Origin of the sequence: Paraburkholderia rhynchosiae, assembly GCF_002879865.1 — a bacterium.
GTDB lineage: Bacteria > Pseudomonadota > Gammaproteobacteria > Burkholderiales > Burkholderiaceae > Paraburkholderia > Paraburkholderia rhynchosiae.
Genome location: NZ_PNXY01000023.1, coordinates 56,916 through 114,586 on the forward strand (window position 1 = coordinate 56,916; position 57,671 = coordinate 114,586).

Below are 57,671 nucleotides of genomic sequence, written 5' to 3' on the forward strand. Positions count from 1 at the left end.
CTCGCTCCAGATTGCACGTGACCGGATGACTATGGATAAAAAGCCCGCCGACGTGAAGTAACCAACGTTGCCCCTCAGACCGACAGCTCGCGCTGGCTCATACAAAACGGCCGTCTAGCGACGGCCGTTCGACATACCGCACACGACGCTTAGCCGATGTTGAAATCGATGCCCTGAGCCAACGGCAACGCCGACGAATAGTTGACCGTATTCGTGGCGCGGCGCATATAGGCCTTCCAGGAATCCGAGCCCGATTCGCGACCGCCGCCCGTTTCCTTTTCGCCGCCGAACGCGCCGCCGATTTCCGCGCCGCTCGGTCCGATGTTCACGTTCGCAATGCCGCAGTCGCTGCCCGACGCCGACAGGAATCGCTCGGCTTCACGCAGATCGGTTGTGAAGACGCACGACGAGAGCCCGTGAACGGCTGCGTTGTTTGCGTCGATCGCATCGTTGAAGTCGCTGTACTTCAGCACGTAAAGAATCGGCGCGAAGGTTTCCTTCAGCACAACGGGAGTCTGCGACGGCATTTCGACAATGGCCGGACGGACATAGAATGCTTTCTCGTGGCCCGCGACCGTATGACGTTCCCCGCCGGACACCTTGCCGCCTTCGCTCTTCGCCTGCTCGAGCGCCGCCTGCATGCGGTTAAACGAGGGCTCGTCGATGAGCGGTCCCATCAGCACGCCCTGCTCCAGCGGATTGCCGATCACCACTTTGCTGTACAGCGTCTTCAATCGTTCGACGGTCTTTTCGTACACGCTTTCATGGACGAACAGGCGGCGCAGTGACGTGCAGCGTTGGCCCGCGGTACCGACTGCCGAAAACACGATGCCGCGCAGCGCCAGTTCCATGTCGGCGGTGCCGGACACGATGCCGGCGTTATTGCCGCCGAGTTCGAGAATCGAGCGGCCGAAGCGGCGTGCCACCTCGACGCCGACAGCGCGGCCCATCTCGGTGCTGCCCGTCGCACTCACGATATTCGAGCGCGGATCGGCAACCAGCTTCGCGCCCACATCGCGGCCACCGTTGACGAGGCTCGTGAGGCCAGCGGGCGCATCGCCGAATTCCTTCAGCGCGTCTTGCAGGATCTTGTCCACTGCGAGCGCGGTCAGCGGCGTTTTTTCCGACGGTTTCCAGATCACCGCATTGCCGCAGACGAGTGCGAGCGCGGCATTCCACGACCACACGGCCGCGGGAAAGTTGAATGCGGAGATCACAGTGCACACGCCCATCGGGTGCCACGTTTCAGCCATGCGATGGCCCGGACGCTCAGAAGCGATGGTCAGGCCGTAAAGCTGCCGCGACAGGCCCACCGCGAAGTCGCAGATGTCGATCATTTCCTGCACTTCGCCGAGACCTTCCTGAAGAATCTTGCCGGTCTCCAGCGTGATGATGCTGCCGAGCGCGTGCTTCTGCTCACGAAGCTTGTTGCCCAGCAAGCGCACCAGTTCTCCGCGGCGCGGCGCAGGCACATTGCGCCAGCTTGCGTAAGCCGCCTGCGCGTTGGCCAGTGCGGCGTCGACGTCGGCAACCGTCTTGCTCGCGACGCGGCCAATGAGTTCGCCATTGATCGGCGAATGAACAGCGATGTCGCCCGCTTCCGCGAGGTGGGAAATGCCGAGTTCCGAGAGAATGGTTGATGCTTTCACGATAGAGACCTCTTTATATTTCCAATACGAAATTTTGGTACGTTCGGAAACTATACACGCCCGGGTTTTCGACGGCAACACGAACCGTGCAGCCTGCGTCCGCATTGACTTGCAAGCCGCTATTTCTGATCGGAAAACGCGGCTCGCAGCTTCGTCGGCCGGCTCGAGCGGGTTCGGGGCAATCAGTCGGACGTTTTCGTGGTTACGGGCGTCCACGCGACGTTCTTCACCTGATACATAGTAGAACTCGGGTTCTTCAAGTCGCCAGTCTGGGTAAACGCGATCGTGCCGGTAATGCCGTCATAGTTCGTCGACTTCAGTGCGCTGTTGAAGTCCGCCGGCTTGACCGAGTTGGCTTTCTGCATCGCCTTGATGGCCACCCATGCCGCGTCGTACGCGAACGGCGCGTAGGCCAGCATGTCGACGCCGAACTTCTGCCTGAATCGGGTTTCGAACGTCTTGCCTTTCGGCAGCGTGCTGAGAGGTTGACCGTATTCCCAAACAGACGAGCCGTCCGCCGCGTCGCCCGCGAGCTTGATGAAGTTGGCGTCCATCACGCCGCCGCCTGCCAGAAACTGCGCCTTCATTCCAAGCTGACGCATGCGCTTGACCAGCATCGCGGCCTGGCTGTCGAGACCGCCGAAGAACACCAGGTCGGCGTTTGCGCTCTTGATGTGCGTGAGCTGCGCGCTGAAGTCCACGGCCTTGTCGTTCGTGAACTCGCGCGCGACGATCGTTCCGCCGCTCGCCTTGACCGCTTTCTCGAACTCGTCCGCTTCGCCCTGACCGAATGCAGTTCGGTCGTCGATAATCGCAATGCGCTTCGCCTTGGTGACCGTGGCCGCGTAGTTGCCCGCGTTGCCGGCGTTTTGCGTGTCCGTTGCGATCACGCGGTATACGGTGCTCAGACCCGCCTGCGTGATGGCCGGGTTGGTCGCCGACGGCGTGATCATCGGCACCCCGGCCTTCGCGTAGATCTGCGACGCCGGCAGGGTCGTGCCCGAGTTGAAGTGACCGACGACTACCGCCACGTTGTCATCGACGAGTTGCTGCGCTGCCTGTACGCCGATACGCGGATCGCTTTGATCGTCCTGCGACTTCACGACGAACTTGACCGGCTTGCCGCCGATGGTCGGATGCGCTGCGTTGGCTTCATCGACGGCCATGCGCACGCCGTTCTCGATGTCCTTACCGTACGCTGCGCCGCTGCCCGTCAATGGGCCTGCCACACCGACCTTGACGACAACTTCCTGGGCGCTGACCGCGCCGGCCGCCAGCATCGACGACATAACGAACGTGGCCGCGATGGCCGCTGCAACGGCACGGCGGGAAGTGCGAAGACGGAAAACCATGGTGGAGTCCTCTGATATCTGTTGTCGGTACAAAACGCACTTCGGTAGCCAGCAACGGGTCCGGTGCGGGTTATTCATCTCCGCCTGCACGCAACGCGTAATCCATCGGCATGGAGAAGATGTGCGGCGATTGTGTGTAGCCAATACAACTGCATCAAACGATATCTATGCACGACCTGATGAGCTTTATTCATCAAGCACCGCGGCACAGGGTTCCTCGAAGTTGTTATGCCCGGTGGCTGAGCCAAGGGCTTTCATTACCAATTGCGCGATATGAACAGGCTGCCTGCCGGCTCCCTGTTGGATCTGCTCGCGGCAGCTAAAGCCGTTGGTCACGACAATCGCGTCAGAAGGAGCGCTGCGCACAAGCGGCAACAGTTTGTCTTCTGCGATTTTCATCGACAGGTCGTAGTGATCCGCATGGAAGCCGAAGGAGCCGGCCATGCCGCAACATCCTGTATCGAGCAGAGACCAGCGCACGCCGAGCTTATTGAGCAGCGCTGTCTCGCCCTGCATGCCGAAGATCGACTTCTGATGGCAGTGACCATGCACGATGACGTCAGCGTCCAGCTTCGGCCATTCAAAGTCCGCGCGAGCCACGAAGTCGGAAAATAGAAAAGTCTGGGCCGAGAGCTTTTTGGCCACGAGGTCGTCGGGTAGCTGCTTGAGCAATTCGTCCTTGAATACCGACAGGCATCCCGGTTCGAGCCCGACAACCGGCACGCCCGCGCGAATATCGTCGGCAAGCTCATCGACGGCGCTGCGAAGCAATGCGCGTGCTTCGTCGAGCAGGCCATAGTCATACAGCGGCCGGCCGCAGCAAAGACGCTTGCGCGGCAGCACGACTTCATAGCCGATGCGGGTCAGCACATCGAGTGCGGCCTTCGCAATCTCGGGCGAGAAGTGGTCGTTGAAAGTGTCGACCCAGAGAATCAATTTGCGCGAGGGCTCGCTTGCCGCAACGCTGCTCGACATTCCGCGGCGCCCCGCTATCGCTCTGAATGTGCGCGGCGCAAAGACCGGAAGATGCCGCTCAGGCGCGACACCCGCGATCCACTTGCTGATATGCGCGAGTGGGTGCGCTGACGTGATGAAATTGGTCAACCGGCGAAAGCGGCTTGCAAACGGCGCCCATTGTCCGATCCGCCCCATGAACATCGCCTGCCGTGGCCGGCGATGACTCTCGTAGTAATGCGACAGGAACTCCGCCTTGTACGAAGCCATGTCGGTATGCGTGGGACAATCCGATTTGCAGCCCTTGCAGGCGAGGCATGTGTCGAGTGCTTCCTTGACTTCGACGCTATTCCAGCCGTTCGTGATGACTTCGCCCTGGAGCATTTCCCAGAAGAGATGCGCGCGGCCGCGCGTCGAGAACTTCTCTTCACGCGTCGCGCGAAAGCTCGGGCACATCGTGCCGCCATCAAGCGAACGGCACTTGCCCATGCCGATGCAGCGTTCCACCTCGCGCTGCATGCCGTCGCCTTCGGGGCTTGCAAACGTAAGCCTCGTCGTGAGCTTTACCGGCTTGTATGCGGGACCCATGCGCAGGTTTTCATCGGCGCGATAGGCATGAACCACCTTACCGGGATTCAGGCGATTGGCCGGGTCCCAGATCGCCTTGAACTCTTCCATGGCCCGCATGATTTCAGGCCCGTACATGATGGGCAGAAATTCGGCTTTGGCCTGACCGTCGCCATGTTCGCCGGAGAGCGAACCGCCGAAATCGACAACCAGTTGCGCCGCCTCGCGCAAAAAGCCACGCCATTTGAGGACGCCTTCGGCGGTGCGGATATCGAAGGTAATGCGCGCATGCACGCAGCCGTCGCCGAAGTGACCATACAGGCAGGTCTGATAGCCGAACCGGTCGACAAGCGCCTGAAACTCGCGCAGATAGTCGCCGAGCCGCAGCGGGTCGACTGCCGCATCTTCCCAGCCGACAATCGGATCAGGCTTTGACGGGTCCACCGATAAACTCACAGCCGACGCGCCCGTTTCTCGTATCGACCAGATCTTCTGCTGCTTCTGCTTTTCTTCGACGACAAAACCCGTAACATCAGAGCCGCCCAGGCCTGCCTTGAAGTACGCGTCGGCTTCGGTCGCCTGTCTGAGAGCGTCAGCAACGGAGTCCGCGCCGAATTCCAGCACGACCCACGCGTCGCCGCGGGGCAATAGCGCGATCTCGTCGCGCTTCAGCCCACGCGCTTGCAGACCGCGGATGATCGCGCGGTCGAGCCCTTCGATTGCAATCGGCGAAAACCGGTTGAAGTGAGGGACGGCATCCGCCGCGGTATAGATGTCCCTGAAACCAAGCACGAGCAGAACGCGGCACGACGGACTGTGCACGAGACGCACCTTCGCTTGCAGCGTGACCGCACAGGTGCCCTCCGTGCCAACGAGCGCACGCGCAACGTTGAAGCCGTTTTCCGGCAGTAGCTGATCGAGATTGAATCCCGACACACGGCGCCTGATTTGCGGAAACTCGTCGCGGATTCGCTCGGCATAGCGGTCGCGCAAGTCGCGCAGCTTCGCGTAGATTTCGCCCTGACGTCCGCCTCTCGCGATGATCTGATCCAGCTCGGCCGCGGCGGTCGGGCCGACCCAGAAGCGCGCGCCGTCGTACGTCGCAATTTCAAGCGCCTCGATGTTCTCGACGGTCTTGCCGCCCATTACCGAGTGTGCGCCGCACGAGTTGTTCGCGATCATGCCGCCGAGTGTGCAACGGCTGTGCGTCGCGGGGTCCGGCGCAAACGTGAGACCGTGCGCTTCGGCCACGTCGCGCAGCGTGTCGCATACGACACCCGGCTCGACAACTGCCGTCCTGCTGTCCGGGTCCACGGAGACGACGCGATTCACATACTTGCTTGCGTCCGCCACCACCGCCACATTCACACACTGCCCGTTCTGCGATGTGCCGCCGCCTCGCGTCAGAAACGGCACGTCCTTGCGACGGCAAACGTCGAGCGCTGCAACGAGGTCGTCCACATCCGCGGGCACGACGACGCCCAACGGTATCTGCCGATAGTTCGATGCATCGGATGCATACAAGGCCTTCGATCCGGCATCGAAGCGAACTTCCCCTCGCAGCGCGCTGCGCAATTCGGCTTCGACTTCTTGCAGCAGGTCCGTGCTGGCCTGGAACGGCGTCGCTGGTTTCACTGCCGGTTTCACCGCGGTTATCACGTTATTGCGCTGCGTTAGCGGTCATTTTGAAAATCCCCTGCGCGTTGCCGGCGTCGAAGCGCAAGTCGGTAACCCAGCTACGCGATGCCTGATCGAACGTGCGCTTGCGCGTGATGAACTCATAGAAAGAACCAGGAACATTGCGCGTGACCAGCGTACCGCCGACCGACCTGAATTGACGCTCCACCGTATCGGCGCGATAAGCCGTCTGAAACACGCGGCCTGAGCGCGAACGTTCGACTTCTGGCTTCATCGGCCGGCCCTTGGTTTTTTCCTCGTCTGACAGCGTGAAGACGTCTTCGACGCGATCGGTCGCGTGATTGAACGCGTTGCCTTCCGTTGCGATCCACGCCATTTCGGGCGATTCGCGCAACAGGGCTTCATAGTCCGCTTCGCCCGGCACATCGTGCTGACGCGCGAACGCACCGACGATTACCGGCAGAAGCTTGTGGGCGGCATCGACAGAAAGCGAGCCTTCGCGCTCCAGCTCCCAAAGTTGCGAGACGGCAAGCGGCGTCAACGGATCTTTCGACGAGCTCACCACGTTGGTGACTGCCTGCTGGAATTCCGTGGAGAATCGCTCGGGATGCAACTCGCTCACGAAGAACTGTGCGATCTCATCCGGTGCATCCTTATGTGCATAAGCACGGCCGGTCATGCCCAGCTTGTCCAGGGGGTAGCGGCCGTTCAGCTTGAAACCCAGCGGACGAAGGATGCGGGTAAACGCCGCCTCGCCAGGAGGCAGTGCGCCATTGCTTTCCCAACGGACCGTGCGCAACGCACCGTGATCGAAATAGACCGAACCGCCGTTCGCGATTGCTTCGCTGGTGTAGGCCCGGCCATTTGGCGAACGTTCCAACAGGTCTTCGAACAATGCCATGTTCATCGCCTGGGCAAGTTCAGCACGCGTGACTGTGCCGTCCTCCCAGTCAAGGAGCGCGGTCGGGAATTTCAACGTCGTAAAGAGCGACTCCGTCTTAGCGGGGCCAAGCAGCTTCAATAACAGGCGTTCAACGTTCGAATTGCGCATCGCTTTTCTCTCAGGGCGCGCCGCCGCAGCGGGAATGGGTTCATCTGACGGCTCCCGCGACGGGGCAGCCAAGCTCACGTGGTAAGCATTATTCAAACTGTTGCAGATCGCGTAAAGCGAGATTAAATTGTCACTTGATGATTTTTCGGAACTAATATGCGCAAGTTCAAGATTCCCAACATGAGTGCACTACTGGCCTTCGAAGCCGCAGCGCGGCACGAGAGCTTCACTCATGCTGCAAAGGAATTGTTTCTCACAGAGAGCGCTATTTCCCGACAGATCGCGACGCTCGAATCGAATCTCGGCGTGCGCCTTTTCGTCCGCTCGAAGCAACGCGTGATGCTCACTCGCGCCGGGCGTCTCTACGGCACACAGGTTCGCCGCGCATTAGAAAATCTCGACCGCGACACGCTGTCGATCATTGCGCACGGCAGTGGAGGCGGCTACCTCGAACTCGCGGTGCTGCCCACGTTTGCGTCGCAATGGCTCATTCCGCGAATGAAGGACTTCAACGACCGCAACCCTGAGGTTCGGATCAACATGGGTATCCGCACCGACCTGTTCTCGTTCGAGGAGTCGCATTTCGAAGCCGCCATCCACTACGGGAAGCCGACATGGCCGGGAACGTCGTCCGACTATCTGTTCGGTGAAGAAGTGGTGCCCGTCTGCTCGCCGTCACTGCTGGCGAAGCCCATCCGGAAAGCACAGGAACTGCTGAACTACCCGCTTCTCCATTCGACGACGCGCCCTGACGCCTGGCCCCGCTGGTTCTCGAATCTCGGCGTCGAAGACAACGCCACGATGCAAGGCGTGCGGTACGAACTGCACTCGATGCTCATCAGCGCCGCGGCTGCGGGGCTTGGTGTTGCGCTCGTGCCCAAGTTTTTCGTCGACGAACAACTCACTCAGCTCGGCCTCGTGATTCCATTTGCGGCCACTACGGTTGAAGATTCCGCCTACTACCTGGTTTATCCCACCGAGCTGAGCCACGGCAAACCGCTTGAACTGTTCAGGACATGGCTGCTTGAAGAAGCCAGCGCGTATAACGCGCCCAGGCGCTGAAATTTGTCAGCGGCGCTCGCGCGTCGCAAGCGTCATGTCGGCGGACGGCTCTGAACTCTCTCGACCGAAGCCAGTATCGGTTCGGCCTTCGCGAGTTCGGCGCGCATTTCGTCGATCAGCCATTGCGCCACCTGCTGCGTCGATTGCGACGGTTCGCGCGTTCGGCATTCGAGCACATAGTTGCAGCCGGTCTCCACGATCCGTTGCGACGCCGGAACCACCGTGCCTGAATTGAGCGGCGCCGCGACCGCAAGCAGCCAGCCCAGCATCACACCATGCCCGAGCATGGCCGCCTGCAACGCGAGGCCCGGATCGGAATAGCTGACATGCTTCGCCGATGCGCGAGTCACGATCCCCGTAACGTCAAAATAATCGGCCCAGGCGTGCGTGGTCGGCTCCAGGTGAATCAGCGTATGACCAACCGCCTGACGCGGCGCGTCGAGCGGACCGTATTCCGCGAGATAGCCAGGGCTGCACACGGGGACGATCAGCTCCGGGCAGAAACAGAACGGGTCGTTTGCGGAACCGGCCTTATGCAGACGAATGCCGAGATCGGCGCCGTCGAGGGGACCGTACAGCCGGCTCGCCATCACCTGCAAGCGCAAGTTCACCGATGGAAAGGCAGTCTGAAAGCGCTGGTGACGCGGCAGCAGCCACTGCGACGCAAACCCGCTGGCAATGGAAAGCGTGACCGTCTCGCTTTCTTCCTGCCGGCTTCTGAGCTCGTTGATGGTGTCGCTCACGAGGCCGAAACCCGAGGCCACCGCGACCTGCAGTTTCGCGCCTTCATCGGTCAGGGCAAGCCCGGTCTTCGTGCGGGCGAAAAGCTTGAAGCCGAGCGCGTCTTCAAGGCGCGCCACCATCCGGCTCACCGCCACCGGCGTGACGTTCAGTTCGAGCGCTGCGCGCGTGAGGCTCAGGTGACGCGCGGCGGCCTCGAAAACGTGCAGCGCCTGAAGCGAAGGAAGTCGAAGTGCCATCTGCTAACACCATGTAATTCGCGTTGACGAACATGTAAATTGACGCGCCTTTAGGGCCACCCTACTTTGTCGGCAGACCCATCGAGAGAGTCCCGACATGACCCACCATAATGCGGAGGAAGCGCGGATGGCCGCTTCGTCCGATCCCCTGCTGCAACCTCTGAGCATCAAGCATCTGGTGCTAAAAAACCGCGTGATGAGCACGAGCCACGCGAGTCGTCTCATTCAAAGCGATTTCCCGCAGGAAGTCTATCAACGCTATCACGAGGAAAAGGCTCGGGGAGGCATCGGCCTCACGATGTTCGGCGGATCGTCGAATGTGAGCATCGACAGTCCCAATACGTTTCAGCAGATCAACATGGGCGTCGACGAAGTGGTTCCGCACCTGCAGCGCTTCTCCGAACGCGTGCATGCTCACGGCGCGGCGCTGATGTGTCAGATCACGCATCTCGGCCGGCGCGGCGATCCCTACGCGGAACCCTGGCTACCGATGCTCGCACCGTCGGCGCGTCGCGAAACGCTGCATCGCGCGATCCCGCAGGCGATGACTGAACACGACATCAAGCGCATCGTGAGCGACTTCGGACGCGCCGCGCGCCGCTGCCTGGACGGCGGGCTCGACGGCCTGGAAACGCATGCGGGCGGCCATCTGATCGGACAGTTCCTCGATCCGGGCGTGAACCTGCGCACGGACCGCTACGGAGGCTCGGCTGCGAACCGGTGCCGCTTTGCGATCGAGGTCCACGAGGCGATCCGTAGGGAAGTCGGCGACGCGTATCCCGTCGGCTTGCGCTTCGCGATCGAAGACGGTTGCAGTTTCGAAGAAAGCCTGGAAATGGCCCGCATTCTCCAGCAAAGCGATCTGTTCGACTTCTTCAACGTGATCTACGGCCGCATGGACACGAAGATGTCGCTGATCGTCAACAGCATGCCGGCCATGTTCATGCCGTCGGCGCCCTGGCTCTCGAAGGCCGCTGCGTTCCGGCGCGCGGTGCGGCTACCGGTCTTTCACGCCGCCAAGATCGCCGATCTCGCGACCGCGCGCTATGCGATCGGCGAGGGGCTCATTGACATGGTCGGCATGACGCGCGCGCACATCGCGGAGCCGCATCTCGTACGGCTGATCGAAGCGGGCCGCGAGGACACCGCGCGGCCGTGCGTGGGCGGCTCGTATTGCCGCAATACGAAGGCGACCTGCATCCACAATCCCGCAACTGCGCGCGAAACTTTCTTGCCGCACGACATCGTGCCGAGCGCGACGCCGCGCAAGGTGCTGATCGTCGGTGCAGGGCCGGCCGGACTGGAAGCGGCGCGCGTCAGCGCGAGCCGGGGCCATCGCGTGACGCTGCTCGAAGCGGCCGACCGCGCCGGCGGACAGGTACTGCTCGCGGCGTCGGGAAGCTGGCGCAAGGATCTGATCGGCATCGTCGACTGGCGCGTCGCCGAACTCGAACGGATGGACGTCGACGTCCGCTACGACCAGTACGCCGAACTCGGCGACGTGCTCGAAGCGCGCCCGGACGTCGTGATCGTCGCGACGGGCGGCATTCCCGATCTCGACGCACTGCCGGGCGGCGAATGGTGCAGCTCGGTCGCCGATGCGCTGTCGGACACACCGCCCAGGTCCGGGCGCGCGCTCGTCTACGACGGCACCGGTCGCCACAACGCGTATCTCTGCGCCGAGCGTTTCATGTCGGCGGGACTGGACGTACGTCTTGCGGTACTCGACGCGCTGCCCGCGCAGGAAACCGGCGGCAAGGGCGACGACCTGGTATGGATGCGCAACCTGCAGAAGTGGCAAGTGCCGGTGCGCGCCCACCTCGAACTCGTCGACGTGCAGCGCGGCGACGCGGGCATATTGCGCGCGATCTTCAGGCACCAGCTAACCGATGAACTCGTGGAAATGGAAGCGGAGCATGTGGTGGTCGAACGCGGCACCGTCGCCGTGGACGATCTCTTCGAGGCCGCGCGCGTGCATTCGGTCAATGACGGCCAGATGGACCTCGCGGCCTTCGCGCGCGGCGCGGCGCAACCGGTCTTGCCGGCTGCGAACGGCGATGCGCAGTTCCACCTGTATCGAATCGGCGACGCGGTGGCGTCGCGCGACATCCATACCGCGATCTACGACGCGTATCGCTTATGCGTGGGGATGTAGGCGGCTTCGTTGCGCTTTTCCCGCTCAACTAGAACCCAGAGAACAGACCATGACGACGACATTCGACAGCGATAGCCCAGACCTCGAACGCAGGCGCGCCATGAAGGCGCTCCTCGCCGCGGGCGCCGCCGCAACCGCGGGCTGGTCCGCGCTAGCCGGCGCGGCTACAACAGCAGCGGCAGCGGCGGCCAACACGGCTATGCCGCGTAAAGGCGGCACCATGCGCGTCGCGACGGCCAACCAGTCGCAGTCGGATTCGCTCGATCCCGCGAAAGCGTCGCACACCGCGGACTATTCGCGCATGTTCATCTTCTATAGCGGCCTGACCGAGTTCGACAGCAACTTCAAGGTGCAGAACGCCCTCGCCGATGCATTCGACACCAGCGATCACAAGCGCTGGGCCATCAAGCTCAAGCCGAACGTGCACTTCCACGACGGCAAGCCGCTCACTGCCGACGATGTCGTGTTCTCGCTCACGCGCCATAAAGACCCGGCGACGGCATCGAAGGCCAGGTCGATCGCCGATGCCATCGACTCGGTCAAGGCGAGCGGACCACTGCAAGTAGAGATCACGCTGAATGCGCCCAACGTCGATCTGCCAGCGCTGCTCGCCGTGCCGCATTTCGTGATCGTCGCCGCGGGTACGAAGGACTTTTCGAAGGGTAACGGCACGGGCCCGTTCGTCTGCAAGGAGTTCACGCCGGGCGGCCGATGCGTCGGCACGCGCAATCCGAACTTCTGGAAGCCGGGGCTGCCGCATCTCGACGAGGTGCAGCTCGTCGGCATTGTCGACGATGCGGCGCGCCTGAACGCACTGCTAGCGGGCGACATTCAGCTCATCTCGCCCGTGCCCGCGCGCGACGTCGAGCGCCTGAAGCGCGCCGGCAGCTTTGGCGTGCTCGAAAGCCAGTCGGGTTTGTACACGGATCTGATTCTGCGGCAGGATGCGACGCCCACCAGCAACCCCGAGTTCGTCCAGGCGATCAAGTCGCTGCACGATCGCGAGCGCATCCAGAAGACGCTGCTGCGCGGTTATGCGACCATCGGCAACGATCATCCGGTTCCGGCCTGGCATCCTTATTACCTCGCGGGACTGCCGCAACGGACTTACGACCCCGACCGCGCGAAGTCGCTCATCAGAAAGGCGAAGCTCTCAGGCGCGACGGCGGAAATGGTGGCGCCGCCATCGATCGAATCCGCGCTCGATTCCGCGCTGATGTTGCAGCAGGCCGCCACGCAAACCGACCTGAAGCTCGATGTGCGCCGCGTGCCGGCGGACGGTTACTGGTCGACGCACTGGATGAAGCATCCGATGACGTACGGCTCCATCCTGCCGCGCCCGACGCTCGATCTGCTCTACACGCAATTCTTCAAGTCGGATTCGGTGTGGAACGAGTCGGGCTGGAAGAACGCGCAGTTCGACCAGCTTCTGCTACAGGCGCGCGAGCAGAAGGACGAAACCAAACGCAAGCAGATTTACGGCGACATGCAGACCATCGTCTATGAGAAAGGCAGCATCATCATTCCGGCGTTCATTAACTTTATCGATGCGCACAGCGGCCGTGTGAAAGGCCTGGTCGGTTCGCCTTCGGGGCGGTTGATGGGCTACCGGTTCGCGGAGTTTGCGTGGCTCGATGCCGTGTGAGCCACCGGCGGTTCGGCGCGGCTCAGGCCTACGCAGCTGCCGTCGGCTGCCGTCGGCTGACAGGCAGTCAATGCGGGCGCATCCGCAGATGCCGCTGACCGCCTTGGTAGAATGTCCGCGTAGTTGAGCTGCAGCTGTGGAAAGAAGGCTGCGTATTCGCAGTCGTCGCTATTGCAAACCGGCTCGGCATCGCGTGAATATTCATCGCCTAACGACCATTGCACGAAACATCGCCAGAAGGTGCGAAACTCGCGCAAGGAAGAAGCGTGCAGGCCCGCCGGTGACAATATGGCAATAGCGTAGTAATCGACTGAACGGGCTCGGCGGGAATTCGAACGCTCGTCGGGCGGCCTCCAAGAGCGTATGCGGAGAGAAAGCAGCCGGTGCTTTACATCGATCAGTAACGGCTAATATTTAACATTTGCTGTCATGCCGGGCAGACTTGGAGACCCCGGCTTGCATAGGATGCTGTATGAATTCTTTGCAAATGAAGCGGTACCTGCTTTAGCAGCCCAGGCGGATAACCGACTTAATTGGTAATTTGCTGATTTTGGACTAAGGTTTAGTTGCTCCTGGATACATAACAAGAACGAACATTGGGGAGGTAAGGTATGGTCACGTTAATCGACCTCGAAATCGCGCATCTTGAGCGAGTAATGGGCGCATCAATGGCTGGGGACCTCGCGGGACCGATTCTGCCGGGCGCCTACTGGCGCGAGCGGCTTCATGAACTGCTCGACGGGCAGCACCTTACGAATGCGCAATTGCGCTCGCTCGACGTGCTCCTGCTGCAACTGGATGAACTCGAGGCCCAAGCCTCGAATAGCGCCCCTCAGCGGACGACAGTCAGCACGAGCTAATGGGCCCGATTGCCGGAATAGGCAAACTTTGAGGATTTGCAAACGCATTTTCAGGCGTATGGAGTCGTTTTCTATTGCGCACTCCCGGCAACGGGTAAGCAATTTTCTGCTGCCCGCTACTCAAGTCACGGAAAATAACCCATCGCCTGCGCCAGAAGTCATCGAGATTTTTCTGTGCGCCACATGGCTGCTGCCCGCTAACATACGAACCCGACGGATTTAACCCCGGTTGTCCCGTTTGAGTGCCTCCGCAACCTTCAAAGCGGCTAGTCTCACAGGAGATAGGTAATGAACAAATCCCGCATATTTCTCGCGTCGCTGACAACCGCGGGTATGCTGGCATCGTCGCTCGCTCTCGCACAACCCCCGCATGACAACTCCGGCAAAGGGGGAAATCACGGTCAGGGATCGGACCACGGTCAAGAATCGAATGGTCATGGTCATGGTCATGGTCAGAAACAGACGCCGCCTGGGCACGGTCCCGACGGCCCCGGCAACTCGGCCAACGCGCCAGGACACTGGCGCAAAGGTGATCGCCTGCCTTCGGAATACCGCGATCGGCAGTATGTGATCGACGACTGGCGCGACTACCGGCTCGCTCCGCCGCCGCGCGGTTATTCGTGGGTCGGCATTGGCGGCGACTATCTGATGGTGCAGATCTCGTCGGGTGTGATTCTGCGAGTCGGACCGTAAGCCGGACGGTCCGGCCATTGCATCGGTCCACCCACCCCAGGATGTGCCGCGGCAGGATGCGCACCGGCGCAAACTCCGGTAAGCCCGCCAACATGCAGCGACTCCCTGCCAAAGCGGCTATCCCTGCAGATGCGGACAGATAGCTAGGCCCAGAAGCGGCCACGTGCGTCCAGTCCATCCGGCTATTAAAGAATCATCGCCGCGGCGCCGTTATATCAGCCACGTATCGTAAGCCGGCTCGGCACGCTTCCGCGGCCACGGCAACCGGTCGCTTGCGCCCTGCCCTCATACGCGATTAAGCCGCGATCGTCGCCAGAACGGCGTCACCGCTGCACCTTCATTCGCCGCGGCAAGACACTTCAATGAGACCTGCGGGCGCACCTGCGCGGCGATTAATTTCGAAAGACAACTTCGGCAGCAAGCCGTCATACTCTGTCTCTTCTAATGGTGGATTATTCCGACAGCACAATCGGAAATTTCGCCAGACACCAGATTGATGCATGACCGCCGTCTCTTCGACGGCCATTTCCGCGTAGCACTGCGCGCGGATCATGTGGAGCCTACCTTGTAAATGAGTTATACCCCTGTCGTTCCGTTCGCCCGCGACAAGGCCGATTCCGGCTCCTTCGTGGGTGGCGCGCCAGCGTTTCGCCAACTGGTCCGGATGATCGATCGGGTGGCGCCTACCGATCATCCGCTGCTCGTTCTCGGGCCGACCGGTTCGGGCAAAGAGCTGGTCGCGCGCCGCGTGCACGCGCACAGCCAGCGCCAGGATCAACCATTCGTCGACGTCAACTGCGGCGCGATTCCAGAGCACCTCGTCGAAGCCGAACTGTTCGGGCACGTCAAAGGCGCGTTCACCGGCGCGGCCGACAACCGCCAAGGGCTTTTCCAGCAGGTCGGCAAGGGCACGCTGCTGCTCGATGAAATCGGCGAGTTGCCGCTTGCACTCCAGCCGAAACTGCTGCGCGTACTTGAGACCCGGACATTTCGCCCGCTCGGTTCTCCGACCACGCTGCACTTTGCGGGACGCGTCGTGGCCGCGACTCACCGCGACCTGCGCGAGCTCGCGCGTGAAGGGCTATTCCGCGAGGACCTGTTTTACCGCCTCGCGGTGTTCGTGCTCGCGGTGCCCGGACTGGAGCAGCGCGTTGAGGACATCCCCGCATTGGTCACGCACTTCGCGTCGCAACACTCGCGCCGGCTCGAATTTTCGCCGGCCGCTTTGCGGCGGCTTGCGCAGCATCCGTGGCCGGGTCATATCCGGCAATTGCGCAACCTCATCAGCCAACTGAGCGTGCTCGCCGAAAGCGCATTCATCGACGTGGACACGCTCGAGCCGTTTCTCGCCAACGAGACCAGTGGACCCGTATCGCGCGCGAGCCTCGCCGACATGCTGTTGCAACTGGAAGGCCGCGACAAGCTGACCGCCGCCGAGGACTTGCTGATCGACCGCGCGCTCGAACGCTCGAGCGGCAACAAGAGCGCGGCCGCCGCGATGCTCGGCGTGGGCCGCAAGACGATCGAGCGGCGCCTCAAGTCGCGCGAGGAACATCACCGCGAAGCGCGCAAGTGCCTCGAACATGCGAGCGCGCTGATCGAAGAATCGAAGTTCGCCGAAGCCATTGCGCCGCTGCGCCGCTGCCTCGACGTGCTGCAAACACCGAACGAACAGGAAGCGGTGCGCCGTCTTCAGTTCGACGCTTACCGCCTGCTCGGCATGAGCTTGCGTAGCGTGCACGGCTGGCTCTACGCGGAGGCCACCGCCTGCTACGCCGCGGCGCTTACGATCGGCGAAGGCGTCTGCACGCCCGCCGAGATCGCCGCGATCCAGTTCGGCATCTGGACCACGCAGCTGACGACGCTGCAACTCAAGCAGGCGCGCGCGACGGCGCAGAACATGCTGGAGCGCGCGCAGAACGGCGGGGACCGGGTCTCGCTCGACGAGGCCCACGTCGCGATGACCAACACGCTGTTCTGGCTGGGCGACAGTGAGGAAGCCTTGGCCTGCCTCGCGCGCGGCAATCTGCTTGGCGTGGGGCGCAACGACATCCGTACGGGCTCGCAAGGTATCGACCTCGCCAGTCTCGCACTGACCTTCGAAGGACTCGCCGCTTATCAGATCGGCGCCTTCGCGCAGGCACGGCGTGCCATGGAGATGTTGATCCTGCGCGCATCGGAGCCAGGCGCGCACGCGCTCGCTCATGCGGTCAATCTGCAAGGCGGCGCGTGGCTCGCCAGTCTCTTTGACGACGTGGACCGGCTCGGCCATCTCGCGCGCGAACTCGAATCGGTGTCGATTGCGAACGGCTTCGCGTTCTATCGGGGCGTCGGCCAGGTGCTGCGAGCCTGTCACCTCAGTGCGCTCGGCCATGCCGACGAAGCTGAAACTGTCATGCTCGACGGCTACGATAACCACGTGGTTTGCAATGGCGGTGCGCTGTTCTATTCATTCAAGACGTGGCAGCACGGGGAATTGCTGCTGCGCGCCGGCCGCGCGAAGACGTGCGAGGCGATTCTCGCGACCGCAATCGACGAAACGCTCGCGCGTCAGGAGCGCGTCTATCTGGGCAAACTCCTGGTTACGCGGGCACGCGCGCAATGGGCGCTCGGCAACGTCAACGCAGCGGAACTGGGTCTGCGTACCGCGCTGTCGACTGCGCTCGCGTTCGGTTCGGTGCCCGCGCGCGTGGACGCCGCGCACTACCTCGCCGATCTGCTTCGCTCCACGGGCCGCGTCGCCGAAGCCATCGAAACGCTCGAGCGCGGTTTGCGCTCGTTGACTCCGGATGCCACCCCTCGCGTCACCGGCGCCGCCAATCTGCTTGCCGAACTCCAGCAAGACGCTTCTGTACACAACTACACTAAAGGAATCGCAAATGGCATATGAGTTACGCGGGAAAGACCTGGAACCGCTGCTGCTGGGCGCAGCGTTCTTCGGCAGCGGCGGGGGCGGCACAATCGAATCCGCGCGGCATCTGGCTGCGCATTTCGTCGCCGGCGATTATTACCCGACCGATACGGTGAAAGTCGTATCCGTCGATGAGGCCACCGAGGGCGCGGCCGTCATGGTCGCCTATCTCGGCGCGCCCGAAGCGATCAATTCAGCCATTTATCCGCTCGGTCCGGTGACGGCCGTGCAGAACGTTCAAGCCCGGCTCGCGTCGCAATCCACGAAACTCGCCTATGTGATGCCGCCGGAAAGCGGCGCGCTCGGCTTCACGGTGGCGGCGCTCGTGGCGGCGAAACTCGGCCTCGCGGTGATCGACGCTGACGGCGCCGGCCGCGCCGTTCCCTCGCTGCCGATGCTCACCTTTGCCGCTGCGGAGATCGACCCGCGGCCGGCATTCCTCGTGAGCCAGGGCGGCCTGTGCGTCGAGCTCGACGTGACGCCGCGCGCCGGCAACCTCGGTGCGCCGACGCATCAGCGCGACGTGTCGGCGATTGTCGAACAGATGATGCGGCCGGTCGTCGCCGACCCTGAGTTCGGCCAGTTCGGTGGCCTTGCGATGTGGGTGATGAAGCCGGCCGATATTGGCCGCGCGACCCCGATTCGCGGCACGTTGAAGCGCGCGCTGGATCTCGGGCGGGCGTTGCAGGCCGGGCAGATCGGCAGCGCGCAGCAGATGACCGGCTATCTCGTCGAACATTGCGGCCTCGCCGCGCGGGCCATCTCGGAGCCCGGCGAACTGGTGTCGGCGCAAGTCGATACGAGCGGCGGCTTCGACGTCGGCAAGATCCGCATTCAGGCGGGCCAGCATACCTATACGGTCATGTACCAGAACGAATCGCTGCTCGTGTGGGACAGCGCGTGTCCGCAGCCGGTCGTGCTGGCGCCGGACAGCGTCGCGTATTTCGTCGGCGGCGAAGGCCAGTCGATCTTCAGCAATGGCGACCTGGTGAACAATGACGGTTCGCTGAATCCGGTAATCGGCAAGCGGCCGGTGACGCTGATCGCCTGGCGTGCCGAAGCCGAACTGCGCAAGCCCGGCCTGATTCTCGACAGCTTCATGGAGTTGCTGAACTCGCTTGGCTATCTCGGGCCGTACGTGCCGCTCGAATCACTACAGTCGATGCAGTCGCTCCAGTCCGCACGCAAGGGAGACGCATCTTGAACTCACCGATTCGCATCTGCGTGCTCGTGCCCGTCGCCACGTCGCAGTACAACGACCGCATCATGAAAGCCATCGCACCCGTGCTGCCGTCGGACGTGCAGGTCGAGATTCGTAACATCGCGCAAGGGCACCCCGATATTGAGAACCGCACGAACTGGCTGCAGAACGGCATGCCGGTGGTCGAACTCGCACAGGCCATCGCCAAGGACGGTTTCGACGGCATCTGGCTCACGGACTTCGACATGTGCGGCGTCGAAGCTGCGCGCGAAGTGATCGACATTCCGATCATCGGCGGTTTCCCTGCTACGGCGTTCACGGCCCTCGCGCTCAGCCAGCGGTTCTCGATCATCACGATCCTGCAAAGCACGCTCGCGATGCAGCGCGGCCATCCGCAAACTTACGGCATACAGGACACGTTTGCGTCGATCCGCGCGATCGATTGCCCGGTCGCGCAGCTCGAAAACATCGACGTGGTAGTCGTGCGCACCTTTGAAGCGGCGCTGAAGGCGATCAAGGACGACGGCGCGCAAGCCATTCTGCTCGGATGCACAGGTTTCGTGGACGTCGCAAGCCGCGTCTCCACGCTGCTCGGCGAGGCACTCGGCGTCTATGTGCCGGTGATCGATCCGAACCAGGCGGGCTTCAGCTTCCTCGTGTCGCTGGTGCGCATGCAGTTGCGCCCCAGCCGCCTGACCTACAGCAAGGTCAGCCTCCCGTCGTAAGCTCCCTGTCTGTCCCTCTCCATCCGTCGCGGCACACGATTCGCCGCGCCGGATGTTCTCGCCTTGACCGATCCCGTCCACATTGTGCCCGCCTCGTCGTCCCGTTTCGCCGCAATGCGGACGGAATCGCCCCTCTACGCGCCTTGCATGGCCAGTTGGACGGAATCGTCCAGTTTCAGCCTGCCATATGGACGAGATTGACCAGAACCGGCGCATGAAAGCTCTCTGTGTCCCAGCGTTCCCGCACTCTCACAATGTGGCACAACCCTTGCTTCTATAAGGCCGGTGGCCCGAAAGCTGCAACGAATCTGTCCGAAAATCGGGGAGCCTGAGAGACCAAACAAGATCGCGCGCTGCAATGGGTTCGATGAAGCGGCATCCAGCGACGTCCCTTTTGTTGCTGGATCTTGCTGGATCACTGACACCGCTGATTGACCGATCGCCTTTCGTCACCGCGATCTGTCGATTAGTAATCCGAACGATTGCCGCAACGCCGATCGATGCCAACGGCACTGAGCCGTTGGCCGCAGACTGAGAGAGGGCTGTGCTTTGTTGTAGTAGTGCCGGCATCGAAACATGGCGACTGAATGCTTCCACAGAGAAGTTCGTCGCCATGCGTGAAGCTGAGATAGCGGAAATCCTTTGGCTATGTCCCAGATGATCCGCTGCGGGATTGGTCCGGCCGTCGTTGCCTTCCTTGCGGGGATAAGCAGCGGCGGCTTGTCCTTTTGAACTCAGGTGCGAAGAATAAGCTGCTCCAGCAGCCCTACGCGGCGTCAGATTGTTAGCGACGTCGCGAGTAGACCAGACTGGCCATCTACAGGGGTTCACAATGCACCACCACATTTTCGAAAGCGAACTCGTTCATCTCGAGCGCGTCATTGCATGCGCGCCGCAAAAACCTTTTCCGCCGACCTATTGGCGCGACCGCGTCGAACACCTGAAAAAATCTCCGCAAGCGCCGATGTTCCGCAATCGCATCGCGCGTCTAGTCCGGCTTGTCGCCGAGATGAAGGGATAACTCCGACCTTCGATCGCTGTTCGATCGTCAATGCGTTGCGGCGCGCGTATCCGGCGCCTTGCCGGAAAGAAGCAGAACGATGGTCGCGAGCGAGAAGACGGCGCCCGCGTAGAACGTGGCAGCGGCCCCAATCTTGTCCCATAGTTCGCCGGCAATGACGCTCGACACCAACGTGACGACACCGCTCAGGAGATTGAAAAAGCCAAACGCTGTACCGCGCAGTTGCGCCGGCGCAGTATGAGACACCATGGTCGCAAGCAGGCCCTGTGTCATGCCCATATGCAGACCCCATAACGCGACGCCCAACAGCACGATGCTCCAGTGGCTTCCTTGTGCAAGAACGATGTCCGACACGATCAGCACGACGAGGCCCGCAATCAGCAGTCGGGTGTGATTCATCGTGTCGGCGAGCTTGCCGAATGGATACGCCGACAGCGAATACACGATATTCATCGCCACCATGACAAGCGGAACCAGCGCAACGGGAACTCCGCTACCCATCGCGCGAAGAACGAGGAACGCTTCACTGAAGCGAGCCAGCGCAAACACGGCTCCAATAGCGACGACCCACCAGTAGTTGGCGCCAAGCATCTTGAGATTCTCGAGCCGCACGGGGTTCACCCGCTTCACGCCCGGTTCACGCGCCGGCTCGTGAATGCCGACCGTCAACAATGCGACTGCCAGCAGACCGGGTATGACGGCGAGCCAGAATGCCAGCCGGAAGTTATCCGCCCACAGCAACATGATGATCACCGCGCATAGCGGCCCCAATACCGCGCCAACGGTGTCGAGCGACTGGCGCAATCCGAACGCGGCGCCCCTCAGGTGAACTGGCGTGACGTCGGCGACCAGCGCGTCGCGCGGCGCTCCGCGGATTCCCTTGCCGACCCTGTCGATGACACGCGCGGTCATCACCACACCGACGGTCGGCGCAATAGCAAACAGCGGCTTGCTGAGCGCGCCCAATGCATAGCCGGCCACCGCAAGCCATTTTCTGTTTCCAAGGTAGTCGCTGAGCGCGCCGGAAAACACCTTGACTATCGGCGCTGTGGCTTCCGCAATGCCTTCTACCAGACCGATGGTTGCAGCACTGGCACCGAGACTCACCATCATGAACATGGGCAACAGACTGTGAATGATCTCCGACGAGACGTCCATCAAAAGGCTGACAAAGCCGAGTATCCACACGCTTCGCGGAATGCGCTCGAGAACGCTGATTCGAAATCTGACTTGCATGTATGTGTTCCGTTTGCACAAGGGATAGCGACAGGTACAGGCGTGTTTCGCAGTGGCGCAAGCGCCCGCGGTGGAAGAACCGCTGAGTTTATCGGGCGACGTTCGATTATTGTGCGCGTACTTTGCCGCGTCTGAAGCTTGCGGGGGTGGCGATGCGCGCGTCGACGGGAGAAAGCGGATCGCAGCAGAACTAGATCAGCCCGGTGACGATTGCCTTGACTACGGCTTGCACCTTGTTGGTGGCCGTCAGTTTCGATAGCACGTTATTGACGTGGAAATTGACTGTACGTTCCGAGATGTTGAGGATCTTCCCGATTTCATACGACGTCTTTCCCTCGCTGGTCCAGCGCAGCACTTCACGCTCGCGCGCGGTCAGCGTGATGCTCGCCTCGGGCGCGAGTTTGTCTTGAAGGAACTGGCCCATGCGCGTATGGCAAAGATTCGACAGCCAGTTCGTTGGGAACTGCAATTGCTCGACTTCAGATGGGGTCAGCGGGTCTGCATGGCGCGACATGGTGAGAAGCCCAAACGCGCCATGCACCGTCCAGCTCGAGCGCGCGACGCCGATCTTGATGCCGAAGTCATGCGCATCGGACCACAGGCGTGGCGCCTCGTCATTCATCGAGTGTGGCCAGACGATCTGATCGGCGCTGCGCAGGCCCGCACGCACGGTCGGGTCAATGTCGAGAAAACCACTCGTGCGATAGTGCGCCATCCATCCCGGCGGATAGGTATCGAAAATTTTTACCGTGGGTTTGGACACAGGCAGCGGCATTCGAATGCCGTAGCAACAATATTCAAAGCCGAGTTGTTCCGCGAAAGACGCAACCTTCCCGAACAGCTCGTTTTCGTCCTTCGCGGTACAAAAACCGCGATAAGCGTCCTCAAAGCCCTGTTCCATCGCGCCCCCGATCCAGCCGTTTTTATAAGCAACCCGAACCAGGCATTGCAGCCGGAACGCATAAATTCAGAACCTCCCGGCACTTATTTATAAGCAAAAGACCCCCGGTTTGCAATCAAAAACGAACGCACGAGCAGAGCGTCGCGATGGACGACATCTTTGCGATGAACCCTGTCAATTTTGACAGTTGCTGCGGGCCAGTCCCGGCGCTTTAATGCGCTCGATAAAAAACAAACGGGGACATACGATGCGGACTTTCGTTCAAGACAACGGACGGCTGGGTGCGGGCTTTTGTGACGCGCTTGCGCAGTACCGGCATCAGATATTCGTCAAGCAGCTCGGATGGAGTTTGCCGATGGCCGACGATCAATTCGAGCGCGATCAGTACGACCGTGACGATACGGTTTATGTCGTCGCTCATGACGAAACGGGATCTATTTGCGGCTGCGCCCGGCTTTTGCCGACAACGCGGCCCTATCTGCTCAAGGACCTGTTTCCGTCTCTGCTTGCCGAGACAATGTCGGCTCCCGAATCGCCTCGCATATGGGAACTCTCACGATTCGCGGCGAGCCCTCTTACTGCTTGCGGTCAGGATGGCGGCAACCTGGCCTGGGTCTTTGGCCCAATGCTTGCCTCGGTTGTTCGATGCGCGGCACAGTTGGGCGCTCGACAACTCATCGGCGTGACTTACGCGAGCATGGAGCGGCTATTTCGGCGCATCGGCGTGCATGCACACCGCGCTGGACCGGCACAATGCATCGACGGCAGGATGGTCGTCGCATGCTGGATCGATATCGACAGTCAAACGCTTTCGGCACTCGGTATAGAAGTCGCGAATAATGCGGACTGTGATCCGATAACTTCGATCGCTGCGCAACGGCTTGAGGGGATGGCCGAGGTTGGATGGCGATGCTGACGCGCACTTTGGAACCCGCTGGATTCATGTCGCGAACCCAGCTGGTTCAATGCATCTTGCTCAGGGACTGCTCGGCCAGTTCAGCCGGTCACGCGACGGTGATGTACGGGTCCCACCAGTAGTAGCCGAACAGTTCCTGGTCTTGTCCGTTGCTGGCGAGCGTATACAGTCCGAATGCCAGGCCGAAACCTTCGCGGCCGCTCGAGCGAACCTTCGACTCGAACACGGCGAAATTCGTCGGCTTACGGACGGGCGGCAAACCGTTGCGGCTTGGCGAATCGGCATTGGGCTGTACCGCGCCGTTGCGCACGATCAGGTCTGCGCTGAACTGATTGAACACCTGATCGCCGGTAAAATGCTTGACGTCGTACACGATCACGGCGTCGTCGGAGTTGTCGTAAATCGAAACGCCGGTGAATGCCACGTCGTCACCAACGTTCGCCCTGAACTCCAGGTCTCCTGTGCCCTGTCCCGAGATGATGCCTCGCGAACCGGTGCAAATCATGAACTGATTGGTGTGGTTGATGCCGGTCGGATTGGTTTGGTCTTTGCTCGGGTTCGGATACATCTTCTTCACGTATTCGGTGTCAACGACGACAAGCACATTAATGTCTTGCCCGCTTGCTTTCAACGCAGTTTCAGCCATGGCGAACCTCCGGTCTCTTCGTTTGTGTGGGTTGGTCGGTGACACATAGTGCAGGTGTCACGTCTAATTTCCTCCAGTTCATTAGTTGGCGTAACTGGCAAAACAGACAGGTTCGACCGCCGTCGCTCTACGAACCAGGCAGCGGCAACAATGAAGCTGTCAGAGCAATAGCCGAAGAGATCCTGGCGCTCTACATCTGCGGCAAGCGTATAGAGCGCGAAGGCGAATCCCGTGGACTCGGTGCCCGGCGCCATGACTGCGGATGGGAAGCTCGAAAAATTTGCCGATCTTCAATGATCTCGTCCGCGTCGACGACGATCAGAACATTGAGGCGTTGCGGGACCCGTGCAATTGAATCGTCAGGTTCCATATGCGCTCGATGAGTTCGCCCTCACCGCGGCATAGGTGATCCATGCGGAAAGGAGCGATGCGATTTTGCGCTGGCAACCTCGTTTAAGAACCTGTCAGAAGAGTCAGGTCACTTTACTGCTCGCATTGCAGATCCTTCCTCGGCACGGCGATCACTATGGGGTAGGTGCCGTGGTCGAGTTCGACGCGCGCCACCACGGCCATCATCGCACCGTCGATGTCGTCGTACACGCTGACCTTTTCGCGCCGCAGAGTCGTGATACCGGTACAGGCAGATGCGCGGCCTTCGTCGGAGATCCTGCATTGGATCGGGTTATCCGCGATGTAGCGATATTTGTCCCTGTCGGGTGTCGCAAGATATTCGCGAACGCTCTGCTCCGAGCCACCCACCCCGGTTACTTGCCCAATAGCGCACTGCTGTTTGGGTGTATCGCCGTTCGCGGACGTTTGAGCGTTCGCGGCCGTATTCGCGACCATACCCGCGGCTACGGCCGTCGCGAGAGTCAATGCAAGAAGGTATCTCATAGCGCAATTCACGTTTGCACGTTTGTCGGATCGAAGTGCCGAATTGTAAAGGCACTCGCCCGAACGTGTCGTCAATGAGCCAGATCTACTGTCAATGCAGGATGTCCTGAATCCGGTAATACGCGCCGACCAGCGGCAGCATCCATCGGCGTGCGGCATGTCCTGGCACCGGTGGCCATGGCAGCGCGCGCCAGGGGTTAGCGTCGGCGTAACCGGACATCACGTCTGCCATTACACGCCCCATGTGCGTGGACATCTGCACGCCATGCCCGCTGTAGCCCATCGAATAGTAGAGGCCGTCGTGTTGTCCCGCGCGTGGAAGCCGGTCCACGGTAATGTCGACGAGGCCACCCCAGCAGTAATCGATCCTCGTTGCCGCCAGTTCGGGAAAGTACTTCGCGAGGTTGGCCTGCAGCACGTGTCCGCTCTTCGCATCGGACTGCGGGTCCGACATCGCGAAGCGGGCTCGCCCGCCCCACAGCAGGCGGTTATCGGGCGTCACGCGAAAATAGTTGCCGATGTTCAGCGACGTCACATAGTTGCGCCGATGCGGAAAGAGCGCGTCCAGTTGCCCCTTGGCGAGCGGCTCTGTCACGACAATGAAACTGCCGACGGGCGCCATCCGTTGCTGGAACCATTGCAGCGGCCCTTGCCGCGAGGGCCCGGTCGCCACCAGTACTTTCTCGGCCTGGATCACACCGCGCGCGGAGGTGACCTCATAGCGCCCGCCGTCGATGCGCTTCAGTTGCGTCACCGCGGCTTTCTCGAAGATGCGTGCCCCGTGACGCGACGCGGCTTGTGCAAGCCCCACGCCGAACTTGCCCATATGCATCTGTGCGCCGTTGCGTTGCAGCAGTCCGCCATGGAAACCATTCGAGCCGACTTCGCTGCGCACTCGTGCAGGCTCGATTAGTTCGATATCCTGATCGACTTCGCGGTGCAACACCTCGTAGGTTCGCGCAAGTTTCTCGAAGTGCTTGGGTTTCGCCGCGAGTTTGAGCTTACCAGTACGCACGAAATCGCAGTCAATGCGATGATGCGTCACGATGGATTCGACGCTCTGCACCGCGCTTTCATACGCACGATAAAACTCGCGAGCCTGTTCGAGCCCGACGCTCGCCGCGAGCGAGGCGAAGTCCTGCGCGACGCCTGTGTTGCACTGTCCGCCATTGCGCCCCGACGCCTGACCAGCTATCCGCCCCGCTTCGAGTACGGTGACCGAAACTCCGCGCGTGGCGAGTTCCAGTGCGGCGGACAAACCCGTAAAGCCACCGCCGATCACGACAACATCACTGCGGCCCTCGACGGGGCCTTCGGCGCCGTCCTTGAACTCCGGTGCAGTGTCCAACCAGTACGAGTCTAGCTTCATTGAATTTTCGATTGAATGCTACGACGCAAACCGGCTCGCCAGCGAGGTCTTCGTAGGGAGCCGGTCACCGGAACGATCAGCATGAAGCGGCGTTGGTCAGGCTGCCCACCATGCATGTTCGGCAAACGAAAAGCCCATCATCGCGCCGGTCGGAATCGAGCCTAGGCCCTTCAGGCGCTTGTCGTTCGCATCGAGCAGACTGATGAACGACGGAATGCCGATGCCGCCTTCGTCCGTGACCAGCATCTGCATCTCGCCGTACATCTGCTTGCGCCTGGCGTCGTCCGTCTCGGCACGCGCGCTTACCAGCAACTGATCGAACTTCGGGTCCTTCCACGCTGACTCGTTCCACGGCGCGTCGGATTTGAAGAACTGCGTGAACAGCACGTCGGCGCTTGGCCGCGGGTTGATGCTGCCGAAACCGAGCGGATGCTTCATCCAGTGATTCGACCAATAGCCGTCGGCGGGCACGCGATTCACACTCAGATTCACGCCGATCTTCGCGGCCGTTTGCTGGATCAATTGCGCCATTTCGACGGAGCCGTTCGCGTCCGTGGTGGCGTAGATGGGCGGCAACGCGGACCCTATTGCGCCGGCCTTCTGCATGTAGAACTTCGCCTTGTCGAGGTCGAACTTGCGTTGCGGCAACGAGGCGTTGAAGTAGCGGTGGCCCGGCGGGATAGGCTGATCGTTGCCGATCACGGCGTAACCGAGAAATACTGCGGAACGGATCTGCTCGCGATCGAACATGTACTTCATGCCCTTCACGAAATCCGGGTTGCCGGTGACCGTGTTGTCACGGCGCATGATCAGGTCCGTGTAAAGACCCGACTTGGTTTCCTTGACCTCGTATCCCGGCGTCGCGGCGATACGGCGCGTCGAACGCGGGTCGACTGAGTTGATCAGATGAACGTCGCCGGCAAGCAGCGCGCTGACACGAGCCGCGTTGTCGCTGATGCTGATCAGCTCGATCTGATCCAGATACGGCTGTCCCGACTTCCAGTAGTTGTCGTTGCGCACGCCTACCGTGCCCGCGCCCGGCTTGAAGCTCTTCAGCTTGTAGGGGCCGGTACCGATGGCCGAATTGAAGTTAGTCGTGCCGTCCTTCACGATGACCATTTGCGGCGTCGCGAGAATGACGGGCAGGTCGGCGTTCGGCACTTCGAGCGTCAACGTCACTTCGTTCGGCCCGCTCGCTGTCACGCTGGCGAACTGGTCGGCGAGTGTCTTCACGCGCGAGGCCGTTTGCGGATTCTTGTGACGCATCAGCGAATACACCACGTCAGCGGGCGCGAGCGGTTTGCCATCGTGAAAGGTCACGCCCTGGCGCAACTTGATGATCCACGTTTTCGCGTCAGTGCTCGACACGGATTCCGCGATGTTCATGCGCGGCGTAAGGCTTTCGTCGAGTTGGGTCAGGCCGCTGTAAAACATGAAGAAGCGGATGTAGTCGCTACCTGTCGATCCCGCTGCGGGATCGAGGGTATCGGATACCGAACCCGCGTCGTAAGCGACACGAATGCTGCCGCCCTTCTTCGGCACTTCGGCGGCCAGCGCCGCGGGCGCGGCTGTAAGCAGTCCGCCGCCGGCGACCATCATGCCGGTCCCGGCTAACATGCGCATCATGTCGCGGCGGCTGATGCCGCGGTTATTCGTTTCGTCGTTCACGTCAGTGGCTCCGGCAGAAGTAAGTGATCTAAACAAGGTTCTGTACGCGACGAGAAAATTTCTGAGGTCTCGTTAGCAGCATCGTATGCCTGCACAAAACGCGTAAAGCGCCGACAAAAAAAGGCAGACGGCATAAACAAACTGTTCTTGCACCGCTAACGCGGCAATTTGCATGGTCGCCGGTTTAGCGCTGTAAACATGCCGCAACCGGTGCGCGTCAGGCGCTCACCGGCGCCTGGACTTCGAGCAACTGTGGATAGCGTTTGAGGACTTCGTCATACACTTGCTCGATCACTTGCGCACCCGGCGTCAAGGTGGCGGCAGCCTCTTTTGCGTCGAGCGCGTCGAAGATCTTGTGCTTGAGGAAATGCCGCCAGACGACCGGCGCGCGCGCGAGAATGCCCGTCAAAACGTCGTAGCGCTCGCGAGTCCATTTCGCTTCATACGCATTGCGCTCCGCGCCATAGTCGAAGTGGCACGCTGGCCGCTGTTGAGCCGCGCTTTTCGCGGCCTCGCGCAGGCTCGCGGTCGAGTCAGCGTCAATCACTCCATCGGCGAGCACCACGCCATACAGATCGCGCGCCTGATGGATCGACAGATAGCCGCGCCGTACGTCTTCCAGCACCTTCTGCGTATGGCGTTCGTAAGGATGGCCATAGCCGCCACCGCCGCATCCTTCGAGACGGATGACGTCGCCGGGACCGCACATCACCAGATCGGTCACGCCGAGATCCTCTTCGGTTTCAGTACCGGGATTACGGGTAAACCGCGAGACGGCGCCCGCTTTGCCGCCCAACACACCCCACGACGCAAAGCGCGAACGGTCGCGATTGCGTGCCGTGACGAGCGTGCCCGGCGAGAAGACGCGGAACTCCATCACGGTCCCGAGGCCGCCGCGATATTTGCCGGCGCCGGCGCTGTCCGGCACCACGCCATAGCGCGTGATGCGGATCGGCACTTCCGCTTCGTTGATCTCGACTGGCGTATTGCGCAGAAACGCAACGTTCGCGCCCGACGCGTCCGATCCATCCGCCGACGCCATGCCGCCCGCCCCGCCGCCCACCGGTCCGATCGACGCGATCACCGTGCGGCCGTTGCGGTCGACGGTCTTCACGTTGAGGATTGACATGCCGCCGGCCGGACAGGCCGGCAAGCGTTCCGGGCAGACCATGGAAAAGGCGCCGAACGTCACGTATTGCGCGACCTTCGCAGTCAGACTGCGCATGCCGACCGCTGCCGGGGGCAAGCAGTTCATGATCGTGCCTTCGGGCATGATGCAGCGCGCCACTTTCAGCATGCCCGCGTTGAGCAGCAGATCGGGGTTCAGCGAATACAGCACGTAGTTCAGGCCGACGAGCGCGAGCACATGACGCTCCTTGCCGCCCGTCGGCATATTCAGCGACGAATTCAACTGCGGATCGCTGCCGGTAAAGTCGAACACGAGCGAACCGTCCTTCACCGTGAGCGTCAGCGCGACACGCAGCGGTTTGCCGTTGACCGAATCCTCGTCGGCATATTCGGCGAAGAAATATTCGCCGTCCGGCATGCTTCGCACGATCGTACGCGCCTGCTCTTCCGAATAGTCGAGCAGCGCATCCATGCCGGCGCGAAACTGCTCGATGCCGAAGCGCTCGATGATTTCCAGCACCCGCCTCTCGCCCGTCATGAGCATCGCGATTTGCGCCATCAGATCGCCGCGATTCTGCTCTGCCGCGCGCACATTGATCGCCATGTGTTCGAGCAATGCTTCATCGAGCACGCCCGCGCGGACGATCTTGGTCGGCGCGAAACGAATGCCTTCCTGATAGATCTCGGTGAGCGTGCGCGACAGCGACGCCGGCACCGCGCCGCCCATATCGGTGTTGTGAATGTGCCCGCCCACATAGCAGACGATCTCGCCGCCGAAGAACACCGGCTTCCACATCATCACGTCGGGCGTGTGCGTGGCGACGTAGCCGCTATACGCGTCGTTGGTCATGCAGATGTCACCTGGCTCGTAGTGGTCGATCATGTCGATCACCGCGCCGAAATCGAGCCCCGGATACCAGGTCGCGCCAAGCGTTTTCGGCGACGCGAACGTCAGGCCGCGCGTGTTCATGAGCGTGCAGGAGAAGTCTTCTGTTTCCTTCACGAACGCGGAATGCGCGGTGCGCACGAGCGTATACGCCATGCTTTCGGCGGCCGCGACGCAATAGTTCGCGAAGATCTGAAGGACGGATTTATCGAATGTCATAGTGCGTTTCCAGGGTCGGCCAATCAGACGGCTTCGAGAAAGAGGTTGCCGTATTCGTCCACACGGCCGTCGAAGCCCGGCAGCACACAAGTCGTGGTGTCGTCTTGCGCGACGATCGCCGGACCCGCGAACCGGTGTCCTGCAAGCAGTGAGGAACGCTGGTAAAGCGGCACACGGCGCCAGCTACCGTCCAGATACACATCGATCTCGGATTCGACGCGCGGCGCACCGTCGCCCATCGCGATATGCGGCAGTTCGGGCTTCGGCGTAGGCGCGGTGATAACGAGCCGCAGCGCTACCACCTGAATCGGCGATTTCTCGTCGCTGTGTCCGAAGAGGCGCGCGTGTTCCCGATGAAAAGCCTGCGCGATCGCATTGATATCGCCGCTGATGATCGCCTCTGCCTCAATCGGCGTGTCGATTTCAAACGATTGCCCGCGATAGCGCATATCGGCCGACACGGCAATATCGGCGGTGGCGTCGGTACCCGTCTCGCGAATCACCCACGCGCGCGCGTCGGCTTCGAGATGCGCGAGATCCTGCGCGAGCAGGACGAGCGACGCGCGGTCGAGCGGATAGTATGTCGTCCGAACGAAATCGTTCTTCGTGTCGGCGATCAGGCCGCCGAGCGCGCTGAGCACGCCGGGTGTGGTCGGCACCAGCAGATTGCGCACGTTCAGCGCGCGCGCGAGAAAACAGCCGAGCATCGGCCCTGCGCCGCCGAACGGCATCAGCGCAAAAGTGCGCGGGTCGATCCCGAAGCGCGAACTCAGCCGGCTCACGCCCGCGTACATGCCGGAGATCGAGACTTCGATGATGGCCGCCGCGGTCTCGTACACGTCGAGTCCGAGACGCCGGGCAAGCGGTTCGATGGCTCGCAGCGACGCGTCCACATCCACCTTCACCGCGTTATAGCCGAGCGCGGCGCTGCCGAGCACGCCGATGGCGGCGAACGCATCGGTGATGGTCGGGCGTGTGCCGCCGCGTCCATAACACACCGGTCCTGGGCTCGATCCGGCGCTTTCGGGACCGACTTTGAGCACACCGAATTCGTCCACCCAGGCAATGGAGCCCCCGCCGTCGCCAACTGAGGACACCGACACGGACGGAATATGAATCTGGAATTCGCCGATGTATTCGCCGGTCGCGTATTGCGGTTTGCCGTCCACGATCAGCGCAATATCCGCAGTCGTCCCGCCGATGTCGAGACTCATGCAGTCTTTCACCTTGCAGAGCTTCGCGAGATACGCGGCCCCAATCACGCCGGATGCCGTGCCGGACAAAATCATCTGCACGCAGTTCTGCTTGCCGTGCTCGGCGCTCATCACGCCGCCGTTCGACTTGGTGACTTTGAGGTCCGCGCTCACTCCGCTTTCGGCCAGCGCCGCCTGCAGTTGCGTCAAATAGTTCGACACGCGCGGCTGGACATAGCCGCCAATGGTCGCCGTTACCGTCCGCTCGTATTCGCGGATGATCGGCCAGACCTCATGCGAACAGGACACGAAGAAGCCCGGCAGCGCCGCCTCGATGATCGTCTTCACCTGCTGTTCATGCGCCGGGTTGCGGTATGAGTGGAGCAGCGACACGACCACGCCCTCGCAGCCTGCCGCCTGCAGGCCGTAAACCGCTTCGAGCACGCTTGTCTCGTCGACGGGTGTCTCTTCGACGCCGTCCGCGCCGATGCGCTCGACCACGCCGAACACGCGATCGCGCGGAATCAGCGGCGCGGGACGGCTCGACATCAGGTGATACATATCGGGGATCTTCAAACGCGCGATGTCGAGCACGTCCTCGAAGTTGCGGGTGGTGATGAGGCCCAGCTTCAGCCCGCGGCGCTGGACCACTGCATTCACGCCCACCGTCGTGCCATGAGTGAAATACGTCACCTCGTGCGGCTCGATGCCGTAGCGCTCGCGCAGTCCGTCGACGCCCGCCAGCACTTCGCTGCCCGGGCTGTCGGGACGGGAGAACACCTTCAGCGTGCGAATGCTTCGCGTCGCTTCGTCCAGCACTGCGAAGTCGGTGAAAGACCCACCGATATCGACTCCGATTCTCAAACCCATGTCGTGTCCCTGCCTGTCTGAAGTGATGTGCGTGCCGGCGCTGCCGGCGCAGTTAGGCGTGCTGTCTGCGTTTGTCGAGCACGTCGCGAATCTGGTAGTAGCTGCCGAGCGCGGGCATGAACCACGGCTTGCCGCTATAGAGCGGATGCGTGACCATCGGAGTGCCGTAGGCGCTGGTTTCCGGCGCCTGCCCTTCGATGATCAGGCGCGCAATCTTGTAGCCGAGATACGTCATCATCACCACGCCGCTGCCGTTGCAGCCGAGCGCGTAATACATGCCGTCGGCGGTGCGGCCCAGGTGCGGAAGGAAGTCGAGCGTAAGCGCCACTGTGCCGCCCCAGCTATATGCCACCTTGACCTCGGCCATCTGCGGAAAACGCTCGACCATCTGCGCATGCAAAATTGCAGCGGACTCACGGCGATCGAGGTTATAAAAGCGCGCGCGCCCACCGAACAGCAGGCGCTTGCCGTCAGGTGAATAGCGGTAGTAGTTGACGACGCGGCGCGTCTCCGAGATGCCGCGACGCTTCGGGATCAGCGAAGCCCGTAAGTCAGCCGGTACCTCTTCTGTCGCGATCTGATGGGACACGACCGGCACCACGCGACGTTGCAGATCGGGCATCGAAGAATCCGTATAGCCGTTTGTGCAGATCACCACATGCCGGCCGGCGAGCGCGCCGCGCGATGTCTCGATCCGGTATTGCGCTCCAACACGCGCGATGCTTTTAACCGCGGCGCGACTGCACACCGTGACGCCTGCGCCGCGTGCGGCGGCGAGCAGGCCGGCGAACATCATCGACGGATGAACCTGGCCCGCGCGTTCGAGCAAAACGCCGCCGGCGTAGATGTCGCTCGCCAGTTCGCCGCGCAGTTCGTCGCGCGAAAGAAGTCGTGCACCGGCGCGAGCATAAGTGTTCAGATTGACGATGCGCTTGCGCCACGCGGCCATATGCGCGTCGGTCCACATCGCGTTGATGCGCCCGGCCTTCACGTAGCTGCATTCAATCGCGTTGTCGCGCAGGATGCTTTCGAACACCTCGTATGACACCGACGCTTCCGTCAACAACGTCCGCTGACGTTCTTCGGATACCGAACTATCCAGCTTTCTGCCTGAAGGCGCCTTGCCCACATTTACGCCGCCCGACACCTGTCCGCCGCTGAGCGTGCTCGCGCCGATGCCCGGCACATCGGCTTCGAGCACCGCAACGCGCAAGCCCTGCTTCGCGAATTCGAGCGCGCACGACAAGCCCGCATAGCCAGCGCCGACAATCGCCACGTCCACTTCGCGAGGCACGTCCGACATCAGTTCGTCGTGAGGACGCCAGTCTTTCCACCAGTACGGTGTGTCGGTGAAATCGGAAGAAAACACTTGGTTGCGCGTGGACACGGTTGGGTCCCTGGTTGGATTGGACAGCCGCGCTCGCGGGCCCGCGAGGGCGGAAACATTTCAGTCGCTTTGGAGCATCCGGTTATGTCATGTCATGACACGGATAACCCGTCGCCCGCGTCGTGCAACGCATGTCGTGTGATAGCAACAATCTCGTCGATGTCCGCGCGCGTGGCGACGAGCGGCGGCGCGAATCCGACGATGTCGTTCGTGCCTAGCGCACGGACAATCAGACCTCGCGCGAGCGCCGCCTGCGCCACGCGTTGACTCGCCTTCAACGCCGCAGGAAATGGACGGCGCTCCGTCTTGTCCGCCATCAATTCGAGCGCGGCGAGCATCCCCACGCCTCTGACATTGCCGACGAGCGGATGCGCGTCGAACTCCTCATGCAGGCGCGTCTGGAAATAAGCGCCGACGTCGGCTGCATGACGCACCAACTGCTCCCGTTCGATGATGTCGAGATTCGTCAACGCCGCGGCCGCGCATACCGGATGACCGGAGTAGGTCCACCCGTGATTCATCGCGCCCTGCTCGCGCGAACCGCGCTCGATCACATCCCACACGCGTTCGCTGACGATCACGCCGGACAGCGGCAAATATCCGCTCGTCAGCCCTTTCGCCACCGACATCAGATCCGGTTCGAGGCCGTAGTGCTCGCTGCCCGTACGCGAACCGAGGCGGCCGAAACCGCACACCACTTCATCGACGGCAAAAAGAATGTCGTGACGCTTCAGCACCGCCTGAATGGCCGGCCAATACCCGGCCGGCGGCGGCACGATGCCGCCCGAGCCCATCACCGGCTCGCCGAAGAATGCGGCGATGGTGCCGGCGCCTTCGCGCGCGATCAGTTGTTCGAGGTGCTCGACGCAATCCGCGACGAACTCGGCTTCGCTCGCACCGGGACGCGCGTCGCGATAGAAGTCGGGACTCGCCGTGTGCAGCACCTGCTGCATGGGCAGATCGAATCCCGCGTGAAATTTCGGCTGCCCCGTGAGACTGCCGGTCGCGATACCTGAGCCGTGATAACTGCGCTGCCGCGCGATGATCTTTTTCTTGCGCGGCCGTCCGAGCACGTTGTTGTAGTACCAGGCGAGTTTGATCTGCGTCTCGTTGGCGTCCGAGCCCGACATGCCGTAGAACACCTTCTTCATGCCAGGCGGCGCCCACTCTTCGATCAGACGTCGCGACAGTTCGACAGCGGGGTCGTTCGAAAAGCCCGCATACGTGTGATAGAACGACAGCTGGCGTGTCTGGGCCGCGATCGCATCGGCCATTTCCTCGCGTCCATAGCCGATGTTCACGCAATAGAGTCCCGCGAACGCGTCGATATATGAGCGGCCCGCGTGATCCTCGATGCGGATGCCTGTCGCGCGCGTCATCAGCCGTACATCGAGTTGGCCTGACGCATGATCGGATGCGTGCGTTCCGGGATGCATCAGATGCCGCCGGTCAGTCTCGAGCGTGAGCTCGCCCTGCGTGCGCATCGCGGGGTTCATGCTCGTGTCGATGAAGTTCATGGCTTTTCCGCCGCTAATGAATGTGCCGGGGCGTCCCACTCCGGATGCCACGCCGGCTTGCTTACCCGGCCGTCGGCGCGGGCGAGTGTGCCGATGCGCGCCATCGCGCGTGCATCCAGTTCAAAATCGAACACCGCGAGGTTCTCGCCGATCCGGACCGGATTCGACGATTTGGGAATGGCGGCCACGCCAGGCTGCTGCATCAGCCAGCGCAAGATGACCTGAGCCGGCTTTCGCTCGTGCTCGCGCGCGATCTCCGCGATGACCGGATCCGCGAGCAGCTTGCCGCTGCCAAGCGGCGTATGGGCAATCAGCGCCATGCCATGCCGCCGGCAAGCATCGAGCACTTTGCTTTGATCGAGATACGGGTGGTACTCGCACTGATTGGCGACTAGCGGGACTGAGGCCAGCGCGACCGCACGATCGAGCAGCGCCGCCGGAAAGTTCGATACGCCGATATGACGCGTCAAGCCGCTGCGTTGCGCTTCGCACAGCGCGCCGATGGTCTCCTCGAGCGGCACCTCGGGATTAGGCCAATGCACCAGCAACAGGTCGACGTGATCGAGCCCGAGCCGCGCGACGCTCGCCTGGGCGGCACGTTTGAAATCGGCCGCGCGCAATTCCGTATGCCAGACCTTGGTTGTGACGAACACCTCGTCGCGCGGCAGACCGCTCGCGGCGAGCGCCTGACCTACCGCCTGTTCGTTCTCGTAGCGCGCCGCCGTGTCGATATGGCGATAGCCCGCTTCGAGCGCCGCACGCACGGCAAGCACGCCTTCCTCGTGAGTGGACCGCCAGGTGCCGAGGCCGATCCGCGGAATCCGCGCGCCATTGACCTCGATGACCGGCAAAGCGGTGAGCGGCTGAAAAGAAAGTCCCATTGCCGTATTTATTCTCCGTGCTTTCAAACTCGATGAAGGTGTGCCACAATACGGCACGGCGTTCCATATCCAATGCACCGAAAGTAACACGCGCTTTTTTGCGTGGCAAGCGCAGCGTGGGCAGCGCCTTGTCCGGCGCGGCCCATCATCGGAGACTGCATGAAAAGTTTGTTGAAGAGCCTCGAAATCCTGGAGGCCGTATCGCAGAACCAGCCGGTCAGCGTCGGCGTATTGGCGCGTTTGCTCGATATGCCGAAGTCCAGCGTGCAGCGCGTGCTGTTGACGTTTCACGAGGCCGGCTGGCTTCGTCAGACGAGCGGCGACCTCACGCGTTGGGAAGTGGGTCCGCGAATTCTCGGCGTGCGGCCGGCGGCGTTGCGCGGCGGCGCGCTGTACGCGGCCGCGCGCGAGCCGATGCGCGAACTTCGCGATCTGACCAACGAGACGGTTCATTTATCGGTGCCCGACAGCACCAAGTCGATGGTCCTGATCGACCGCGCGGACTGTACGCAAACCGTGCGCACCTTCAGCCCGATCGGCGACCTGAGCCCGTTCCACGCCACCGCCACTGGCCTCGCGGTGCTGGCGTATATGAAAGAGACTGACGTCGAGGAAATCCTGAGCCGTGATCTGGCGAAATTCAGCGAGACGACACCTTGCGACCCGGCTGAGATCCGGCTCGAACTCGAACGCATCCGGCAACGCGGCTATTCGGTGAATCTCTCGCAATATCGCCACGCGGTGTGCGCAATCGGCGCGCCGATCATCGATTCCGACGGCGCGCCGGCGGCAAGCATCTGCATCTCCATGCCGGAATCGCGCTATGACCCGGCGCGTCTTGAAGAATGGGGCAACGCTGTTGCGAAGGCGGCAGCAGCGATCAGCGTGTAGCACACCCGGCGCCGCGGCCCGAGCGCGAACCGGCCACTGACACGCGAGGTGTGGCCACGACGTCGGGGCGTGCCGTGCTCACATCGATCGTCGCATGAGCGGTAATGGGATTCGCCCTGCTCATGCTGGCGGCGTGCGGACCGCAAGCGCCGCAACGCGAGCCATTGACAGGCGGCGACCCTGGGCGAGGCAAGGCGCTGATCGCGCGCGCCGGTTGCGGCTCATGCCATACCATCGAGGGCGTCGAAGGCGCGAACAGTCTTGTCGGTCCTCCGCTTAACGGCTTCCGGCAGCGGACTTATATCGGCGGCGTCGCGGCCAATTCCGCGACCAATCTTGAGCGTTGGCTGATGCATCGGCAAGAGTTCAGTCCACGTACGGCGATGCCCGACCTGGGACTGAGCGCCGATCAGGCGAGAGACATCGCCGGCTACCTTTATTTGCACGGATTGCCGACGCATTGGCGAATGCATGGGCAATCGGAACGGTGCAGGTCCGCGACGCGTGCCGCCGATGCAGCCAAATGTGGCCAATGCCGCACGCGTTGAGCCCACGCCGTCAGCCGCGCGTTGCAGCGCCTTGCAACTCCGGCACATTGCCCGCCTGCTCATGCACGGACAGTTCATCTTCCACGCGTTCGATGCCTGGCACCGCAGCAATCTCGCGAATGACACGCTCCCTGTCCGCTGCGAGTACATGGCCCGAAATACATGCGACGCCTCGCTCGACGCGAATATCGATCGCGCCCGGGTTGGCGACTGTGCGGCCGAGGCACGAGCGCGCACGCTCGACGAGTTGCTGGTCGGAAACCGGCGCATCCGATGCCGCATGATGCAGCAGACCGTATGCGTGCCCGGCGGCTCGCCTTGCCTGCGAGCGCGATTGCTTCGACAGCTTTTTCGTCGTCGACGCCATCTTGTCGCGCAGCATCGCGCGCCGCCGCCTGCCTGACTGGTTGTCAAGGTAGTACATCGCCGCGGCGCCGATCGCAGCCGCTGCGACAGATCGTAGGAACGTATTCACGTTAGTCCTCCTTCTCGATACGTCGAGTGATGAGGATGAGCGAGCATTGCTTATGCCTTGTGCCGTTGGACAATCGCGCGATGCGTTGTGGAACCCCTACAACTCACGGCACACGTGTCGGCGCCAATTTACCAGCCGTTGTAATAACCGGCGGCGAACGTGCGTTATCGGCAGCGAATCGGTTTCCGGGCGCATCGGCATGGCAATTGCGGAGGATGTAGGCTTGCACGCAGTACCGGCGTGGCGGTCTGTCTATGTCGCTCAACCGTGTGGAGTCATGCCGGGATACGTAGGCAAGCAGCAACGTTGACGCGAACCGTGGACGGCGTCCGGCGGCCCGGGCCAGTCATCGTTCTGCCGCTGAGCGAGCCTCCTTGCCCCCGCTCCTGTCGATCAGAATATTTCGCGTTGCTGTTGATGCCAACTCGAGACGGGCGATCCGCTGCTGCAGTTCCTCGACCTTTTGCCCGTCGGCCGCGCCGGCTAACTCCAGCTGCTGTTTGGCGAGAATCAGCTCTTCGTCGAGACGGCGCACGGCGGACCACAGCGCCTCCTCCGTGCTTTCCTGCTGCCTGTCATGCAACGAGGCTGCGGAAAATGCATGCCCCGTGTGACAGCGATAGCGCAACGGCTGGCCTTCGCCGATGCGCCACACCGCGCCTCCGCATTCAGGGCAAGTCAAACTGCTGTGCTGACCCAACCCTTCAAGATCCTTGACGGACGAGCGCCCCGTTCGTGCGATCCGGGCCTCGATTTCGGCCTGCTTGCGAACACTCACAAGAATCTCCTTTGACGTACCGGTGATCTTCAGCGCATTGACGATGGCTCCGGCGATTTCGGCGACCGGAGCCACCACATCGGCGGCGACTGCCTCAAGCGCGCTCTTCGGCATGCCTGCTGCAGCGCAGTCGGCAGGGTCCTGGACGATAGTGTAGCCACCGCATGCCTGAACCGCCCGCAGACCGGCGGCTCCGTCGTCGAGATGACCGGTCAGCACCACGCCGATAACGCGCCGCCCATAAGAGACTGCCGCTGAACGGAACAAAGGATCCGCGGCGGGCCGTGCAAAGTTTTCTCTGGGACCTCGGGACAGATTGATCCGGTCTTCATACACGACCATATGGCGGTCCGGCGGCGCGACGTACACCGTCGAACGGCGCAATGGCTCGCCGTCGCGCGCGTGCGATACCGCTAGTCGCGAAACCGCCTGCAAGAGTTCCGGCAGCATGCTTGGGAACGAGCCGATGTGCATGACGATCAGGATGGTGGCCGGCAGACCTTCGGGCAGCTCGCGCAGAAGCGTCCGGAGCGCGGCCAGCCCGCCAGTCGATGCAGCGACAACAACGATATCCCGGGTGCGATCCACCGCAGAACCTCCACTGTCATGCTGTCATGACAGCAAGCGGCGCGCCCTAACGGTTCACTGCGAAGCTGTACGCGGCGCCTCAGGCGTCAGCGGCAATACCGGCGGGCGACACGCGCGAATCGCGGCTTATATGCGTGAATTCCAGTCAGAACCTCGTGCGCAGTCCCACCATTACGCTTCGACCGCCCTCGGGCGCAATGTCCCGCACCACCGAACTCGCATAGCGAATCTCCTGGTTGGTCAGGTTGTCGCCGCGAAGATAAGCCAGCCAGTCCGTCTCGCCGACGTGGAACTTGTAGGTGAAAAGCAGGCCCAGCTTCGTGTAGCCGGCCGTCGGCAGATCGTTCTCCGGCACGCGGTGCTGCCCCCATGCGTGTTCCATTTCCGCGCGGGCGCCAAACGGACCATAGGCGTAATCGACGGCGAGCGTGGCGCGCAACGGCGAAATGCGCGGCAGCGGCTGATCGTTGTCCATGTTGCGAGCGTGTGTGTAGTCGCCGACAAGTTCCACATCCACCTGATGCGCGCCTTTCTGGAAAACGCGCCATTTACCGTCGAGCTCGATGCCGTAGAACTCCGCGCGCACGCCGCGATACACGGCCTCGTTCAATGCATCGTCGGTGCCTGGCGCGACGACCTGATCGGCGGCGTCCACCAGCCGTCCTGTATTGAACTCGGTGAGATAGTTCTTGAAGCGGCTGTAGAACACACCCATGCTGCCCTTGTTCGGGCCGCTTGCGAAACGCAGCGATAAATCGGTCGAAACAGCCTTTTCCTTTTGCGCGTCCGGATTGCCGATCAGGTATTGGCCTGTCGCGTCGTGCGGACCGTTCGCATACAGCTCGTAGAGTGCCGGCGCCCGCTCGGTGTAGGCGACATTGCCCGCGATGGACCAGGTCGGAGTCAGCTTGTACAGCGCGCCTAGCGATGCACTGACGGCATTGAAGTCGCGATTCGTCGCACTCGCAAACTTGTCGTTGCCGGCCGCGGTCGGCTGCTGCTTGACGTGCTCGTAGCGCAGCCCAGCGCTCAGCTTGAAGGCATCCGTCACGTTCCACTCTTCGACACCGAAGAGCGCGACGTTGGTGGTCTGCGTCGTCGGCACGAGCGTCTCGTCGCCCAGCGCGGAAAACGTGTTCTGGCTCAGCTGAACACCAATCGCACCTTCGAACGGCCCGATCTTCCTGTGACGTGCCTCGATCCGCGCCTCGTAGCCGTGATTGCGGAACGTGGTACTGGTCTCGCCGTTGTCGATTTCCTTGTGCTCGTAGTCCGTGTAGCCGAAATCGAACTTGAGCCGGGAGAACGGCCCGCTCAGATTGCGCACTTCAGATGCGAACGCCACGCGATCCTGGTGCATGCGTAGCCGCACGCCGTCCTCGGCGACCGAACCGTAGTTCGCCTCGTAGCCGTTGTACGACAGGCCCGCATAACCGTCGGTCCACGTATAAGCACCGCCGACTGCGCCGCCGTGCCATCGGCCATCGCTGTTCGGCAGGCTGCCGTAGGCTTCATCGGCATCGGAACCGTCGAGCGCGCGCTGGCGATCCGAGTGCGCGAAGCCGGGAATGCGCTCCTTGCTCGTCTCGCGATCGAATGCATCGACGTGAAACGCGAACTGTCCATTACCGCCTTCGACCTGGGCCGCACCGGCGCGCGCGTTGTTCGCGCCACCGTAGCTTGCATCGACGCCGCCGGTCAGCCCTTTGACCGGCTCACGCGGGATCCGGTTGTCGATCGTATTCACCACCCCGCCGATTGCATTGCCGCCATAGAGCAATGCCGCCGGTCCGCGCACGATCTCGACCCGCTCGATTGTCAGCGACTCCTGCGGGACCGCGTGATCGTACGACAGCGACGACGCATCCCACGCGGCGACGCCGTTCTGCAGAATCCGGATGCGGTCGCCATCCATGCCACGGATGATGGGTCGTCCCACCATGGGGCCGTAGGTCGTGGTGGACACGCCGGGCAAGCCGTTCAGAGTCTCGCCAAGCGAGTTCGCCTGGCGGCGGGTCAGCGCATCTGCGTACAGCGCGGTCGCCGGTGCGATCAGGTCGGTATCGCCCAAAGGATTGGCGGTAACGAAAACGGGCGCCAGGGACCCGCCGGGTATGGACATCGAATTTTGAGGCGAAGTCGAACTATCGGACTGAGCGTGGGCTAATGCGGCCAGGAAGGCCAGCGAGAGCGGCGACAGCCGGAGTACGCGCGCGGAAATATGTGGGAGGTTTTTATTCACTGTGTTTTTGAGGATTTGCCTTTTACGCCGGCTGCGTCTTGTTCCGGGCTCGCATTGAAGGATCGACACGGTCGCCGATTCGGGGCTAGCGAACGCTTCATCCGTTCAATGTCGGCGAAATGATATAACGTAACATTTCAATCGTAAAGTTGCGAAAGCAGCGAGGGGTATTTCGGCTATGTCTCGAGGCTTCGAGGCTTCCAAGCTTTGGAGCTTTGGAGCTTCGGGGCTTCGGGGCTTCGGCTTCCGGTTCCAGACCGGCGCTCCAAGCTACCCGCGCCGACCACGTGTGGCGGCTTGAAAGCCCGATCGGCCGCGAACTGCTCGCGCGCACCAGGCGTTCGGTCGCGCTCACCGCGGACGGCGAGTTGCTGTTGGGCTGGTGCATCGGCCCCTATCGCCGATGAACTGGCCAATGCCATCGGGCAAGCCTTTGCGCAAAGGCGACGCAGTGAGCGCGCGGCGAACCCGAGCGGCAGTGGGCGCTTCCGCATCTGCATCTGCATCTGCGCCGCGCCGCGCCGCGCGGACATACCGCAGAGTGAGCCGAACAACGACTATCGCAAAAGTTGTCGCCACCCCTATCATTTCCACAATTCTTGAAATGTGGAAACGAATCCGTTACCGTTACGGCTATGGACTCCAACCTCGTTGTACACGCCTTGGGCGCGCTAGCGCACGAATCGCGCCTCGCGATCTTCCGCCTGCTGGTCGTAGCCGGCCCGGACGGCATGGCCGCCGGTGAGATCGCCCAGAAGCTCGGGCTTTCGCCTTCCGGCCTGTCATTCCATCTGAAGGACCTGTCGCACGCCGACCTGGTGACACCGCGGCAGGATGGACGGTTCGTCATCTACACGGCCAACTTTAATGCGATGACGGCGCTGGTCGGCTTCCTGACGGAGAACTGCTGCGGCGGTACCCCGTGTGTCGCGAGCGACGCGCAAAACTGCTGCGCAGATACGCGATGACACGTATGCATACGGCATCCGCCGCTTCGTGTGCCCGATCGCCATGCGGTTCAGCAGAAAGTGCGCGTGAACGGCGCAAAGCCCGCAGAGGAAACACATGAGCAGCAATAATACGGTGACCGCCGGAGCACGGCCGGCGATCGGTTTTTTCGAGCGTTATCTGACGGTATGGGTCGGGCTTTGCATCGTCGCGGGCATTCTCGCTGGGCAGCTACTGCCGCAGATTTTCCAGGCAATCGGCCGGATGGAACTCGCGCACGTGAATCTGCCGGTTGGCGTGCTGATCTGGGTGATGATCATTCCGATGCTGGTCAAGATCGACTTCGCGGCGATGACCCAGGTTCGCAGCCAATGGCGCGGCATCGGCGTGACACTGTTCGTCAACTGGTTCGTCAAACCGTTTTCAATGGCATTGCTCGGCTGGATTTTCATTCGCCAGGTGTTTGCGCAGTGGCTTCCCGCCGATCAGCTCGACAGCTATATTGCCGGCCTGATTCTGCTGGCCGCCGCTCCCTGCACGGCGATGGTGTTCGTCTGGTCGCAGTTGTGCAAGGGCGATCCGTATTTCACGCTCTCGCAAGTGGCGCTGAACGACTCCATCATGATCGTGGCGTTCGCGCCATTGGTCGCGTTGCTGCTTGGCCTGTCCGCTATCACGGTGCCATGGGATACGCTGATCATGTCGGTCGGGCTGTACATCATCATCCCCGTGATTCTCGCGCAGTTGTTGCGCCGGCATCTGCTGGCACGAGGCGAAGCGCATTTCCGGCGAATAGTCGCGCGGCTCGGTCCCTATTCGATCAGCGCCCTCCTCGTGACACTCGTGCTGCTGTTTGCGTTCCAGGGACAGGCCATCGTCAACGAGCCGCTGGTTATCGCGATGCTCGCGGTGCCCATCCTCATCCAGGTACTTTTCAACTCGGGCCTCGCGTATCTGTTGAATCGCCGGCTCGGCGTCGCGCACTGTGTTGCGGGGCCATCGAGTCTGATCGGTGCAAGCAATTTCTTCGAGCTTGCCGTGGCAACCGCAATCAGTCTCTTCGGCTTCCATTCGGGTGCGGCCCTGGCGACGGTGGTCGGCGTGCTGATCGAGGTGCCAGTGATGCTGTTCGTCGTCGGCATTGTGAACCGCTCCCAGCACTGGTATGAGGCGAAACCCGGCATTAAAGGACAACAGCTATGAGCGTCACCATTTATCACAACCCCTCTTGCGGCACGTCGCGCAACACGCTCGCCATGATTCGCAACGCCGGCATCGAGCCGGAGATCGTCGAGTATCTGAAGACGCCGCCGGATCGCGAGACGCTGAAGGTTCTGATTGCGCGCGCCGGCTTGACGGTGCGCGCCACGTTGCGCGAAAAAGGGACGCCCTATGCCGAGCTCGGTCTCGGCGATGCCTCGCTGACCGACGAACGATTGCTCGACGCCATGATGGAACACCCGGTTCTGATCAATCGTCCGATTGTCGTCACGCCGCTGGGGGTGCGTCTGTGCCGGCTATCCGAGCTTGTGCTCGACATTCTGCCTGCCGGGCAGAAGGGCTCGTTCACCAAAGAAGACGGCGAGCAGGTGATCGACAAAGAAGGACGGAGGCTTCTCTGATGACGCAGGATCTGCCCAACCTCAGCGTTGCGCATCTCGACATCCCGGACTCACAGAAGCTCGAACCCCGCATGGTTTCGCAACATGCGCCGCGGATCCTTCTGCTGTTCGGCTCGTTGCGCCCCACGTCGTACAGCCGGCTACTCACGCTCGAAGCCGAACGCATATTGCGCCATTTCGGCGCGCAGACGCGCGTCTTCGATCCGCACGGCTTGCCGCTCGTTGACAGCGTGCCTGTCGATCATCCGAAGGTCGTCGAACTGCGCAACCTCTCGCTGTGGTCCGAAGGACAAGTATGGTGCAGCCCGGAGCGCCACGGAACGCTGACGGCCGTATTCAAGAACCAGATCGACTGGCTGCCGCTTGAGAGCGGCGGCGTACGGCCCACGCAAGGCCGCACGCTCGCGGTAATGCAGGTATGCGGCGGATCGCAATCGTTCAATGCCGTGAATGCACTGCGCTTGCTCGGCCGATGGATGCGGATGGTGACGATACCCAATCAGTCGTCGGTGGCAAAGGCCTGGCAGGAGTTCGATGCCGACGGCCGGATGAAGCCCTCGTCGTATTACGATCGCGTCGTCGACGTCATGGAAGAGTTGTACAAGTTCACATTGCTCGTGCGGGATCGCTCAGATTACCTGACCGATCGTTACAGCGAGAGAAAGGAAGCGCATCCGGAACTTGCAACGGCACTGGCGGCCGCCGCGATGAATCACGAAACGGAGAATGCGAATGCGGACACCGACACGAACGAAACCGAGTAGCGGCAACGGCGGCAGAGGCGCCCTCACAACATAGGCGGTCGCGGTCGCGCAACTCGTTTCGTCCTCCGCGAAAAACGTTTGCGATTCAGACGCTAATATCGAGCGAGCACAACAGCCATGCAGACAAGAAAAGCTAGCGGTACCGATCTCAGCGACATTCACGACCTTTTGGGCGCGAACGGCTTGCCGATAGTAGACGTCTCCGTGACGCTGATCGAAGGCTTTCTGGTGGCGGTCGATTCGCGTGGATCGGTTATCGGTTGCGCCGGACTTGAACCGCTTGGCTCCAGCGTGCTGTTGCGATCGCTCGCAGTGGCCCCCGAATCGCGCGGGACGGGTATCGCCCGGATGCTCGTGACACGACTCGAAGACATCGCACGCTCCTGCAATCGCGAAACCGTCTGGCTGCTGACAACGACGGCGGAAAAATTTTTCGAACGATCCGGCTATGAACGGATAAGCCGCAATGACCTTCCTTGCGAAGTGCAGTCATGCAGGCAATTCGTCGGTCTATGTCCTTCATCGGCGATATGCATGCGCAAGCGGCTTGGTGCGGTGGCGTAAACGTTCAGCGTATACACAGGTAACGACCATACCAGCATAGCGCAAGGATAGGGACAGGTTTCTGGCCCAGACTACAAGCCATGGCTTCGCGTGCAGGATGTGGCATCGCGTGGCCGATCGCGCAAGGTTCAGGGCCTCACCACGAGGCGTGTCCGCCACGTTCTTTCCGATCTCGAATACGCGTACCTTGTTGTACTCGAATTCTCTGAGCGCGTGATCGGTATCCGCGAACAGTTCCCATTGCTCCCACTTTCGCCGATACAGGTTGTTGCGAGGAGACGCCACGGAAGCCGTGGGTCATCGCGAATGACGATGTACGCATGTGGCTGCTGCGCGGCGACGCACGGCGCAGTCAGTTCAGGTTGCCGACCTATATGCTTCGGATTGAAGAGGATATCCCGGCGGGCTAACGAGAGTTACGAGATCGTAACTGGGAGCGCATCGCCGGTCTGGTCAACGGTACGGTGCCGGTGAAATATTCGAGGGGCGTTCGATGGGCGCGCTCGTCGCGCTGCATGCGGAGGCGACAGCGATGCAACGCAAGACGTTGTACCGGCTTCTATATCGGTATTGGACGCTCGGGCAGATACGCAATGCGTTGTTGCCGAACTATGAGAACGTCGGAGCACCTGGCAAGGCTCGCGTGTTCGCCAAACGGTGGATGGGTATGTTTGTTGCCCCTCGCCGCGAAGTTCGATGCGCTGTTGAAACTATCTGAAGCGGGAATTACGGCAAAATGGGAGGGGCCGCCTGCATGGCAGGGTCGCGCCGTTGGAGGGCGCGCGTATCAGCGACGGCTGTAAGGCGGCTGGGGACAATCAAGCACGGCGTCAGATTAACTTTGGAAGAAGCCTTCACGCACTGCTTCCTGTCAGGCAAAAAAGACAGGAAGTTGACACCAAGTCAGAAAAGTTGACGGACCGAAAACTCAATTTCGCAACAGCCTCTTGGTCAAACGGTCTACGGAATGAGAAAACGATTACCCCCGCTTAACTGGTTGCGCGCATTTGAATCCTCTGCCCGGCATCTCAGTTTCACGCATGCGGCAACAGAATTGAACCTCACCCAGGCGGCGGTAAGCCAACAGGTGAAGGGACTCGAGTCGCAGTTGGGGGCAGTTCTCTTTAAGCGCTTGCCAAGAGGACTCGAACTCACCGAGGCCGGGCTAGCCTATATGCCGGTTGTCCACGAGGCCGTAGAGCGACTGGCGGCCGCAACTGAAGAGATCTTCGGGCAAGGTCACGGCAGAGTCCTTACTGTTCGGGTCAGCCTGGTGTTTTTTACCCATTGGCTGGCAATGCGCTTACCCGACTTTCGTGAACGCCACCCCGAGGTCAATCTGCGTATCACCAGCAACATATGGGGGGGAGATTCGAGCGTGACCGACGTCGAAGCCGATATGGAAATCCGCTATGGACACGGAGCATGGACGGGACTCAAGGCCGAGCGGCTGACCTGGGATACGTTGCTGCCGGTGTGCGCGCCATTCTTGCCGTCCGAACAGGCGCCACTCGCTACGCCGAAGGATCTCCGTCACCACGAACTACTCCACGTCCTGGGCTATGAGGAAGGCTGGGGATACTGGTTGAAGAAAGCAGGCGCGGGACAGGTCGACTCTTCGACGGGAATGCAGTTCGATACCATGATCTCTGCTTTGAGAATGGCCGAGTTGGGTCAAGGGGTCGCCTTGGCGCGCTCGTCGCTGGTCCAGTCGATGCTGGACGCCGGGCAACTGATAGCGCCTTTCGAATCCCGCCTTACGACCAGTGAAGCTTTCTACCTGGTCTATTCTCCGCACAGCATCGTCAACCCTGATGCCGCGGCATTCGTCGCCTGGTTGAGTGCGAAGGCCCGGGAGGGGCGAGCGCGGAACTGACCAAACCGGTACACATCCACGTCCATTTCGCCGGGCTGCCAGCGATCGACTAGCCATTTTCCCGCGCGTCCACTCCGCCGGCTGAGCTATAAATAAAACGACCCCATCCTCGTTTTTTTTATTGCTTTACCGGCTCCCCGTTGTATCCGACAGTGATCCCCAGTTCGTCGCCAAGGCCACTCGCCTCGCATTCCAGATGCGGTTGATGGGTGCTGGAGGCGACCCACCACAATGATGACCTGCGTTTCGGACGATCCGCAGGTCCTGGAGATGAGTCGGCGAGCCATGGGAAAGCATAATCAACTGCCTTTTAGCGGCGTGAAAGTCATCGACTTTGGCCAGTACATCGCCGGCCCGGCCGTGGCGATGATCCTGGCGGATCTGGGCGCCACCGTCATTCACATCGATCCCCCTGGTGGCTCGCTTTGGGACAGCCCGGCCAACGCCGTACTGAACCGCAATAAGTATTGCTTGCAGCTTGACCTGAAGTCCGCGCACGGGCTCGAGGCGGCCATGGCATTCGTCGCGCGTGCCGATATCGTGATCGAGAACTTCCGGCCGGGCGTCATGACCCGGTTGGGCTTGGACTTCGCCGAGCTGCGTCGTCAAAGGCCCGAGCTTATTACGCTGTCCATCCCTGGCTTCGCCAGCAACGACCCGTTGCGTCGTCACTGGCGCGCCCTCGAGCCGATCATTGCGTCGGCCTCCGGGGTATTCACCGATATGGGTCAGAACCGTGTACTGATGGGGATAAACCCGAGCTTTTCGCCGCTGCCGCTAGCATCGTCCTACGGCACCATGCTGGCTGTCTCCGCGGTGGCACTCGCTCTGCAAGCGCGGGAGCGCACGGGGGTGGGTGATCAGATCGAGGTGCCTCTGGCCGCGGCGGTGATGGAGGGACTGTCTTACAACTCGATCAAGATCGACGGTTATCCCGAACGCTACAAGACCTTACGTGAAAAGGAAATTGAGCGGCGGCGGTCGGAAGATCTTCCGATGAACCTCAGTTACGAAGAACTGCAAGAATATCTCGATCCCTTTTACCGCACCTACGAATGCGCGGACGGTCGCAAGTTCTATGCGGTATGCCCGTCACACCGCTCGCACGCCAGGCGTTGCCTTCAGGCGATGGGCTTGTACGAGGAAATGCTATCTGCCGGGCTGCCAACAGTGAGCGACCCCTACCTTCCTATCTGTCAGTGGGAGGGGGATGCCTCACTCGGTGTCTACCCGTTGCCTGACCATTGGGCCCGGCGCATTTCGGCACGCATGAAGGAAGTTTTCCTGACCAGGACAGCGACCGAGTGGGAAAAAATTTTCGGCGAAGGCCGGTTCCCCGGTGCGCCCCACCGCTCGACTCAAGAATGGTTGCACGACGAGCACGCGAACGCCTCGGGTCTGGTGGTAGATGTCGACGATCACCTGTACGGCAACATGAAACAGCCCGGCGCGATCGCCTGGCTGGAAGACAGTGGCGACCTGATGCTCTCGCCCAACTCACGCCGCACGGTAAGTATCAAGGAAGCCCTTGCCATTCTGGATGAGTGCGCGCCCACGGCACTGCCGTCTCCATCCGAACAGCAGGTTGGCGGTTGGCTTGACGGTGTGCGTGTCCTCGATCTGACCAATGTCATCGCGGGTCCGCATTCGACCTCCTACCTCGGCCGGTTCGGTGCCGATGTCATCAAGCTCGACCCCGTAACACCCAACTATGATCCCTGGAACACAGTGGTCTTTGGCATGTCTTCGGGCCGCGGCAAGCAAAGCGTCCTGGTCGACCTGAACCACCCTGACGGACGCGAGGTGTTTAACCAATTGGTTCGTTCGGTTGACGTGATCGTGATGAATGCGCCGGATCGTCAACTCGCACCGTTGGGTCTTGACGAAGCGAGTCTTCAGGCCGTCAACCCTGGCGTGATTTTCTGTCAACTGGATTGCTTTGGCGGACCGCGTCGCGGCCCGCGGACCGATTATCTAGGCTACGACGACTTGATCCAGGCTGGCACCGGCATCATGCTGCGCTTCGGCGGCGGCATGGCAACGCCAGAGGAACACGCTCACGTGGGAACCATTGACGTGAATTGCGGGTTCGCCGCAGCGCTCGGCGTTGCGGCCGCGTTATATCGCAAAGCCAGAACCGGCGAGATCAGCCGTGCCCGGACCTCCCTGGCATCGCTCGGCAACCTGGTGCAGATTCCCTTCTGCTACGACTACCCAGGGCGGCCCCCGTTCGATGAGCCTTCCGGCCGTAGCGCCCAGGGCTTTGGCAGCCTGTCACGCTTCTTTCGGGCCGCGGATGACTGGTTGTATGTGGACGCCAGCGCAAAGGAACTGGACAAGCTAGACGCCGTGGACGGGCTGACGGGCATTCGTAACGCGGCGGATCCCGCAGCATTTCTCAGCTCGGCGCTCGCCACGGCCTCCGCCGAAACCTGGCAGACGCGGTTGCAAGCGGCCAATGTGGCGGCAGCCATTCCGGACAATATCGACAACTTGCGCCAACGCTACAGCCGCCCTGCAGACAATCGTCCGGGCATCGATAACGGCAGCTATTCATTCAGTGTCTATGCCGAGCATCCGAGCGGACGACGTGTCACCCAACTCGATCCTTTTGCGATTCGCCCTCACGTTGCTCCGATCCGCGCACTGGCGCCAGCAGAAAAGTTTGGTGCCTCGACCCGAGCGGTTCTGTGCAAGATGGGCTACAGCGATACACAGGTTGCGACGTTGATTGCGCGAGGGGCGGTCGGCGAGAGCTGGTGCGAAGAGTACTTGCCCAGTTGAACACGTCGCCGTTGCGGGCAAGCCGGAAAAAATCGCGACCGCTCGGCTGATATGCGAACGCGAACGATAGCAGCAAGCACCCTGGAAGAAAAAAGCTGTGCCCAAGTGGTGTTCGAATATTTATAAGATTGGAGACGAAGATGCATGCACGACGCCGCAAGCTCGCGGGTACCGAAAACACCCAGCGAGGCGCAGAGATCGTTATCGAGAACCTCAATCGAGCTATGCAGCACATAGCGCGAAGACGTCCATGGCGAGGCGCGGGGAAAGAGGTGCCCTGTGCGCCTCCCTGTCGCCGCAGCCGATCTGCAGACACAGCGCTACCGCCGGCGCTGCCAGGTGCCTTCCGCACCGAAAGACACTGAGGTAACGATCATGCAAAACCAGGGCAACACATTTGTGAGCTTCCGCAATGTTCGGAAGACTTACGACGGAGAAACACTCGTCGTCAAAGGCCTGAATCTCGACATCCAGAAGGGGGAGTTTCTCACTTTGCTCGGTCCGTCCGGCTCGGGAAAGACCACCTGTCTCATGATGCTCGCCGGGTTTGAATACCCGACCGATGGAGAAATCTGGCTGGACGGTCAGTTGCTCAATCGTATTCCGCCGCATAAACGCGACATCGGAATGGTATTTCAGAACTATGCACTCTTCCCACACCTGACCGTCGGACAGAACCTCGAGTATCCCCTCAAGGTTCGCAAGCTGCCGCCAGACGAGCGGGCCACACGCGTCAAGCGGGCGCTCGAGATGGTCCACATGGAAAAGCTGGGTAAGCGAATGCCAGGTCAGCTCTCAGGCGGTCAGCAACAGCGAGTGGCGCTTGCGCGTGCGTTGGTGTTCAACCCAAAACTTGTGCTGATGGACGAACCGCTTGGCGCGCTGGACAAACAGCTGCGCGAGCACATGCAGATAGAACTCAAGGCATTGCACGAATCCCTTGGCCTGACCTTTGTGTACGTCACACACGATCAAGGTGAGGCGCTCACGATGTCAGATCGAGTAGCAGTCTTTGATCAGGGGGTGATTCAACAGCTCGACCGGGTCGACTCGCTCTACGAATCGCCAACGAATCTGTTTGTAGCCAACTTCATTGGTGACAGTAACCGGGTGAACGGCACCGTCGTAAGCCGGGACGGTAATTATTGCGAGTTGCGCATTGCAGACGGTACGACCGTACGTGCGCTGAATGTTGCCGGGGTCAATGTCGGTAGCCACGCCACAGGGGTGATCCGTCCCGAGCGGCTCTCGATTGGGCGGCAATCCGAAAGGCAGCGCAATGTCATCAACAGTGAAACGCTTGGGATGATCTACTTCGGCGATCACGTCCGGCTACGCTGCCGCTGCCCCGGAGAAACAGAGTGTTTCGTGAAGGTCCCGCTCGGGCAGGACGGGGCGGCCCATGTCCAACCGGGAAATCGAATCGCGTTGTCGTTTCATGAAGATCATCTGAGAGTTTTCAATTGACCGCGCGTAGCGAAATCACCTTGTGCCAAGGAGAACGAAATGAGTTTCTTTAGAAATACGGTCAGCGTGGCTGCCATGATGTGTTTTTCCGCTTTCGCATTGGCCGGCGGCCTTACGACGGTCAATTACGGTGGCGCCGTGGGGAACGCCGAGAAGGCTGCCTGGGTTGAACCGTTCTCGAAAGCGAGCGGTATTCCGACGAATGCGATTGAGTACACGGGCGAAATGGCCAAAGTCAAAGCGATGGTCGACGCCAAAGATGTCACGTGGGATGTCGTTGAAGTCGAGTCGGCAGACATCGGACGCGGCTGTCAGGACGGGCTCTTCGAGAAGCTCGACTGGTCGAAGATCGGGAAAAAGGGTGATCTGTTGCCTGGATCGGTGACTCCCTGCGCTGCCGGCACATTCGTGTGGTCGACCGTGCTGGCCTACAACCCCACGCTGACGAAGGGCACGCCACAGGGCTGGAAGGATTTTTGGGACATCAAGAAATTTCCTGGCAAGCGTGGCATGAAGAAGGAGGCACGTTATAACCTCGAATTCGCACTGATGGCAGATGGCGTGCCGGCGAAAGACGTGTACACCGTGCTGGGCACAGAGGCTGGCGTCAACCGGGCGTTCAAGAAGATGGACGGACTCAAGCCATACATTCAGTGGTGGGAGGCTGGCGCACAGCCGCCGCAGTTCCTGGTCGCCGGTGATGTTTCGATGTCCACCGCGTACAACGGCCGCATCGATGCCGCAATGCGGGCAGGGAACAAGAACCTGGGTATCTCGTGGGACCAAAGCATCTATGAGCTGGACTTTTTCGTGATTCCGAAGGGCTCAAAAAATAAGGATGCAGCCGAGAAGTACATTGCCTACGTGCTCGAACCTCAGGCCCAAGCTGCGTTCGCGCAGCACATTCCGTACGGGCCAACGAACAAGGGCACCATAAAGCTGCTTGATGCAGCCACTCTTGCAAACCTGCCTAACTCGCCGAAGAACGGCAAGGACGCTATCCCCAACGACGTAGAGTTCTGGACCGACCACGGCGACGCGCTAGAACAGCGTTTCACCGCGTGGGCAGCGAGGTAACGCGAATCGCGTACCCATCCCTCGAACGTTTGGGTACGCGTTAAGGAGAGAGACATGAGCGCAGTAACTACTCAGCAGCAGGATTGGCATTTGCGTGAGCTCAAGCGATCGCTGAGGAACGTGAATTTACGTAAGCAGATGGCGGCGCTGGCGCTGGTCGCTCCTCTCGCTCTTTTCATTTTTCTGGTATTCGTGATGCCCGTTGCGTCGATGATTTCCCGGTCGATTCAGAGTCCGGAAGTCGTTGACGCGTTGCCAGACACGACGGCGGCGCTGCGAAACTGGGAGGGGAACTCGGCAGTTCCGGATGACGCCTTTCGCGGGCTGATGCTGGATATCGAGCGCAACGGGGGGAACAACAGTTCGGGAACCGCAGCCGGTCGACTGAACGGGCAGAAGGAGGGTTTCCGTTCATTGTTTTACAAGACTTCGAGCGCGCTTCCGTTCGGCGACAATGATTCAGCGCTGCCTGCGCACGAGGTTCGACAAAAGCTGATCGAAATCGACAGGCGTTGGCAAGATCCCGGTTACTGGCAGGCAATCGCTAAAGATTCATCCCGATACACAAGCCAGTATCTCCTCGCGACGACGGACTACCGTCGCAATTCTGCCGGTGACATTGTTCCGGTTGATCCAGGCGCCTCGGCATATCAGGAGGTATTCAAGCGAACGTTCGTGATTAGCGGCCTGGTAACGCTCGCCGCGCTGCTCCTCGGCTACCCCCTGGCATACTGGATCTCCGGCCTGCCGGCGGGTAAGGCAAATCTGCTGATGATTCTGGTGCTCCTTCCCTTCTGGACTTCGATCCTTGTGCGGATCTCCGCCTGGATCGTCATCCTTCAAGGATCGGGCCTCGTCAATAAGGCGTTGCTGTCGCTGGACCTGATATCGTCTCCATTGACACTGCTGTTCAACCGGACGGGAGTGCTGGTTTCGATGACTCATATCCTCCTGCCGTTCATGATCCTGCCGCTGTACAGCGTCATGAAATCGGTGCCAGCCAGCTATACGAAGGCAGCGGTCTCGCTGGGTAGTCACCCGTTTGGCGCGTTCTGGAAGGTCTACTTTCCGCAAACGCTGCCGGGAGTCGGCGCGGGCGGACTGCTGGTATTCATCACGGCGTTGGGCTACTACATCACTCCCGCATTGCTGGGCGGAGCAGGTGACCAGATGGTGAGCTACTACATCGCGTATTTCACGAATGTTGCCTTGAACTGGGGGATGGCGTGCGCACTGGGAGCGGTTCTGCTTCTTGTGACGCTGATTCTCTTCGGCGTTTATCGAAAGATCGTCGGCAACGAACTGAAGGTAGGTTAGCACCATGAAAACGACGGTATCGCGTTTTGCACCTTATACATCGGCTCCCGAGATCGCGTGGCACTACTTTTTGCGATCGACCAATGTCATGATCCTGCTGTTTCTGGTCTTGCCGATACTGGTGATCATCCCGCTTTCTTTCACGGACAATACATTCCTGGTCTACCCGATACACAAGTTCTCGTTCAAGTGGTACCACAATCTGTTTACGTCCATCGACTGGCTTCGTGCCGGAAAAAACAGCTTCATCATAACCCCGCTTGCCACGATCCTGGCCACTGTCCTCGGGACGTTGGCCGCGTTAGGCCTCAACAAGGCGACGTTCAAAGGCAAGGGCGCGCTGATCGGCATTTTGATCTCGCCGATGATCGTGCCGGTGATCGTCACTGCCGTCGGGATGTATCTGTTCTTTGCGAAGTGGGGCTTAGCCGGGTCGTACCTTGGTCTGATTTTCGGTCATACCGCTATCGCAGCTCCATTCGTGGTGGTGACTGTCAACGCCACCCTTGCCGGGTTCAACCAGAATTACGTGCGCGCGAGCCTGAGCCTCGGTGCGTCGCCCGTCAGGACGTTCTTCTCCGTCACCCTGCCGATCATTGCGCCGGGCGTGATTTCTGGAGCCCTGTTTGCATTCGCCACGTCGCTCGATGATGTTGTCATCACGATGTTCATCGCGGGTCCGACACAAGGTACGTTGCCGTTGCAGATGTTCATCGGTCTCCGCGAAAACATTACTCCGACGATTGCTGCCCTTGCGACAATTCTCATTGTGTTTTCCAGCCTGCTTCTGGTGGCGATGGAGGGGCTGAGGTCCAGAAGCGCGGCGCGACAGATAGCGACATGACATTACTTGCCGCGACACCTGTCGCCTTATGCCCGTGGAAGCCCTCAGGCATGGGGCGAAATGGTACATCCTTGCATGGTTTATGTTGTCTGGATGTAGCATTTCGCCTCGCCTGACGGCCTGCGTTCACCGTCAGAGAGGACAAGCATGTCTTTTTCAGCCATTTATCTGCAGCAGAATGACAACGGATTTTCGGCCGGGGTTACCAGCCTCGATGACCGAACCCTCGACGACCATCCCCTCGCAGCCGGCGAAGTGCTCGTTCGTATCGCACACTCGACGCTTAACTACAAGGACGCGCTAGCGGTCACGAACCGCGGTCCGGTCGTGCGCGCCTGGCCAATGGTCGCGGGTATCGATGGCGCCGGCGAGGTGGTGACATCGACAGATTCTCGCTGGAAAGCGGGCGATATTGTCCTCGTCAACGGATGGGGCCTCGGCGAAACACACTGGGGGTGCCTCGCAGAGAAAGCCCGCCTGAAGGCCGACTGGCTCATTGCGGTACCGCAGGGACTATCAACGGCCGAAAGCATGGCAATCGGGACGGCCGGTTACACGGCGATGCTATCCTGCCTTGCGCTGGAACAGGCCGGTGTCAAGCCGGCCGACGGTGAAGTGCTCGTGACCGGCGCGAGTGGCGGGGTGGGCAGCGTGGCAATCTCGCTATTGAGCAGTTGGGGATTTACGGTCGTGGCGTCGACGGGTAAGCCGGAGCAGGCGCATTTTCTCGAGCGTATCGGCGCCGCCGATGTGGTTGATCGGGACACGCTGTCGGCAACCGGCAAGCCGTTGCAGAAAGAACGCTGGGCAGCAGTTGTCGATTCTGTCGGCTCGCATACGCTTGCCAACGCATGCGCACAGACGAAATATGGCGGCGTCGTGACGGCGTGTGGTCTCGCGCAAGGCATGGAGTTTCCGGCGAACGTTGCGCCGTTCATTCTGCGCGGTATAAAACTGCTGGGTATCGACTCGGTTATGTGTCCGATCGCTCATCGTCACACGGCGTGGAATCGGCTCGCTGCGGATCTGGATCGAGCAAAGCTCGCCGAACTCACGCACCTGATAGCTTTGCCCGACGTGCCGGAGGCAGCCGTGCAAATGATGGATGGAAAGCTCAGCGGTCGAACGGTTGTCGACATTCGCCGCGGCGCATGATGTCGGGCGCTTCCGTACGGATTTGAAGGCCTGCGACTTCAGGACCGTTGGTGTGCTCTCCCGTGCCGGGATGTGCCAGCACGGGAGCAGTAGCGGGTTTTGCAGTGGAGACTTTGAATATCGGCTGCTTTCGAGTGCCTGAGCCTGGCACGCGGCGACCGTTGATGAAGTGAACCACGTCTGCGTCGTCGTTGAAGGGCTCCATTTTAAACTCCTTGCGAGGATCGGAACAGGCTCTAAGGGCCGCAAAAATGCGGCGATGGGACCAGGGTTCTGATTCCCACGCCAAGAGTTGTTGTTGTCGCATCTGAACGACCTTGACTGCGATAGATCAGATGCAGTTTTATTGGTATTCGCTTACCAGAGACCGCGGTAGAGCTCGACCATTTCCTCGACCGAGGGCACGCGTGGATTATTGCCAGGCGAGCCGGAGGCCAGAGCCTGCTGTGCCATGGTCGGCATTAAGTTGAAGAAGCGCTCGCGGTCGATACCGAATTGTTCGGGCGTCGGCACCTGAAGGTCATCGTTGATCGACCGCAATTCAGCGAGCAACCTGGCATTGGCGGCCTGCGTACTGTCCTGCCTGTCGGCCACGCCCATGGCACGAGCGCAATCAGCGTAGCGTTCTTCCGCCGCCGGGATCGAGAACGCGGTCACACTGGGCAGCAGCATGGCGTTGGACAGCCCGTGGGGAACGTGGAAAAAGGCGCCGATCGGTCGACTCATGCCGTGTACCAGCGCCACGGACGCAGCGGAAAACGCCACACCGGCGAGCGTCGAACCGAGCATCACGGCTTCGCGGGCGGTTGTATCCTGGCCGGATCGATAGGCTTTACGCAGGTTCGGGCCAATCAAGCGCATGGCCGTCAGGGCCTGACTGTCGCTGTACAGGTTGCCTTTCTGGCTGACGTAGGCCTCGATCGCGTGGGTCAGCGCATCAATACCCGTATCGGCGGTGACGCGCGGCGGCAGGCTGAGGGTCAGGCCGTAGTCGACCAAGGCTGCCACGGGCATGAAGCCGATGCCCACGCAGAGCATTTTTTCGTCGTTCTGCTCATCAGTGATGATCGTGAAACGGGTCACTTCCGAGCCGGTTCCCGCGGTGGTGGGCACCGCGATAATGGGCAACCCAATCTCGGTAACAATGCGCGGAAACTTATAGTCGCGCATTTCTCCACCATGCCTGGCAAGAATGCCAATCGCCTTGGCGCTGTCGATAGGACTGCCGCCGCCCAGTGCGATGATGCTGTCATAGTCTCCTGCGCGAGCCTTCTCCACGCCAGCTCGAATCGAGTCAACCGTGGGCTCGGGGACCGTATCAGCGAACATTTCGGCTGCCATGCCATTGGCGGAGAGATTTTCCTGAATGCGCCCGGCATAACCCAGCTGCACCATCATCTTGTCGGTGATGATCAGGGGGCGACTGCAGCCGAGAGTCGCCAGAACCGCGGGAACTGTCTCGCTGGCATTGGCGCCGACCTCAAGGATGCGCGGCAAAATCACTTGGTTAGACATATCGAATCCAGTATTAATGTCGGTTAAATATAAAAAGCTGT

Annotated in this window: 45 protein-coding genes; 24 read left to right on the forward strand and 21 right to left on the reverse strand. The window is 61.1% G+C overall.

The window, feature by feature from the left end:
• Positions 1–149: 149 nt before the first annotated feature.
• The 4 genes from amaB to C0Z16_RS26475 all read right to left on the reverse strand — a co-directional run bounded on the left by amaB (position 150) and on the right by C0Z16_RS26475 (position 7,211).
• Complete coding sequence (amaB, locus tag C0Z16_RS26460) at positions 150–1,649, reverse strand: L-piperidine-6-carboxylate dehydrogenase (protein ID WP_102635024.1); 1,500 nt, start codon at positions 1,647–1,649, stop codon at positions 150–152.
• A 182-nt stretch (positions 1,650–1,831) separates the two neighbouring features.
• A complete protein-coding gene (locus tag C0Z16_RS26465; protein WP_102635025.1) occupies positions 1,832–3,001 on the reverse strand; it encodes a branched-chain amino acid ABC transporter substrate-binding protein in 1,170 nt (389 codons plus the stop codon).
• Between the two features lie 186 nt (positions 3,002–3,187).
• A complete protein-coding gene (locus tag C0Z16_RS26470; protein ID WP_102635073.1) occupies positions 3,188–6,157 on the reverse strand; it encodes an FAD-binding and (Fe-S)-binding domain-containing protein in 2,970 nt (989 codons plus the stop codon).
• 25 nt (positions 6,158–6,182) lie between these two features.
• Complete coding sequence (locus C0Z16_RS26475) at positions 6,183–7,211, reverse strand: DUF1338 domain-containing protein (protein ID WP_102635026.1); 1,029 nt, start codon at positions 7,209–7,211, stop codon at positions 6,183–6,185.
• Between the two features lie 156 nt (positions 7,212–7,367).
• Here C0Z16_RS26475 and C0Z16_RS26480 point away from each other — a divergent pair, with 156 nt between their 5' ends.
• Positions 7,368–8,273: a LysR substrate-binding domain-containing protein gene (locus C0Z16_RS26480; RefSeq protein WP_102635027.1), complete on the forward strand. Its 906-nt coding sequence runs from the start codon at positions 7,368–7,370 to the stop codon at positions 8,271–8,273.
• A gap of 32 nt (positions 8,274–8,305) precedes the next feature.
• Here C0Z16_RS26480 and C0Z16_RS26485 read toward each other — a convergent pair whose 3' ends face one another.
• Positions 8,306–9,253: a LysR family transcriptional regulator gene (locus tag C0Z16_RS26485; RefSeq protein ID WP_102635028.1), complete on the reverse strand. Its 948-nt coding sequence runs from the start codon at positions 9,251–9,253 to the stop codon at positions 8,306–8,308.
• Between the two features lie 97 nt (positions 9,254–9,350).
• On the opposite strand from C0Z16_RS26485, the gene C0Z16_RS26490 reads away from it, so the two are divergent.
• The 8 genes from C0Z16_RS26490 to C0Z16_RS26530 all read left to right on the forward strand — a co-directional run bounded on the left by C0Z16_RS26490 (position 9,351) and on the right by C0Z16_RS26530 (position 20,464).
• The gene (locus C0Z16_RS26490) at positions 9,351–11,408 is read left to right on the forward strand and encodes an NADH:flavin oxidoreductase (RefSeq protein ID WP_102635029.1); all 2,058 of its coding nucleotides are present in this window, start codon (positions 9,351–9,353) and stop codon (positions 11,406–11,408) included.
• A gap of 49 nt (positions 11,409–11,457) precedes the next feature.
• Positions 11,458–13,053: an ABC transporter substrate-binding protein gene (locus C0Z16_RS26495; RefSeq protein ID WP_102635030.1), complete on the forward strand. Its 1,596-nt coding sequence runs from the start codon at positions 11,458–11,460 to the stop codon at positions 13,051–13,053.
• 611 nt (positions 13,054–13,664) lie between these two features.
• Positions 13,665–13,913, forward strand: coding sequence for a hypothetical protein (locus C0Z16_RS26505; protein WP_102635031.1), 249 nt, complete (start codon positions 13,665–13,667; stop codon positions 13,911–13,913).
• Positions 13,914–14,201: 288 nt separating this feature from the next.
• Positions 14,202–14,606, forward strand: a complete 405-nt coding sequence (locus C0Z16_RS26510; RefSeq protein ID WP_102635032.1) for an RcnB family protein — start codon at positions 14,202–14,204, stop codon at positions 14,604–14,606.
• Between the two features lie 571 nt (positions 14,607–15,177).
• Positions 15,178–17,496 (forward strand): sigma-54 interaction domain-containing protein, encoded by a 2,319-nt coding sequence (locus C0Z16_RS26515; RefSeq protein WP_102635033.1) that lies wholly within the window; start codon positions 15,178–15,180, stop codon positions 17,494–17,496.
• Complete coding sequence (locus tag C0Z16_RS26520) at positions 17,486–18,721, forward strand: S-methyl thiohydantoin desulfurase domain-containing protein (RefSeq protein WP_102635034.1); 1,236 nt, start codon at positions 17,486–17,488, stop codon at positions 18,719–18,721. The genes C0Z16_RS26515 and C0Z16_RS26520 overlap by 11 nt, the downstream gene beginning before the upstream one ends.
• Positions 18,718–19,443, forward strand: coding sequence for an aspartate/glutamate racemase family protein (locus tag C0Z16_RS26525; RefSeq protein ID WP_102635035.1), 726 nt, complete (start codon positions 18,718–18,720; stop codon positions 19,441–19,443). Before C0Z16_RS26520 ends, C0Z16_RS26525 begins: the two co-directional genes overlap by 4 nt.
• 832 nt (positions 19,444–20,275) lie before the next feature.
• On the forward strand, positions 20,276–20,464 hold the full coding sequence (locus C0Z16_RS26530) for a hypothetical protein (protein WP_102635036.1): 189 nt from the start codon (positions 20,276–20,278) through the stop codon (positions 20,462–20,464).
• 27 nt (positions 20,465–20,491) lie between these two features.
• Here the strand turns inward: C0Z16_RS26530 and C0Z16_RS26535 are convergent, their stop codons facing one another.
• Positions 20,492–21,700 (reverse strand): MFS transporter, encoded by a 1,209-nt coding sequence (locus tag C0Z16_RS26535; RefSeq protein ID WP_102635037.1) that lies wholly within the window; start codon positions 21,698–21,700, stop codon positions 20,492–20,494.
• A gap of 190 nt (positions 21,701–21,890) precedes the next feature.
• Positions 21,891–22,601 carry an autoinducer binding domain-containing protein gene (locus C0Z16_RS26540; RefSeq protein WP_102635038.1) on the reverse strand — a complete coding sequence of 237 codons (711 nt, stop codon included), beginning with the start codon at positions 22,599–22,601 and terminating at the stop codon, positions 21,891–21,893.
• Between the two features lie 247 nt (positions 22,602–22,848).
• Between C0Z16_RS26540 and C0Z16_RS26545 the strand changes: the two genes are divergently transcribed.
• On the forward strand, positions 22,849–23,517 hold the full coding sequence (locus C0Z16_RS26545) for an acyl-homoserine-lactone synthase (RefSeq protein WP_102635039.1): 669 nt from the start codon (positions 22,849–22,851) through the stop codon (positions 23,515–23,517).
• A gap of 88 nt (positions 23,518–23,605) precedes the next feature.
• Here the strand turns inward: C0Z16_RS26545 and C0Z16_RS26550 are convergent, their stop codons facing one another.
• The 9 genes from C0Z16_RS26550 to C0Z16_RS26590 all read right to left on the reverse strand — a co-directional run bounded on the left by C0Z16_RS26550 (position 23,606) and on the right by C0Z16_RS26590 (position 36,175).
• On the reverse strand, positions 23,606–24,163 hold the full coding sequence (locus C0Z16_RS26550; protein WP_102635040.1) for an inclusion body family protein: 558 nt from the start codon (positions 24,161–24,163) through the stop codon (positions 23,606–23,608).
• Positions 24,164–24,646: 483 nt separating this feature from the next.
• On the reverse strand, positions 24,647–25,057 hold the full coding sequence (locus C0Z16_RS26555) for a hypothetical protein (RefSeq protein WP_102635041.1): 411 nt from the start codon (positions 25,055–25,057) through the stop codon (positions 24,647–24,649).
• A 91-nt stretch (positions 25,058–25,148) separates the two neighbouring features.
• Positions 25,149–26,426 carry an NAD(P)/FAD-dependent oxidoreductase gene (locus tag C0Z16_RS26560; protein WP_102635042.1) on the reverse strand — a complete coding sequence of 426 codons (1,278 nt, stop codon included), beginning with the start codon at positions 26,424–26,426 and terminating at the stop codon, positions 25,149–25,151.
• Positions 26,427–26,522: 96 nt separating this feature from the next.
• Positions 26,523–28,052 carry an ABC transporter substrate-binding protein gene (locus tag C0Z16_RS26565; protein ID WP_102635074.1) on the reverse strand — a complete coding sequence of 510 codons (1,530 nt, stop codon included), beginning with the start codon at positions 28,050–28,052 and terminating at the stop codon, positions 26,523–26,525.
• 259 nt (positions 28,053–28,311) lie between these two features.
• Positions 28,312–30,327: a hydantoinase B/oxoprolinase family protein gene (locus tag C0Z16_RS26570; protein ID WP_102635043.1), complete on the reverse strand. Its 2,016-nt coding sequence runs from the start codon at positions 30,325–30,327 to the stop codon at positions 28,312–28,314.
• Positions 30,328–30,350: 23 nt separating this feature from the next.
• Entirely contained in the window at positions 30,351–32,390 is a 2,040-nt protein-coding gene (locus C0Z16_RS26575; protein ID WP_102635044.1) for a hydantoinase/oxoprolinase family protein, read from the reverse strand.
• Positions 32,391–32,442: 52 nt separating this feature from the next.
• On the reverse strand, positions 32,443–33,777 hold the full coding sequence (locus C0Z16_RS26580; protein ID WP_102635045.1) for an NAD(P)/FAD-dependent oxidoreductase: 1,335 nt from the start codon (positions 33,775–33,777) through the stop codon (positions 32,443–32,445).
• 92 nt (positions 33,778–33,869) lie between these two features.
• Positions 33,870–35,294 carry an aminotransferase gene (locus tag C0Z16_RS26585; RefSeq protein ID WP_244201370.1) on the reverse strand — a complete coding sequence of 475 codons (1,425 nt, stop codon included), beginning with the start codon at positions 35,292–35,294 and terminating at the stop codon, positions 33,870–33,872.
• Complete coding sequence (locus C0Z16_RS26590) at positions 35,291–36,175, reverse strand: aldo/keto reductase (RefSeq protein WP_102635046.1); 885 nt, start codon at positions 36,173–36,175, stop codon at positions 35,291–35,293. Before C0Z16_RS26590 ends, C0Z16_RS26585 begins: the two co-directional genes overlap by 4 nt.
• A 159-nt stretch (positions 36,176–36,334) precedes the next feature.
• Here C0Z16_RS26590 and C0Z16_RS26595 point away from each other — a divergent pair, with 159 nt between their 5' ends.
• Positions 36,335–37,066 (forward strand): IclR family transcriptional regulator, encoded by a 732-nt coding sequence (locus tag C0Z16_RS26595; protein ID WP_102635047.1) that lies wholly within the window; start codon positions 36,335–36,337, stop codon positions 37,064–37,066.
• 104 nt (positions 37,067–37,170) lie between these two features.
• Positions 37,171–37,614, forward strand: coding sequence for a c-type cytochrome (locus C0Z16_RS26600; protein ID WP_102635048.1), 444 nt, complete (start codon positions 37,171–37,173; stop codon positions 37,612–37,614).
• Positions 37,615–37,624: 10 nt separating this feature from the next.
• Here C0Z16_RS26600 and C0Z16_RS26605 read toward each other — a convergent pair whose 3' ends face one another.
• The 3 genes from C0Z16_RS26605 to C0Z16_RS26615 all read right to left on the reverse strand — a co-directional run bounded on the left by C0Z16_RS26605 (position 37,625) and on the right by C0Z16_RS26615 (position 41,697).
• Positions 37,625–38,089, reverse strand: a complete 465-nt coding sequence (locus C0Z16_RS26605) for a BON domain-containing protein (protein WP_102635049.1) — start codon at positions 38,087–38,089, stop codon at positions 37,625–37,627.
• A gap of 346 nt (positions 38,090–38,435) precedes the next feature.
• The gene (locus C0Z16_RS26610; protein ID WP_102635050.1) at positions 38,436–39,455 is read right to left on the reverse strand and encodes a chemotaxis protein CheB; all 1,020 of its coding nucleotides are present in this window, start codon (positions 39,453–39,455) and stop codon (positions 38,436–38,438) included.
• A gap of 145 nt (positions 39,456–39,600) precedes the next feature.
• Complete coding sequence (locus C0Z16_RS26615; RefSeq protein ID WP_102635051.1) at positions 39,601–41,697, reverse strand: TonB-dependent receptor; 2,097 nt, start codon at positions 41,695–41,697, stop codon at positions 39,601–39,603.
• 635 nt (positions 41,698–42,332) lie between these two features.
• Here C0Z16_RS26615 and C0Z16_RS26625 point away from each other — a divergent pair.
• From C0Z16_RS26625 to acuI, 12 genes are all read left to right on the forward strand, one after another.
• The gene (locus C0Z16_RS26625; protein WP_102635052.1) at positions 42,333–42,665 is read left to right on the forward strand and encodes an ArsR/SmtB family transcription factor; all 333 of its coding nucleotides are present in this window, start codon (positions 42,333–42,335) and stop codon (positions 42,663–42,665) included.
• A 97-nt stretch (positions 42,666–42,762) separates the two neighbouring features.
• Positions 42,763–43,848, forward strand: a complete 1,086-nt coding sequence (arsB, locus tag C0Z16_RS26630; protein ID WP_102635053.1) for an ACR3 family arsenite efflux transporter — start codon at positions 42,763–42,765, stop codon at positions 43,846–43,848.
• Entirely contained in the window at positions 43,845–44,267 is a 423-nt protein-coding gene (gene arsC / locus C0Z16_RS26635; protein ID WP_102635054.1) for an arsenate reductase (glutaredoxin), read from the forward strand. The genes arsB and arsC overlap by 4 nt, the downstream gene beginning before the upstream one ends.
• Positions 44,267–45,031 carry an arsenical resistance protein ArsH gene (gene arsH / locus C0Z16_RS26640; protein ID WP_102635055.1) on the forward strand — a complete coding sequence of 255 codons (765 nt, stop codon included), beginning with the start codon at positions 44,267–44,269 and terminating at the stop codon, positions 45,029–45,031. The genes arsC and arsH overlap by 1 nt, the downstream gene beginning before the upstream one ends.
• 117 nt (positions 45,032–45,148) lie before the next feature.
• Positions 45,149–45,595, forward strand: a complete 447-nt coding sequence (arsN2, locus tag C0Z16_RS26645) for an arsenic resistance N-acetyltransferase ArsN2 (RefSeq protein ID WP_102635056.1) — start codon at positions 45,149–45,151, stop codon at positions 45,593–45,595.
• Between the two features lie 967 nt (positions 45,596–46,562).
• Positions 46,563–47,471: a transcriptional regulator GcvA gene (gcvA, locus tag C0Z16_RS26660; protein ID WP_102635058.1), complete on the forward strand. Its 909-nt coding sequence runs from the start codon at positions 46,563–46,565 to the stop codon at positions 47,469–47,471.
• 231 nt (positions 47,472–47,702) lie between these two features.
• The gene (locus C0Z16_RS26665; RefSeq protein WP_244201372.1) at positions 47,703–50,255 is read left to right on the forward strand and encodes a CoA transferase; all 2,553 of its coding nucleotides are present in this window, start codon (positions 47,703–47,705) and stop codon (positions 50,253–50,255) included.
• Between the two features lie 375 nt (positions 50,256–50,630).
• Positions 50,631–51,722, forward strand: coding sequence for an ABC transporter ATP-binding protein (locus tag C0Z16_RS26670; RefSeq protein ID WP_102635060.1), 1,092 nt, complete (start codon positions 50,631–50,633; stop codon positions 51,720–51,722).
• Between the two features lie 39 nt (positions 51,723–51,761).
• Positions 51,762–52,799: a polyamine ABC transporter substrate-binding protein gene (locus C0Z16_RS26675; protein WP_102635061.1), complete on the forward strand. Its 1,038-nt coding sequence runs from the start codon at positions 51,762–51,764 to the stop codon at positions 52,797–52,799.
• A gap of 54 nt (positions 52,800–52,853) precedes the next feature.
• A complete protein-coding gene (locus C0Z16_RS26680; RefSeq protein ID WP_102635062.1) occupies positions 52,854–54,116 on the forward strand; it encodes an ABC transporter permease in 1,263 nt (420 codons plus the stop codon).
• Between the two features lie 4 nt (positions 54,117–54,120).
• On the forward strand, positions 54,121–54,960 hold the full coding sequence (locus tag C0Z16_RS26685) for an ABC transporter permease (RefSeq protein WP_102635063.1): 840 nt from the start codon (positions 54,121–54,123) through the stop codon (positions 54,958–54,960).
• Between the two features lie 147 nt (positions 54,961–55,107).
• Complete coding sequence (acuI, locus tag C0Z16_RS26690; RefSeq protein ID WP_102635064.1) at positions 55,108–56,115, forward strand: acrylyl-CoA reductase (NADPH); 1,008 nt, start codon at positions 55,108–55,110, stop codon at positions 56,113–56,115.
• Here the strand turns inward: acuI and C0Z16_RS37510 are convergent.
• Entirely contained in the window at positions 56,075–56,320 is a 246-nt protein-coding gene (locus C0Z16_RS37510) for a hypothetical protein (RefSeq protein ID WP_146014356.1), read from the reverse strand. The genes acuI and C0Z16_RS37510 overlap by 41 nt on opposite strands.
• A gap of 152 nt (positions 56,321–56,472) precedes the next feature.
• On the reverse strand, positions 56,473–57,630 hold the full coding sequence (locus tag C0Z16_RS26695) for an iron-containing alcohol dehydrogenase (protein ID WP_102635065.1): 1,158 nt from the start codon (positions 57,628–57,630) through the stop codon (positions 56,473–56,475).
• Positions 57,631–57,671: the final 41 nt, after the last annotated feature.

What these genes read in the sequence shown, in the direction of transcription:
- C0Z16_RS26465 (WP_102635025.1), bottom strand. Translation starts at nt 3,001, where the DNA reads ATGGTTTTCCGTCTTCGCACTTCCCGCCGTGCCGTTGCAGCGGCCATC.
- C0Z16_RS26475 (WP_102635026.1), bottom strand. Translation starts at nt 7,211, where the DNA reads ATGCGCAATTCGAACGTTGAACGCCTGTTATTGAAGCTGCTTGGCCCC.
- C0Z16_RS26480 (WP_102635027.1), top strand. Translation starts at nt 7,368, where the DNA reads ATGCGCAAGTTCAAGATTCCCAACATGAGTGCACTACTGGCCTTCGAA.
- C0Z16_RS26485 (WP_102635028.1), bottom strand. Translation starts at nt 9,253, where the DNA reads ATGGCACTTCGACTTCCTTCGCTTCAGGCGCTGCACGTTTTCGAGGCC.
- C0Z16_RS26490 (WP_102635029.1), top strand. Translation starts at nt 9,351, where the DNA reads ATGACCCACCATAATGCGGAGGAAGCGCGGATGGCCGCTTCGTCCGAT.
- C0Z16_RS26495 (WP_102635030.1), top strand. Translation starts at nt 11,458, where the DNA reads ATGACGACGACATTCGACAGCGATAGCCCAGACCTCGAACGCAGGCGC.
- C0Z16_RS26505 (WP_102635031.1), top strand. Translation starts at nt 13,665, where the DNA reads ATGGTCACGTTAATCGACCTCGAAATCGCGCATCTTGAGCGAGTAATG.
- C0Z16_RS26510 (WP_102635032.1), top strand. Translation starts at nt 14,202, where the DNA reads ATGAACAAATCCCGCATATTTCTCGCGTCGCTGACAACCGCGGGTATG.
- C0Z16_RS26515 (WP_102635033.1), top strand. Translation starts at nt 15,178, where the DNA reads ATGAGTTATACCCCTGTCGTTCCGTTCGCCCGCGACAAGGCCGATTCC.
- C0Z16_RS26520 (WP_102635034.1), top strand. Translation starts at nt 17,486, where the DNA reads ATGGCATATGAGTTACGCGGGAAAGACCTGGAACCGCTGCTGCTGGGC.
- C0Z16_RS26530 (WP_102635036.1), top strand. Translation starts at nt 20,276, where the DNA reads ATGCACCACCACATTTTCGAAAGCGAACTCGTTCATCTCGAGCGCGTC.
- C0Z16_RS26535 (WP_102635037.1), bottom strand. Translation starts at nt 21,700, where the DNA reads ATGCAAGTCAGATTTCGAATCAGCGTTCTCGAGCGCATTCCGCGAAGC.
- C0Z16_RS26540 (WP_102635038.1), bottom strand. Translation starts at nt 22,601, where the DNA reads ATGGAACAGGGCTTTGAGGACGCTTATCGCGGTTTTTGTACCGCGAAG.
- C0Z16_RS26545 (WP_102635039.1), top strand. Translation starts at nt 22,849, where the DNA reads ATGCGGACTTTCGTTCAAGACAACGGACGGCTGGGTGCGGGCTTTTGT.
- C0Z16_RS26550 (WP_102635040.1), bottom strand. Translation starts at nt 24,163, where the DNA reads ATGGCTGAAACTGCGTTGAAAGCAAGCGGGCAAGACATTAATGTGCTT.
- C0Z16_RS26555 (WP_102635041.1), bottom strand. Translation starts at nt 25,057, where the DNA reads ATGAGATACCTTCTTGCATTGACTCTCGCGACGGCCGTAGCCGCGGGT.
- C0Z16_RS26560 (WP_102635042.1), bottom strand. Translation starts at nt 26,426, where the DNA reads ATGAAGCTAGACTCGTACTGGTTGGACACTGCACCGGAGTTCAAGGAC.
- C0Z16_RS26565 (WP_102635074.1), bottom strand. Translation starts at nt 28,052, where the DNA reads ATGATGCGCATGTTAGCCGGGACCGGCATGATGGTCGCCGGCGGCGGA.
- C0Z16_RS26570 (WP_102635043.1), bottom strand. Translation starts at nt 30,327, where the DNA reads ATGACATTCGATAAATCCGTCCTTCAGATCTTCGCGAACTATTGCGTC.
- C0Z16_RS26575 (WP_102635044.1), bottom strand. Translation starts at nt 32,390, where the DNA reads ATGGGTTTGAGAATCGGAGTCGATATCGGTGGGTCTTTCACCGACTTC.
- C0Z16_RS26585 (WP_244201370.1), bottom strand. Translation starts at nt 35,294, where the DNA reads ATGAACTTCATCGACACGAGCATGAACCCCGCGATGCGCACGCAGGGC.
- C0Z16_RS26590 (WP_102635046.1), bottom strand. Translation starts at nt 36,175, where the DNA reads ATGGGACTTTCTTTTCAGCCGCTCACCGCTTTGCCGGTCATCGAGGTC.
- C0Z16_RS26595 (WP_102635047.1), top strand. Translation starts at nt 36,335, where the DNA reads ATGAAAAGTTTGTTGAAGAGCCTCGAAATCCTGGAGGCCGTATCGCAG.
- C0Z16_RS26600 (WP_102635048.1), top strand. Translation starts at nt 37,171, where the DNA reads ATGGGATTCGCCCTGCTCATGCTGGCGGCGTGCGGACCGCAAGCGCCG.
- C0Z16_RS26625 (WP_102635052.1), top strand. Translation starts at nt 42,333, where the DNA reads ATGGACTCCAACCTCGTTGTACACGCCTTGGGCGCGCTAGCGCACGAA.
- arsB (WP_102635053.1), top strand. Translation starts at nt 42,763, where the DNA reads ATGAGCAGCAATAATACGGTGACCGCCGGAGCACGGCCGGCGATCGGT.
- arsC (WP_102635054.1), top strand. Translation starts at nt 43,845, where the DNA reads ATGAGCGTCACCATTTATCACAACCCCTCTTGCGGCACGTCGCGCAAC.
- arsH (WP_102635055.1), top strand. Translation starts at nt 44,267, where the DNA reads ATGACGCAGGATCTGCCCAACCTCAGCGTTGCGCATCTCGACATCCCG.
- arsN2 (WP_102635056.1), top strand. Translation starts at nt 45,149, where the DNA reads ATGCAGACAAGAAAAGCTAGCGGTACCGATCTCAGCGACATTCACGAC.
- gcvA (WP_102635058.1), top strand. Translation starts at nt 46,563, where the DNA reads ATGAGAAAACGATTACCCCCGCTTAACTGGTTGCGCGCATTTGAATCC.
- C0Z16_RS26665 (WP_244201372.1), top strand. Translation starts at nt 47,703, where the DNA reads ATGATGACCTGCGTTTCGGACGATCCGCAGGTCCTGGAGATGAGTCGG.
- C0Z16_RS26670 (WP_102635060.1), top strand. Translation starts at nt 50,631, where the DNA reads ATGCAAAACCAGGGCAACACATTTGTGAGCTTCCGCAATGTTCGGAAG.
- C0Z16_RS26675 (WP_102635061.1), top strand. Translation starts at nt 51,762, where the DNA reads ATGAGTTTCTTTAGAAATACGGTCAGCGTGGCTGCCATGATGTGTTTT.
- C0Z16_RS26680 (WP_102635062.1), top strand. Translation starts at nt 52,854, where the DNA reads ATGAGCGCAGTAACTACTCAGCAGCAGGATTGGCATTTGCGTGAGCTC.
- C0Z16_RS26685 (WP_102635063.1), top strand. Translation starts at nt 54,121, where the DNA reads ATGAAAACGACGGTATCGCGTTTTGCACCTTATACATCGGCTCCCGAG.
- acuI (WP_102635064.1), top strand. Translation starts at nt 55,108, where the DNA reads ATGTCTTTTTCAGCCATTTATCTGCAGCAGAATGACAACGGATTTTCG.
- C0Z16_RS37510 (WP_146014356.1), bottom strand. Translation starts at nt 56,320, where the DNA reads ATGGAGCCCTTCAACGACGACGCAGACGTGGTTCACTTCATCAACGGT.
- C0Z16_RS26695 (WP_102635065.1), bottom strand. Translation starts at nt 57,630, where the DNA reads ATGTCTAACCAAGTGATTTTGCCGCGCATCCTTGAGGTCGGCGCCAAT.